The sequence below is a fragment of the Pseudovibrio sp. Ad5 genome (genome assembly GCF_001623095.1).
Classification (GTDB): domain Bacteria; phylum Pseudomonadota; class Alphaproteobacteria; order Rhizobiales; family Stappiaceae; genus Pseudovibrio.
Genome location: NZ_LMCH01000006.1, coordinates 1 through 56,649 on the forward strand (window position 1 = coordinate 1; position 56,649 = coordinate 56,649).

Genomic DNA, 56,649 nt, shown 5'->3' on the forward strand with positions numbered 1-56,649 from the left:
AGCCTTTCTGGTTGACAACGGTTCCCCATGGGGGACTGCTCTTACCGATCAGCGTTGGACACCATTGCGGATCTGGTTGGCTCATCTTGGTGTCCGCCTGATCCATGCCAGACCTTTTCATCCTCAGGCCAAAGGCAAGAATGAGCGGTTTAACCGAACCCTGAAAGAGGAGGTTCTGGCATACAGAACATTTCGCAGTCACCACACTATGCAATCGGCCTTTGATCAATGGAGGCGGATTTATAATTTCCATCGCCCGCATGAAGCACTTGGATTAGCGCCACCTATCAGCCGCTATACAATCTCACAGCATATCTTTCCCAAACACCTTCCAGATATCAGCTATCCCAAAGGAACAATGGTCCGAAAGGTACCCAGAACAAGAGCGGAAATCAGCTTTAAAGGAAGGCTCTGGTATGTCCCTAAATGCTTCCGCGGCTACACTCTCGCCATACGTCCCTCAGACAAACCTGGGATCTTCAACGTGTGTTTCGCCGCAAACACTGTCGCAAAAATCGACTTAACATCATAACATGACCGTCACCCATGTCCCCGAACAAACGTCAACCATCTCTCCGGGACAAACACTTTGAGCCGGGATCCATAACCTCTTGTTTTACTATTTTGCTGAGGCATTCGACCAATCTTTGACATTGAGGGGTATGGGTCCCGGGTCTTCGCTTTGCTGTGCCCGGGATGACACCGGTGGGTGGGGCAAAGACTGTCTCAAAAAACTTATTCCCCTTCTGAAATCCTCCCATATTCTGAACCTATGCCTACGTAACGGGCTGCTGGCGGAGCGACCGTCAGTTTGTCGTAGGTTGGGTTGGGCTGTTGGGAGACGTAACGCACCTTTCAGTGGTCCGGTGAACCGAACTTCAAACGTGACCGCATGGTTTGAGGGGAAGGGCCCAGGACTATAGGGTATCACGCGGCGACGGATACAAGAGCACCGGCAGGGAGACTTGCTTTTGCGAAGGTGTCAGTCAAAGACGGAGGAACTGTTTGGGCATGGAAACGTGTCTGGGTAAGCCACTTTCTTTCCGGGAAACCGGCTATCGTGCCTTATAGGCAAAAGAGGCGACGTTGTTCATTATAAAAAGCCCGGGCAAGGCGTGTAGCTGATGCCGAAGAAACATTTTTAAATAAGTAGCGCAGGTATTGCCTGCCGCCTTGCTCATCCCGATTATCGGGAACTCTGGTTCAACACTGCATGGGATGTCATGTGGTGCTGTTGGTGTTTGTGGTGTCCGTCCATATTGCCTTGTCTGTTAAAAAATTGAGGCAACCAGTTTTACGGATCTTATATTGAAGTACTGGAGGCTGTGATCCAAAATCCAGAGCGAAAACGCGCTCCATGCGAGTAAGCTTGCTGTCATTAACCCTCGACGAACTAGTGGGTTTGGGTAGCTATAGATGATTGCGCCAGCTGATGCGGGCAAGAACGTGACTAGGGCAAAAGCTGCAAATACTGCGCCGAGTGTTGAGACGAAGGCAGATGTGACATCGTGATATAAGAAACCGTCGACACCTGTGGTGAATGCCAATAGAGGGCCCAAGGGGTTAGCACAGGTTAGTAACAAGCTGAAAATGTAATAAAAAATGGCCTGTGGTCGGGTCAATTTCGGCACATCCTTCAGGAACATCATAATCAAACCCCAAAGGATGGTGATGAGGCAAAGTATTGGAAATATAGCCCAAGCGATGTGGAAATATGTATCTGGGACTGCAAAGATACCGCTTTGTCCGCCTGACAAGTATGTCATCAAGGCGAAGAGCAATAATTGGCTTACTGCTACGATCATCAGGAGTCTGGGTGACATTGCTCGATTTACAACGAGGATCGTCGAGAGTAACGGGCAGCTAAGGACGTTAAAGCCCAAGTGCGCGCAATTTACCGTGAGGAAGTTATATCCGTTAAAGGAGAATATGTAGAAGTATTCGAGCAAAGCCTGATCCGCAGATTGTACAACAGGCTCTCCCTAGCGAAGTCTAAGAGTTTTTGAAACAGCTTTTGTTCTATTTCTTCAAGCGTTGTGTTCGATGATGCGGCCTTCGCCGATGAGGCGGGGGGCTTTTTCGGTGGTGGTGTAGCTGATGGCGCCTTCCTCGGGTTCTACGCGGCGGCGGTCGCGCAGGTGGGCGGCGTTTTCTTTGATGCCGATGAGGTGGGCGAGGAAAGCGGAGTTGCAGCGGAAGACGTTGATGCGCTTTGGCAGTTCATAGAACTGGGCGTCTTTTTCGTGCTGAGTTTGCGTGGTGGCGACATCCTCAGAGACTTGCAGTTCCTTGCCTGGTTTCCCGTAGGTGTTCCGTCTTGAAACAGTCTCTGCATTTTGCTCTGTGATTTTGGCGTGACGGCGAGAGCCGATATCGCGATAGCGACGATCAGCGTCTGTTCCAGTGTTAATCGCTTTTCCAGTGCGGGTGACACGCATGACTTCACTCCCCCGACCGTCTCAAAATGAGACACCTGCCGTTTCCTGGGATTCACATCGCAAGGCGCGTGCCAAAGCTTAAGTTTTTATTAGGATTTTAATTAGTTGAGTGCAGCGAGATTGCTGAGAGAATGGGAAAGGTAAGCTGGTACAGAAGGTTAGAGCTTATCGATCTGATCTTCAGGACCGCTGACGAGCAGGGTTACGCCGTCCTCTGTGAAGGTGCGTTCGATGATTTCCAGCTGTAGCAGAATGACCTGGCGTTCCAGTTCGGCACTGCTGGAGAAGCTGGCAGAGACACTGCGGGTTTTGATGCGCAGCCATGGCACAAGCTCAGCTTCCCGAATGGCGAGATTTGCGGCGCCGGAGTAGGCCCGTGCCAGACCGCCGGTGCCCAGTTTTGTGCCGCCGAAGTAACGGACGATGATGACGCCCACATCCACAAGGTCTGCCCCAATGAGTGTTTTAAGTGTGGGCATGCCGGAGGTGCCAGACGGTTCACCATCGTCTTTGCCGCCTTCATCGATGCGTCCCTCGGGGAGCATTCTGCGGAAGGCGGTGACGTGGTGGTTGGCTTTTTTGTGCTCGTCGCGAAGGTCCGCCAGCCGCTGAGCAAAGTCTACATGGGGTACTAGAAAGGCAAGAAAGCGTGACTTCTTTTCTTCCAGTATCGCGTTGTATTCCTGCTCAACGGTGAAGAGGGGCATGGGCTTATGCTCCTACCGGTTCTTTGCTTTTGAAGTGCTTGGAGAGCTTCAGAGCCTGACCCTGATAGTTGGAGCCAATGCCTTCGCCGTAAAGGGTTTCTGGCACTTCCTCCATGTGCTCGTAGACAAGGCGGCCAACCGTCTGGCCGTGTTCTACGATGAAGGGAACGTCGTGAGAGCGGACTTCGAGAACGGCTCTGGAGCCTGTGCCACCAACGGTGGAGTGGCCGAAGCCGGGGTCGAAGAAGCCTGCGTAGTGGACGCGGAATTCGCCGACGAGTGGATCGAATGGCACCATCTCAGCAGCGTATTGTGGTGGGACGTGGACGGCTTCCTGCGAGACCAGAATGTAGAACTCGTTCGGGTCGAGGATGAGCGTTGCATCGCCGCGATTGTACAGCGGTTCCCAGAAGTCTTCCGGGTCCTGCGCGTCTTTGCGATCGACGTCGATCACACCTGTATGGCGCTTGGCGCGGTAGCCGATGAGGCTGTCTTTGCCAGAGCCTTTCAGATCGATGGAAACCTGTACGCCGTTGTTGATGGCGTCTTCGTCCTTGCCGCCAGAAACCAGCGTGTGCTGGTTGTGCACTTTGGTCAGGTCTTCATCATTGATGAGGGTTTCACCATCGCGGAAGCGGATTTGGGACAGGCGAGAGCCTTCGCGGACCAGCACAGGGAAGGTCTTTGGAGAAATCTCAGCGTAGAGCGGGCCTTTGTAGCCAGCTTCAACACGGTCAAACGCGCGGCCCTGGTCTGTGATGACGCGGGTGAACACATCGATGCGGCCCGTGGAGCTTTTTGGGTTGGCTGTGGCGGATTGCTCAGCCGGGAGGTCCAGCGCTTCCTGAAGGCGGACGATGTAAACGCAGTTGGTTTCCAGCACGGCGCCTTTGGAGAGGTCGATCTCGTGCAGGATGAGCTTTTCCAACTTGTCTTCCACTTTTGCGTCAGGGCCGGGCAGAAAGGAGGCACGAACACGCCATGCTTTTACGCCGAGGCGCAGGTCAAGACTGGCAGGTTGAATCTGGTCCTCGTCGGGCACTCTGTCTGCTTGAATTGCACCGCTGGCAAACATAGCTTCAATCGCTTTTGCCGGAAGAATGCCTGTCATTGTTGGTTCCGCCCCACTGGTACTCAAATCGTTCTGACACTGATTAACGTAAGTTTGATCTCTCGCCAAGTCTGCAACCTAAGCTGATTGATTGACCCTAGTGTATTTTCGAGGTAAAAACGCTGCCTATTCCGTGGTGATTTGGTCGACCGGCTTGCAACCACGTAAAACAAGTAGCTAAAGGGTCGGGTTCTTGTATAGACCTCGGCCCGCGCCGGGGTTTTTTAATGAAGGGGTAGAGCAATATCTCTTCGGGCAGGAATGAGCGATGACAGACGCAAAGAACTGGAAGCCAGCAACTCGGCTTGTTCATGGAGGCACAACGCGCTCCAGCTTTGGTGAAACATCCGAAGCTATCTTCCTTACACAAGGGTATGTTTACGACAGCTCAGAGGCGGCAGAAGCACGCTTTTTGGGCGAGAATCCGGGCTATATTTATTCCCGGTACGCAAACCCGACCGTAGGAATGTTCGAGCGACGAATGTGTGAACTGGAAGGCGCTGAGGCCGCACGCGGCACGGCTTCTGGTATGGCGGCTGTTAACTCTGCGATTATGGCCTGCGTTAAAGCTGGCGATCACGTGATTGCACCAAAGGCACTGTTCGGTTCCTGCCGATACATCATCGAAAAGCTGCTGCCACGTTATGGTGTGGAGTCCACGCTGATTGATGGCACTGACATTGAGCAATGGAAAGCAGCTGTTCGTCCGAACACCACAGCGGCATTCCTTGAAAGCCCAACCAACCCGACGCTTGAAGTGATCGATATTCCAGCTGTTGCGGATATTATTCACGAAGCTGGTGGACGGCTTATTGTCGACAACGTGTTTGCGACTGCTATCTGGCAGAGCCCGCTGGCCTTGGGCGCTGATGTGGTGATCTACTCTGCGACCAAGCATATTGACGGGCAGGGCCGATGTCTGGGCGGTATCGTGCTTTCTGATGAAAAGTGGATTGTGGAAGAATTCCATGACCCGTTCAAGCATACTGGGCCTGCGATGAGCCCGTTCAACGCCTGGGTTCTGCTGAAAGGTCTGGAGACATTGTCTCTGCGTGTTGAGCGTCAGACTGCGAATGCAGGCAAGCTGGCAGAGTTCCTTGCGGATCATTCTGCAGTGTCTCGGCTGATTTACCCGGGCCGTGCTGATCACCCACAGGCGGATATCGTGGCCAAGCAGATGCAGGGTGGGTCTACCATGCTGGCGTTTGATTTGGCGGGTGGTAAGGAAGCGGCCTTCAAGTTCTCCAATGCACTGGAGATTGTCAGCCTTTCCAACAACCTTGGTGATGCGAAGAGCCTGATTACCCATCCGGCGACGACTACGCACCAGAGTGTTGCGGAAGATGCGCGTTTGGAGCTGGGCATTACAGACAAGACGCTTCGTCTTTCTGTTGGTCTGGAAGATGCAGATGACCTGCTGGAAGATGTTGCTAAGGCACTGGCCGCGCTTTAAGCGTGTTGCACATTACAACTAGCGTGAGGGCATCCAACCGGGTGCCCTTTATGCATTAAAGCCCAATGCTGCAGACTTGTTGTTAGCTGTTGCTGGTTGCCACAACTACATCTCGCCGTGCTCCGGACAAGGTGATGATGAAACCGGCGATGACATCCAGAAACGTGATGGTCATGAGCAGAAGGAAGAGCGGAGTGGCGGCTTCTTGTACCGAGAGGAACTCAATTAGGTAAGCCACGAGGATCAACAGAGACAAGCTGTGATCTACCAGTGAGAGTGTGCTGGTTCTGGTGGCTTTGATGATCTCAACGAAGAGCAGGACCAAAGTGCCTGCAAGCAGAAGGGTGGCGACATCCAGAGGAACAAGCAGTCCGGATGGCAGTGGGATCTGGAATACAATGGCAGCCCACGGAGTGACGTTGTAGCCTTGATCAAGCACCGGCTCTAGATCTTCAAACCACCGAAATGCAACAGCGTTGTAGAGCAAAAACGGAATGAGCGTGAGTGGAATAGTCCTCATGTGGTTGTCCCCGGAAGAGCTGGAAGCGGTATCCTATCGGAAAAGATTAACATTAATGCTGGGGGTCTGTGATGCCCTGAAACCGGGAGGGGTAACGCTTCGAGTGGTTTAATGCCTAGGGCTTTCATTTTAAGTGGAGTTCTAGGGAATACGACGCGTGCGATTGTGAATAGTGAGGGGGCGTCGCACACGTTCTGTCATGCGACGTTCTATGTGAGAGAGCTCATTATAGTTATCGACAGTGATGCCCTTCCAATATTTGACGATGGGAAGGCCTATGCGAAGTTGAAAAGCACCAATGGGATAGTTGATGTCGCTGTGATAGCGGATCTGGCCAACAAATGTGGTCTTCAATCCAGGTACGCCAAACCAGCCTGCACGGGATATTTCAAACCGTCCCTGCGCCCCGCTTATCTCTTCAATGTTGTTGGCGGTTCTATAAAAGCCTCCTGCATAGATGCGGAAGCCGAACCCCAGATCCTCAGTTCCGGGAAGGTCGTAGCCAATCTCTCCTGAAAGGTTGAGGAGAGGAATGCTTTCGCGTTGGTCTGTGCTACCCGGCTCCGGTTCCAGAATACGGACTTTGCTTGTCGGAAATTGTGCGTTGAAGCGAGCCTCATAGTTATTTGCCAAAAACTCGATGCCCGTGGTGACTGCAGTTGCGGGGCCGCGTTCGTAATCTTCCTTGTAGTTCATGAAGATGTAGGTGCTGCCAATCAAGTTTGGCCGTACAAAGTGACGGAGGCCACCGCCAGCACTTATGAGATAAACAGCATCAGAGGAGTTGCCGGAGCGGACATCAGCGAAGAACATGCCATGACTGTCCTGAAAGACTGGCGTGATGACTTCGGCGGCTCCAGTTGTGTTATTGCGATCTGTCTCAAACAGGCCAATGAGGCGGGGTTGGTACTTGCCTTGCGGATTGAAGGTGAAGTGGTCGTCTAAATTGAAGAGAGGTTGGGCCTGGCTAGCAGAGGTATTCAGCGCCACAAGGCAGAGCAGAATACGCAACAAAGTTTGCAAAAGCTGGCCCATTTGCTCTCTTGGTGCTGACGAGAATGCGACGTTTACCAGCAGTATTGGAGGTTACTTACGTTTCTGATAGTCCCGCCATCCAGTGGGCTATCCTTGCCAAGCTGAGAGGAACTGAAGATCTTCACAGCCAGCAAACTGGGTGCATCGCTCCAGTTCAGCTTCCAATCGTTGTTGGCGGCCTTTGCCCATGCGAATGCCAGCCTCGGGCCAGAAGCGTTTTACGGCCAAAGCATTGGAGGCTTTGTCACGCTTCATATCAATGCGGCCAATCAACTTGTCCCCCTCCATTACGGGGAAGACATAATAGCCGTATTGCCGTTTTGGTTCAGGGACGAAGATTTCGATGCGGTAATTGAAGTCAAAAAGGAACTCAGCGCGCTTGCGGTCTCTTAATGCCGGGTCGAATGGACTGAGGATGCGGATCCGTTGGGATGGGGCTTCGAGGGATCTCAGTTCATCTTCAATTGTTGGGCGTGCGAGACATAATTTGGGCTTCGTGTCGCTGGCAGGTTGAATCTCAACAGGGATTAGTTCCTGACGCTTCTGGGCTTGCTCACACCATGCTTTGACATCGGCAAGGTCTAGTTTGTCCCAATAGGCTGCAATTTCGCTGGGCGTAGCGAAGCCGAGGCGGTCGATTGCGGAGTTGCAAGCCCACTCTATGGTTTCTGCATGGCTGGGTTTAGCGGAGCGGTGATCCTCAGGGATGACGCGTTCTGTCAGGTCATAGAGTTTTTGAAAGTTTTCACGCCGGGAGACGGAGATTTGTCCGGTCCGCCAGAGATATTCAAGTGCTGTTTTGGATGGGTTCCACTCCCACCATCCGCCTTTGCTGCGCTTCTCATTCTTGCCGACATCTGAGGTGCCAGCGGGGCCGTTTTCTTCGATGTGCCGTAGAATGAGGTTGAGTTTTTCCTGATACTCCGCACCGCGCCAGACCTTCCAGCAGGATTGCAAGCTCTCTGCGCTTTTTTGGAAGCGGTAGTGCCAATAAGGGAAGAACTCGGTTGGAATGATTGAGGCATCATGCGTCCAGTGCTCAAAGAGGCTTCTGTCATTTTCCAGCAGCTTCTTGAGATGTTTGGGGCGGTAACTTTGGCGGCGTGACCACAAGATCATGTGGTGCGCACGCTCTACTGTGTTGATGCTATCAACCTGCACAAAGCCAATGCGGTGAATGAGATCGAGGAGATCTTCTCCTTTCGAGGAGCCTGTTGGTGCTTCAAGAAGGGCGTGTTTCTGCAGAAACAAGCGGCGCGCAGCGGCGTTATCAACTTTTAAAACTAACTGCGCTTCCATAGTCATCAAAGTCTCCTGCTTGGTCAGACGTGCCTAGGCTAGGAGAGGTAGCGCCTTGCCGCAAGCAGTCCGCAGCAGATAGTTGTGGGTTTGTTCCTATTATGTTCTCTAAAAGGAGGTTGCATTGGACTTTGCAGAAAAACAGCGGGGTGTGTTTCAGCGGATGATTGTTGGAGCGTTGGTGACCGCGATTGTGCTTTTGTTTGGTGCGCTTCTCAATCCGTTTGGATTTGCCGCAGACTGGAATGCCTCTGAGCGACTTTGGGTGGCAGCGGTTTCATTGTTATCACCTGCCTTGCTGCTGATGATTTCCATAGGTCGTCTGGCAATGCGCAGGTTTTATCATGCTGATGACATTGATGGAGGAGGGCTAACCCACGGCAGTGAGGAAGCCAGGATGCTGCAGAGCATTTTGCAAAATACACTTGAGCAGGGGGTGTTGGCGGGGTTCATCTACATTGCCTGGGCTGCGGTTATGCCCGGTAGCACGATGTCGGTACCGCTGTTAGCTGCGCTGCTGTTTGCGCTCGGGCGTATTCTGTTTTTTGCCAGCTATGAGAAGGGGGCACCCTGGCGTGGAACCGGCTTTGCACTGACTTTCTACCCAAGCATTTTAATGCTGGTGGTTGTGCTGATAACGTTGATGGCCGGGTTGTAGCGCTCACGCTGGCATATAGCGAGCGACTACAAGATGTCCGAGCACAGGACTTTCGTGCTCTTGTCGGAGTGTGGTCTGCGTGAAGTCGATGGTTGCAAAGTCGAATTGCTCCAAGAGATTGCGGAGATAATCTTCTGTATGCTTGAAGCGGCAGCTGTCGCTCATCGTGTAGGGCTGGGTATTGGATGCAGGCTCCATCACAGCTTCAGCGGAGAACAGGAACACGCCATTCTTTTCGATGTTGCGGGCAACACCTGCGAAGAGATCTTCCAATGAACCAAAGTACGGCAAGAGTTCTGATGCGAGTATCAAATCCCATTTCTGAGGATGATCTTGATCGAGAAACTCGTTGATTTCACATTGCTGGAGATCGTCGTAGATCTTCTTGTCTCTCGCCAGCTTGAGCATTTGCTCGGAAATGTCGACGCCAGTTTTATAACGGATCTGATCTTCAAAAAATTCGGCAGCTAAGCCAGTGCCACAACCTAGATCTAAAAGACGTTTAAAGGGGCCAAGCTTGAGAGTGTTGATCTTTTCGTGGATCTTGGTTGGTAGGCTGTATTGGAGGATCTCCAGTAGCTTGATATCGAAAAGCTTTGCTTTCTGGTCAAACAGAGCGGAAACATACTCAGCTGGCATACTGTCCAGCTTTTCTGAGTTCGCCTTTGCTCTTGGCAGATCGATGGTTTCCTCTGAGTTTTCAGAGCACCCTTGCCCAAGAAGGTTCAGCAAGTGATCGGCAGCTCCGTTGAACTCTCCGGTCTCTTTGAGCTCGAGTACATGATCATAGATCATGAAATGTCGGAGGAAATCTGCAACGGGATTGGTTTCTTGTTCTTTTTTGTCATTCTTCATCGCTGTGTAGTATCCTCGTCTTTGAATACTGACATGATTGAGCCATGAAAAAATTAATGAACAGTAAGCCTCTTTTGGTTGATCGTTTTTAGGTAAGCAACGGAAAGTAGCTGTATTTTTGTTGCTAGGTATTTCTCAAAATAAAACCCGCAGTGTTTCCACTGCGGGCTTAATAACTAATTTAAAGCTTAGGAGCTTTTACCCTTTCAGGCGTCCGTCAACTCTTTTGCTTTGGTCATCTGATTCCGCTTTGCCAGCGTGCGCAAACGCAGAGCGTTGAGGCGGATGAAGCCTGCAGCGTCTTTCTGGTCGTAAGCGCCGTGGTCGTCTTCGAAGGTCACCAGCTCTTCTGAGTAGAGAGAGTAAGGAGATGCACGACCAACAACGATAACGTTGCCTTTGTAGAGCTTCAGTTTAACCGTACCGGTCACGAACTCCTGAGACTTGTCGATCATCGCCTGCAGCATCTCACGGTCTGGGGAGAACCAGAAGCCGTTGTAGATCAGCTTTGCGTAGCGTGGCATCAACTCGTCTTTGAGGTGAGCAGCGTCACGGTCCAGCGTGATGGATTCCATCGCACGGTGCGCTGACAGGAGGATTGTTCCGCCTGGTGTCTCATAGATGCCGCGGGACTTCATGCCAACGAAACGGTTTTCGACCAGATCGAGGCGGCCAATGCCGTTGTCGCGACCGTAATCGTTCAGCTTGGCAAACAGAGTTGCCGGAGACATGTGTACGCCATTGATGGAGCACGCATCGCCTTTTTCGAAGCCGATTTCGATTTCGGTGACTTCGTCCGGCGCGCTGAGCGGGTCAACGGTGCGCTGGAAGACATACTCTGGTGCTTCTTCATTCGGATCTTCCAGAACTTTACCTTCGGAAGAGGAGTGAAGCATGTTTGCGTCAACGGAGAACGGTGCTTCGCCGCGTTTGTCCTTTGGTACCGGGATCTGATGCTGTTCTGCGAACTCGATCAGGTCAGTACGGGACTTCAGCGTCCAGTCACGCCAAGGTGCGATCACCTTGATGTCTGGGTTCAGTGCGTAGCATGCCAGCTCGAAGCGTACCTGGTCGTTGCCTTTACCGGTTGCGCCGTGCGCAACTGCGTCAGCGCCGGTTTCTTCAGCGATCTCGATGAGACGCTTGGAAATGAGCGGGCGGGCGATAGAGGTGCCGAGGAGATAAACGCCTTCGTAAACTGCGTTGGCCCGGAACATTGGGAACACGAAGTCCCGAATGAATTCCTCACGGAGATCATCAATGTAGATTTCTCGAATACCAAGCAGTTCAGCTTTTCGTCGTGCTGGCTCTAACTCTTCGCCCTGACCTAAGTCAGCAGTAAAAGTTACAACTTCACAGCCGTATTCCGCCTGCAACCACTTGAGAATAATCGAGGTGTCGAGCCCGCCAGAATAGGCAAGCACAACCTTTTTGATGTCGCCTTGGGCCATAGATTAGCTTCCAAATGTGTGTTCGGGCGCATAAAGCGCCTATGCTGGGCAATCTACCGAGGAGAGCGAGCAACGCAAGTGGTGATTGAGGATTGAGTGCTGAGTTATTAATCGGGATAGTTGAGCTACTTACAGGTGTTCCTGATAATTGGGTGAGTTGAAGCTGTTGCCAGGTTCAGCTATCGGGTATGTAAGGTTTTGATAACGCGAAGATAATGACTGCTACGTTGTGCTTTGATGCTATAAAATTTGCACGCCTTGGGTGTGAGCCGTGAGTTGCTAAACTGCATGATCTCTCAACTGTATCTGCGGAAAAACCATAGAGTTTATGCGCAGAAAAATTTTCCAGAGTCCTGCAATTAACCAACAAGTCTCTGTATCTACGAGGATTTCCGGGCAGGCCTTATGCGTCTTTTGTCTAAAATTGCGGGCAGATTTCTTTGAGGTTTGGTCAAGATTATCGAGGCTTTTATTGCGCGATTCGATGACTTTGGCTCAAGGATTCCAGTCTGGTGGTGCCAGCTCGAAGCCATCGAAAAGGAAACCTGGAGCAACAGTGCAACCGACTAATGTCCACTCGCCGAGGCTTCGTGCGGACTGCCATGCATGGCGAGATACGATGCCTTGAGGGCGTTGGTCGTTTAATACATCCATGCCGAGGATGATGTCGTTTTGGCTGCCTTCTTCGGAGCTGATGGAAAGGCAGAGTGGGGCGCCGCCGTAATAGTGCCATGTCTCAATTGCATCGATCCGGTGCCAGTGAGATTTTTGACCCTTCTTGAGGAGATAATAGATTGCCGTTGAATAGCCGCGCCCTTCTGGGCCTTCTGTATCCCGGAAGGTTTCGGTGTAGTAGCCGCCTTCCGGATGCTCTTTCATTTGCAGTTCAGCGATGATTTCTTCAGCGGTTGCTGAAGAGGTGATCTGGTCGAGCGGCATCAGAAGTTGTCCTTGCGGCGGCGTATTTCTGTAAATATATCAACTGGTTCGGCGTTGACCATGTTGAGATTTTTCTGGACGAGAGGATCTCGGACTCTCAAAAACGGATTGGTTGAAAGCTCGGCTGCCATAGAGGTTGGCAGGGTTGGGCGACCGACTTCACGGAGCGCTTCGATGCGTTTTGTCCGTTCCTGCAATGCTTGATTGTTTGGGTCGATCGTGAGAGCGAATTTGGCGTTGGCCAGCGTGTATTCGTGACCGCAATAGATCCTTGTTTCGGGTGGTAATGTGTTTGCCAGGTGGCTCAGAGAGGCCCACATCATTTCGGGATCGCCTTCGAAAACACGGCCGCAACCGAGAGCGAAGAGTGTGTCGCCTGTGTGAGCAATGCCTGCCTCCTGAAACCACCAGGAGATATGGTCAAGTGTATGGCCCGGAGTACCTATGGCTTTGACTGCAATTGGGCCGACGAGAATGTCATCTCCGTCCTCCACAAAACGGTTCATGCCTGTGATGTGTTGGCGGGAGCGCTCTGGCCCGGTTACTTTTGCGCCTGTCTTCTCAACGAGTTCAGCCATTCCGCCGACATGATCCCAGTGATGGTGTGTGATGAGAATGTCGGTCAGGTTCCATCCGGTTTCTTCCAGAACCTGTAAGTAGGGGGCTGCTTCTGGAACATCAATTGCAACTGTACAGCCGCTGTCGGGGTGGTGAACGAGAACGCCGAAATTATCTTTCAGACAAACAAACTGCCGGACTTCAACTTCAATCATCAACCAGCTCCCAAGCATACAGTATATCTTTATGAGATCATGAGAGGACAAGCTGTCAAATTCAACTGCAAACTCACAAAACTCTGGGTGTGGTTGATTTAAGCTTGCAAATCGTCAGCAAGAAGCGTTGCGCCCAGGGCTCTGGCACCCCATGATAAGAGAAGGCAACGCGCGGAGAACCAGTTGTATCTTGATGTTACTCACTTAAAAGAGTTCTACGACCTGCCACTTGGACGGATGCTTCGGGTGTTGGTTGGGAGCCGCGTGAAAATGCTTTGGCCAGAAATGCATGGTCAGAGTTTGCTGGGTATTGGCTATGCCGCTCCTTATCTGAGGCCTTACCTGAAGAAGACCAATCGTGTGTTTGCCGGAATGCCTGCTGCGCAAGGTGTGGTGAAGTGGCCGCGTGAAGTTGAAGTGCCAAACAAAGCCTTCCTGATGGAAGATAGTCAGTTGCCGTTTCCAGATTCCTGCATTGACTGCATCTTACTCGTGCATTCGTTGGAGATGGCAGGGCAGCCTGGGGCGTTGTTGGATGAAGTCTACCGGGTCTTGTCTCCGGGTGGGCGGGTGATTGTGATTGTTCCCAATCGACGTGGTGCGTGGGCACGGTCAGAGGTTTCACCGTTTGGGTATGGTCGTCCTTATTCAAGACCGCAGCTCGATAACTTCCTGAGCAATCATCACCTTTCAGTTGTGTCACGGGAAGAGGCGCTGTTTGTGCCACCGACAAACTCGAGAATGGTTTTGAAGAATGCGCGTAGTTTTGAGCGTTTAGGTGCAGTGGCCTGGTCTGCATTTGCGGGATTGCTGGTCACTGAAGCTGAGAAGCAGGTGTACCGTGGTATTCCGATGAAAGCGAGCCACGTGACGCGGGTCTTGCGGCCCGTCTTTCTGCCTAATGGAAAGACTGCCGGTGCGCAGGCGATGAACGGGCACAGTCGCCAGCAAGAAGGAACTTTCGCCAACGAGGGCGAAAGCTGAGTTTTGATTACTTCCGTTCCAGAAGGAAGACGGCCTGATCGCCGATCAGGTTCCAGACCCACCATGGTGCGTTGAACCCAATGCGCTGGCCTCTTGCATCCAAAGCTTCTGCCTTAATGACTTTAGCATGGACTTCTTCTGAGAGAGCAACAAAGTCACGGATCGTGCAGAAGTGGATGTTTGGTGTGTCGTACCACTCGTAAGGCAGATAGTCGGTGACGGGCATTCTGCCTTTGAAGAGCAGCTGCATACGGTTGCGCCAGTGGCCGAAATTCGGGAAGGACACGACGACTTTCTTACCGATACGCAGTAACTGCTCAAGAACCTGTTTCGGGTCCATTGTCGCCTGAAGCGTATGGCTTAGAATTGCGTAATCAAAAGCGTCGTCCGGGTAGGCTGCAAGATCGTTGTCTGCATCGCCTTGTACAACTGAGAGCCCGCGGGCAACGGCTTCATTCACGCCTTTTTGCGAGGTGTCGAAGCCACGGCCATCAACGCCGCGAGTGTCGATCAGCAGTTCCAGAAGTTCGCCAGTGCCGCAACCGATGTCCAGAACGCGTGAGCCGGATGCTACAAAATCGCAGAGAATTCGGTGATCGCCGCGTACATTACTCAAATCATGTTTTGTCATAATGAATCTGCTTTCTGATGAAGCTTACTGCTCAGTGTTACGGTCAATCACCATTTCCCGGTGCGGGAATACCTCTGGCTTTTGCTGCTCCTGTCAGGAAGCCACGCATTGTTTTGAACAGTTCAGGTTCATCAAGAAGGAATGCATCGTGTCCGCGTGAGCTCTCGATTTCAACAAAGGAGACGTTTGCTCCAGCTGCATTGAGGGCTCGTACAATGTCTTTGCTTTCCGAGGTTGGGAAAAGCCAGTCCGTTGTGAACGACATGACGCAGAAACGGGTTGTACTATGCAAGAATGCGTTGGCCAGTTTGCCACCATGTGCTGCCGCGAGATCGAAGTAATCCATCGCGCGGGTTACATAGAGATATGAGTTTGCGTCGAAGCGATCGACAAAAGTCATGCCCTGATGGCGCAGATAACTTTCGATCTGGAAATCTGCATCGAAGCCAAAAGTGATGGCTGAGCGGTCTTGCAGGTTGCGACCAAACTTGCTGTGCAGGCTTTCATCAGACATGTAGGTGATGTGCGCTGCCATGCGGGCCACCGACAGGCCCTTCATAGGGCGCTTGCCTTCTTTGGCATATTGTCCGTGGCACCAGTCTGGATCCGCCATGACAGCCTGACGGCCTACCTCATGGAAGGCAATGTTCTGGCTGGAGTGGCGTGGACCTGCAGCGATTGGGACAGCTGCAAATACCTTTTCTGGATAGGCAGATGCCCATTGCAGCACTTGCATGCCGCCCATGGAGCCGCCGACAACTGCGAAAAGAGTTTCGATACCGAGCGCTTCAACCAGTTTTGCCTGGGAGCGCACCATATCGCCGATTGTGACGACAGGCAGGTCGAGCCCGTAAACCTCATTGGTTTCCGGATTGGTACATGCAGGACCAGTGGTGCCGAGGCAGCCGCCGAGCACGTTTGCACAGATGACGAAGTATTTGTCGGTGTCTACTGGCTGACCAGGACCAACCATCATGGACCACCAGCCGGGCTTGCCGGTTACGGGGTTCTCAGAGGCAACGTATTGATCACCGGTGAGGGCGTGGCACACAAGAATGGCGTTGGTCTTGTCTTCATTCAGCTCGCCATAGGTCTCATAAGCAATTTGCCAAGGGGCGAGTTCTGTACCTTCATCAAGCCGGAGAGGATTGTCTGAACCAAATCGCATGAGCTTGCTGGCAGGCATATCCATCTGTGCCGCTGCAACACTGGCTTGTGTTGAGGGTGAGATATTCGGAGTCTTCTCCGGTTTTGCGCTGGCAGTCTCAGTCATGTTTTCTTCCGCGGTGTTGTGAAGGCGAATTGGGTGTTCCTCTAAAGGATTGCAAGAGAGTTTTTGCTAGGTGCCAATTGGCAGTGTGTCAACGTTTTCTTTTGCTTTCACCGTCGTTGTTTCCTATGAATTTACATAGGTTCTGTTCAATAATTCGAGTGGGTTAGTGCAATGTCTGGGTCTTCATCAGTTTCAGATTCAAAAATGAGCTTGTCTCAAGTCCGCGATAAACTAGATGAAGTTGATGATAAATTGCATGCCTTGCTTATGGAACGTGCTGACCTGATTGAGCATATTGTTGCGGCAAAAGCTGAACAAGGTTCTATGCATGCTGTTTTTAGGCCCTCTCGTGAAGCAGATATTATGCGGCGGTTGGTTGAGAACCATCGCGGTGTTCTGCCTATTATGTCATTGGAACATATTTGGCGTGAGATAATCTCTTCGCTCACAAATGCCCAGACAACTTATCGTGTACATCTTGATGGAAGTGCAGATCGACTCGCAATGAGTGAGCTGACACGCTTCTATTTCGGTTACGCCATTGAACAGCAACGCGAGATAGACCCCTCTGCTGTGCTTGCGGCGGTTGATTATTCACAGGTCGATCTTGGTGTGATCGGATTAGAAGAACGTGCAGAAACGCCTTGGTGGCGTGGCATGGGCGCCCGGGATGATGGCACCGATGGTCCTTCGATTATTGCACGGCTTCCGTTTTTGGTTGTTCAGGACAGGCCTGCTGATCTGCCTGCTGTTGTGGTTGCGGCTCAAACTGCTGAAACTGAGAAGCCGGATATTTGTGTTTACGATGTGCGCTGGACGGGAGCTATACCGAGCTCATTGATGCACAAAGGTATAGAAGTGTTGAGTTTTTATCGCAGTTTTGAAGGCGTAGATGCGCTATTAGCTGTTCCGGGGAATATATCCGAGCAGGAGCTGGCGACTTTCTTTGAAGCTGCTGAGGCGACGCCGGATAAACTTAGATATGTCGGTGGATACCCCGCGCCGCTTGACCTAGATGATGAATTTGATAGTGAAGCAGACGCAGTTGGTTAAATTGCGTGTTTTTTGAATAAAGGAATGAGTTGATGGAAGAGCAGGTAGTACGCCCTGTCCCTCGTGCTGGTGTGTTGGCAATTGATCCGTATGTACCCGGTAAGGCGAAGGCAAATGGTGGCCATAAACTACATAAGCTCTCTTCCAATGAATCTCCTTTAGGTGCGAGCCCAAAAGCGCTTGAAGCTTACCGCACCATTTCCGAGCTTCAGTTTTACCCTGATGGAAGCGCTGGCGAACTTCGCACAGCAATTGGTGAAGTATACGGCCTGAACCCGGATCACGTCATTTGTGGATGTGGCTCTGACGAAGTGCTGAGTCTGCTGGCCTATGCCTATCTGGGTGAAGGTGATGAGGCTATTTATACCACGCACGGCTTCCTTGTTTATAAGATTGCGATCCACGCAGCTGGTGCGACACCTGTTGTTGCTCCAGAAAAAGACCTGAAAACGGATGTGGATGCCATTCTGGAACGTGTGACCGAGAAAACCAAAATGGTTTTTGTGGCCAATCCGAACAATCCGACCGGCACTTATATTCCGTTTGACGAAGTTAAGCGTTTGCACGCCGGATTGCCGAAGACCTGCATTCTGGTTCTCGATGCGGCCTATGCTGAGTATGTGCGCCGGAATGATTATCAGTGCGGTATTGAGCTTGTTGCGAACTCCGAAAACGTTGTTATGACACGGACGTTCTCCAAGGCTTATGGTCTGCCAGCGCTGCGTGTTGGCTGGGCGTATGGTCCTGAGCACATCATTGATGCGCTGGGCCGTATTCGCGGGCCGTTTAACATGAATGCTGCTGCGATTGCAGCTGGTGCTGCTGCTGTGCGTGATCAGGCGTTTATTGAGCAGGCAGTTAGCCACAATAACGAATGGTTGCCGTGGGTAGTTAACGAACTGACCAAACTAGGTCTTGACGTAACGCCAAGTGTCGGCAATTTCATTCTGATCCATTTCCCTGAGGAACAGGGGAAGCGGGCTGTCGATGCGGATGCCTTCCTGCTGGAACGCGGGTGTGTGCTGAGGCAGGTGAAAGCCTATGGATTTGACAATGCCTTGCGCATGTCAATCGGCAGTGAGGAAGCCAACAGAGATGTTGTTGCTGCTCTCTCTGAATTTCTGAAGTAGTTCTAATAGAAGGTCTCCATGTCTGAACCCTTGTTTAGCCGGGTCGCACTGATTGGTATCGGTCTGATCGGCTCATCTCTTTCGCATGTCATGCGCCGCGAAAAGCTGGCGGGTGAAATTGTTATATCCACACGCTCAGAAGTTACTCTGAAGCGTGCGGAAGAGTTGAAACTTGGGGACCGATATTATCTGGACGCAGCAGAAGCCGTAAAAGGGGCAGACCTTGTTATCGTTTGTGTACCGGTTGGTGCATGTGGAGCCGTGGCAAAAACCATTGGTCCTCACTTAGCTGAGGGTGCGATTGTGACTGACGTGGGTTCTGTGAAGGCCTCCGTTATTTCGGCAATGAAGCCGCATATGCCGGAAGGTGTGCATTTTATTGCAGGCCATCCGGTTGCTGGTACTGAGTATTCCGGCCCTGATGCTGGTTTTGCCTCTCTTTTTGAGAACCGCTGGTGCATTCTTACGCCAGATAGCGACAGTGATGCGGGTGCTACAGAGCGCCTGACTGCCTTCTGGGAGGCCTGTGGCTCACATGTGGACACCATGGATGCTGAGCACCACGATCTTGTGCTGGCTGTTGTGTCTCACCTTCCGCATATCATCGCCTACAACATTGTTGGTACGGCTGATGATCTGGAAACGGTGACCAAGTCAGAAGTGATCAAATACTCTGCTTCCGGTTTCCGCGATTTCACGCGTCTGGCGTCTTCTGATCCGACTATGTGGCGCGATGTGTGCCTGAACAACAAAGAAGCCATTCTTGAAATGCTGTCTCGCTTTTCTGAGGATCTGTCTGCCTTGCAGCGTGCGATCCGGTGGAGTGATGGCGATGCCTTGTTCAAGCTGTTTGCACGGACCAAAGATATTCGCCATCAGCTTGTTGAAGCCGGTCAGGAATCTGCGGCGCCGAACTTTGGTCGTGAGAACGAAAAAGGCGAGCCAGCTGAATAAGATCTTGCTGGTTTTGAAAGAGTTTAGCCCGGGTCAGATTGGTTCTGATCCGGGTTTTCTTTTGAAGGTGTAACCAAGACTGGTCAACTTATCAGTTGGGTAAGCGGTGTTGGTTTACCGAGGTTTCAAGAGTGATTTTGATGTGGCTTCAACGCTGAATACTCTGCGCGTGGATAGAGCGCTTTCAGGAGTTTTTGGATGATGAAGCTGAGTGGATTGGCAGCAGTTGTTGCAGCCGGGTTTGCTGTTGCGAGTTTTGCTGCGATGGCTTCTAAAGAAGATCAGGTGCCTGCTGGGCCGACTGCCGTTGCCATTATGAAAGACGTTGATGGCAAGCAGGTTGGCCGTGTGGTGTTGACTGAGACTTTGAGCCAGACGCTCCATATTACTGCAGCCTTTGATGGCTTGCCTGCTGGTGTGCATGGGTTCCATGTTCATGAAACCGGTCTTTGTGAGCCAACTTTCTCGGCTGCGGGCGGTCATTTTGCACCTGAAGGGCATGAGCACGGGATTGAAGTTCCTGATGGTCCGCATGCAGGGGATCTTCCAAATCTTCATGTTCCCGAGAATGGAAAGATTGTCGTCGAGTATTTCTCCGAAATCTTAGACCTGGCTCCCGATGACAAGGACAGCCTCATTGGTGGTCCGGGCAGGGCGCTGATTGTTCATGCTGATCCAGACGACTATCACAGTCAGCGGACTGGTGATGCCGGAGGGCGGATTGCTTGTGGTGTGATTGTACCGATCAAGCAAAATGCAGATAGTTTCCAGAGCTACCCTGAAGAAACACCTAGTGACGGCAAATAGTTTTAGCACCGCATGGCTTTACCAGCAGTGTTGAAGCATGGGTTCCCGAAAGTTCGGGAGTGAGCAAGGCGAGCAGGCAGTGCCTGCGCATTGTGAGTAAATTAGTTTCTTCGGCATTGGCTGCTCGCCTTGCCCGGGCGTTTTTGTATGAAACAAGATCTCCTCCGAAAGGCATTGGGAGCAGGCACTGTCAACGATGCACACACTTGCCAGAAGCAAATGCGAGTGTCGGTGATAGCTAAACGCCTGCCAGTGTAGACGCCCATCGGGTGACCAGCTTCCGCTTGGTCCCTGCACTAAAGACTTTCAAGGGGTGTTTCAACGAACCCGCCGGGTGATGCGTTACTTCACCCGGTAGCTCCGCCCAGCCCACGCCGCACTGATGGACGGTCCACCAGCTGCCCGAATACGTGAGCACAACACTGAGAATAAGCGGGGTTGAGGGCAGGGGGATAAGTTTTTGAAGTTCTCTGCTCCCTCTAGCCTTGTTTCTTGGGGGTGCTCTCCCGGTTTGATGACATATACAGGAGTGTGTTACCGTAAGGGTAATTTGCCCGTGGGTGTGGGGTACACTTCGGGTTTTGAGTTCGGTTTGGGAGGGCCATCTCAATGGAGTTTTTTGACCCTATAACGTATGCGGTGCCGTTTTTTATCATTCTCATGATTGTAGAAGGTGTGGCTTTAAAGCTGCGTGGGATTGATGGGTATGAAGTCAAAGATACGTTTTTCAGCCTGGCAATGGGGATTGGGAGTCTCATCGCTGGGATTGCGTTAGGCACATCCATGTCTTATGCGGCGCACAGTTGGATTTATGGATATCGTCTTATCGAGACTATCCCAATCAACTGGTGGACCATCCTGATCTGCTTTGTGCTCTATGACTTGGCCTATTACTGGAAACACCGCTTTGGCCACGAGTATCGGTGGTTTTGGGCGAGCCATGTCAATCACCACTCTTCTCAGCGGTATAATCTTTCAACGGCACTGCGTCAGACGTGGACGGGGACAATCACGCTGACGTTCATCTTTGGCTTGCCCATAGCGCTTCTCGGCTTTCAACCGGAGATGATCTTCTTCGTTGCAGCCTGGAACTTGCTCTATCAGTTTTGGATTCACACTGAACTGGTTGATCGAATGGGGCCGTTTGAGTGGATCTTTAACACACCGAGCCATCATCGCGTCCATCATGCGACGAACCCGCGGTATCTGGATTCCAACTATGCGGGGACGCTGATTATCTGGGATCGGATGTTCGGGACTTTCAGTCCGGAAGTTGCAGAGGACCCGCCGCACTACGGGATTGGCAAGAACCTTGAGACCAACAACCTGCTGATTGTGGCGTTTCATGAATGGATTGCCATGGTCAAGGATTTGAAGACCGCAAGATCCCTGAGAGATGTCCTCGGCTATATGTTTCGTACGCCGGGATGGACGCCTGATAACTCTCGAATGACCACAACGAAAGCCAAAGCGAATTGGAAACGGAAGCAGGCGGTGAAGACAGCTGAACTTGAGGGGCTGGAGGAGCAGAAGGTGCAAGAGCCTGCTGAGTAACCGTAACTCTATGTAATCGGTACAAAACCCCGGTGCACACGTGTGTCGGGGTTTTTCTTGTTCACGCGGAGTTGAGGTGGGTGCTGTTGACCTGAGGTCGAAACCAACCATAAATAACGGTATCGTTACTTATGGTTGGAGGGAACCATGATTACGGAATCTGGAAATCTATCGGGCACTGGTTCAACAGGTCTTTTGCGCACGGCTCTTTTGGGCAATGCGATATTCTCTGCCATATGCGGTGTTGTCATGGTGTGGATGCCTCACCGTGTCTCTGCGGCGTTAAACTGGCAGGGCTCCAATCTCTGGCTCTTTGTTGGGCTGGGTTTGCTTGTGTTTGCAGGTGCATTGTTGTGGCAAGGAAAACAGGGCAGGCCTTCGGTAGCATGGGGTACATTGTTTAGTCTTGGTGATTACGGGTGGGTCATCGGAACTGTTTTGCTGGGTATGTTTGCGCCAACTGTGATGAGTGGTGATGGTTGGATGATTGCATGGGGTGTCTCAGCAGTTGTTGCGTTGTTTGGCAGCCTTCAGCTTTTAGGGATTGCCCGAATGGTGCGAAAAGCCCTAGATGCCATTGAGGAATGAGTATGAAACAGACCAATCCAGTGCGTACGTCCAAGCGGGGTAATAGCCGCTCAGATATCCTGAAGGCTGCTTTGCTGGAGTTTATCGACCGTGGTGTCGATGGCGTGCGGATGGAGCATGTAGCAGATCGGGCAGGCTATAATAAAGCACTAGTTTATAAGCACTTTGGGTCCAAAGAGCTGCTATTTGAAGCTGTTTTAACCGCGCAGTTTCAAGAACGGGAGCAGACGCGTTCCAGTATCTCAGGTGATCTTTCTGAGATGTTGATGGGGTGGTCTCAAGCCAACAAAGGTGATGCCGATTTCTTCAAGTTACTCATGAGGGAGGCGTTGGATTTTGAAGGTGATTGCCCTGTGCATGCCGACCAGAGGAAAGCTTATTATACGCAACAGATTGCTGTGTTGGCTGACTTGCAAAAAGAGGGGCGGTTGCCGACAACATTGGAGCCACACTACCTGTTTCTGGCATTGCTTGGGACGCTTTCAATTCCGCAGCTTTTGCCGCAAGTGGCAGAGTTGGTTGTCGGTGACGCACCGGGGGGTGAAGAGTTTGAACAGGGACTGGCGGTGTTTTTGAAGGCCTTTGAAGAGGTCCTATCGCCCAAATAAAAGGGAGAGCCGAAGCCCTCCCTCAAATAACTCATCAATTTAAGCAGTCTTAAGACGCTTTGTTTGATGCGCGTTCGGCGCGCTTACGGTCATGCGGGCACAGCAGTGCTTTACGCAGACGGATGGATTCTGGGGTTACTTCCACCAGTTCATCTTCAGCGATGTAAGACAGCGCGCCTTCGAGACTCAGCTTGATCGGGGTGGTCAGCTTAACAGCATCGTCCTTACCGGAAGAACGGATGTTGGTGAGCTGCTTGCCCTTCAGAACGTTCACTTCAAGGTCGTTACCGCGTGTGTGTTCACCAATGATCATGCCCTGGTACACTTTTGTGCCCGGATCAATCATCATTGGGCCACGGTCTTCCAGGTTGAACAATGCGTAAGGAACAGCATCACCCTGACCGTTGGACAGCAGAACGCCGGTGTTACGACCCATAATTGCGCCTTTGTAAGGTGCATATTCATGGAACACACGGTTGAAGATCGCGGAACCGCGGGTGTCTGACATCAGCTCAGCCTGATAACCGATAAGGCCACGGGTTGGAGCGTGGAATACCAAACGGGAGCGACCGCCACCGGATGGGCGCATTTCAAGAAGCTCACCTTTGCGTTCGGTGATCTTTTTAACAACAGCACCCTGGAATTCATCATCAACGTCGATGATAACTTCTTCGATTGGCTCAAGACGCTTACCAGCTTCATCTTCCTGATAAACAACGCGAGGACGACCTACGCAAAGTTCGAAGCCTTCACGGCGCATGTTTTCGATCAGGATTGCGAGAAGCAATTCACCACGACCGGAAACGATGAAGGAATCTGCTTCTGCAGTTTCTTCGATCTTAAGCGCAACGTTACCTTCGGCTTCCTTCATCAGACGCTCGCGGATAACGCGGGACTGAACTTTGGAGCCTTCCTGACCTGCCAGAGGACCGTCGTTGACGCGGAACATCATGGACAGGGTTGGCGGATCGATTGGCTGTGCCTGAATTGGCTCGCTTACCTGAGGAGCAACGATTGTGTCTGCCACGGTTGCTTTGGTCAGACCAGCGATGGAGACGATGTCGCCTGCTTCGCCTTCTTCAATTGCCTGACGCTCAAGACCACGGAACGCGAGAACCTTGGAGATGCGGCCAGTTTCGATCACACTGCCATCACGTGACAGCGCTTTGATCGCCATGTTCGGGGTCGCAACGCCAGATGCGATGCGGCCTGTCAGAATGCGGCCAAGGAACGGATCAGATTCGATTGTTGTTGCGAGGAGGCGGAATTCGCCTTCTTCAGCCTGTGGCTCTGCAACTTTGTCGAGGATCATGTCGAAGAGTGGCGCCATGGAATCCTGAGGGCCAGCTGGCTCGAGAGCCATCCATTCCTGCTTAGCGGAACCATATACGACCGGGAAGTCGAGCTGTTCTTCGTTTGCATCCAAAGATGCGAACAGGTCGAACACTTCGTCCAGTACTTCGTCAGCGCGCTGCTCTGGTTTGTCGATTTTGTTGATCGCAACGATTGGCTTAAGGCCGAGCTTCAGCGCTTTACCAAGTACGAACTTGGTCTGCGGCATTGGGCCTTCAGCTGCGTCTACGAGCAGTACAACGCCATCTACCATATGCAGAATGCGCTCTACTTCACCGCCGAAGTCAGCGTGACCTGGTGTGTCAACGATGTTGATGCGTGTGTTGTTCCAGACCAAAGAGGTGTTCTTGGCAAGGATGGTGATGCCGCGTTCACGCTCGATGTCATTGGAGTCCATCATGCGTTCTTCGGTGCGCTGGTTTTCGCGGAAGACGCCGGACTGCTTCAACAAGACGTCAATAAGGGTCGTCTTGCCGTGGTCAACGTGGGCGATGATCGCAATATTGCGAAGTTTCATGGTGGCTCCGTCTGGCCATAGGAAGTCGCGGCGTGTGGGAGGATCATGAGGTGCCCGATCCACGCCATTCCTTCAATCTGGTTTTTCTCTAATGAAAGATGCGCTCTTCTATCCTATTTTTGTGTCAATTCAAACCATCTCGCTAAAAAACTGCTAAGTATTTAGTCCAGCTCACTTTTTTACTGGTGAGCCTGGTTTTTTGAATAGACTTTGCCGGAAAAAGAACGCAATTCAGCATCTGTTTAGCTGATAAGTCATCGTTCGGATATTAGAATATGAGGCTTTCGGTGCAAAAGTGTGCCAGATCACTTACTCTTCATTTATGAAGTTGTAATCATCGACAGATAGCAAACCGGATTTTCTTACCAGTCTGGAGCGTACGTCGACTTCTGCAAGGTCGTAGGCGTGCATCCATTGGCACTCATCGGGGCAGCGACCGACGATATCGTAGTTTTTTCCGGCAGGGATGTAGAACTCTTCGAAGGGCTCCAGATTGATAAACTGGCCGTTGATGCCTATAGACATACCCGAGGTGAGAGCGACAAAGATTTCTTCTGCCTCAGCAAATAAATTTCTCCAGATGCGGCCTGGCGTGTCGATTTGGTGGTGAAATGCGTAGCCACGTTCGCGAAAGCTTGCTTGCAGCTCCTGTTTCTGTTGTTCAAGGTGAGACAGTTCAGCTAAAAGCAAGCAATGCTCCTTTAATTTAGACCTTAGGCTAACTAATAAATTATGGGTAAGCACCATCCGAAGACAGTCGCTTGACTACAAAAAGGAATATGGCAATCTAATACCATTCAATATCGCAATATTGGGTATTGCAATCCCCAATATTTACACCAACTTATTCGTGGTGGGTGATTAAAAGACAATAGAATACCCCCTGTGCGCGTAATCCCAAAAGTTGTTGGAAAACCAATGCAATTTGCAACCCAACAGTGGTTAGAAGAATGGTTTGCCCCACTCGCTCAAAGCGAGGGTGTGAGTGCAACCAGACATGAATGTGTCGAAGTGATTCGCATGACAACGGCGACAAAGCCTCGCGCTGTTATGTATTCACCAAGCATTCGTATCGTTTTTCAGGGTCTGGTCAGAGGCCATTTGGGTAGTCAGAGTTTCCTCTATTCCCAGCAAAGCTATGCCGCGCTCGTCTCTCCGATCCCGCTTGAGATTGAGATTGTAGAAGCGTCTCCTGAGAAGCCTCTCTATGCGGTCAATTTGGCGATCGATATCAATGTCTTGGCAGAACTGATGCTGCTTATCGAGCAAGAGCCTCTCGAGTTTGAGTATGGCGAAACGCTCGGTCGACCAGCGCATCTGTCTGAAGAGGCATTGTTTTCTGTTTGTCGCCTGATGCAGACGCTAAATAGCGAAGAACAAACTAAAATTCTCGCTGATGGGTACTATCGCGAGTTTTTGTACCACGTGCTCAAGTCCGAGTACGGTGCAAGCCTGAGGGTGCTGTTCCAGAATAGTGAGAAGTCTCAAGGGATTGCGCGAGTTCTTCAAGTGTTGCACGAGGATTTCTCAACAAATCTCAGCGTAGACCAAATGGCGAAGATGGCATGTATGAGCATTTCTGCTTTCCATGCTGGCTTTAAAGGAGCTACCGGTCTTTCTCCGCTGCAGTATGTTAAGTCGATCCGCTTGCATAAGGCGCGGTCTATGATGCTGAGCCAGAACATGAGCGCCAGTCAGGCTGCTTATCGGGTTGGTTATGCAAGTCCGTCGCAGTTCAGCCGTGAGTTCAAGCGTTTCTTTGGCAGCTCTCCAACTCAGGAAGCAGCGAAGTTTCGTGTTTTAGCGTAACGCATAATGTGCTCGCTTATAGGTTTTTGACACGCGCACTCTGAAAGGAGGGCGCGTGTTTTTCGTTGTGCGCTCTTCGCAATTTTCCTAGAGTTGCCGCGCATCTGATGATTATCAAGAAAACTGGTGAAGCGCATACGGGATAGCTCAGTGCCTTGCCTTGGGGTTCGGGAATGACAAAGGCAACGGGTACACACACAGAGCTTAAGCTCTCGGCTGGTCGTACGGCTGTCATTGGCGCGTTGCTGGTGACGATTGGCCCGCTTTCCATGGCGCTTTATACGCCTGCTCTGCCGACTTTGGCGGAGGTGTTTGGGACGACGGCTGCTGTCGCCAAGCTTACACTGACCGTTTATTTTGCAGGCTTCACGCTGGCGCAGCTGTTGTGCGGGCCTCTTTCTGATGCGTTTGGGCGTCGTCCTATCATTCTCGGGTTCTTCAGCTTGTATTTGCTCGGCAGCCTTTTGGCGTGGCTGGCGCCGAACATTGAAATGCTGCTGCTTGGCCGGCTGATACAAGGGATTGGTGCGTCCAGCGGAATTGCGGTGGCGCGCGCGATTGTGCGAGATCAGTTTTCTGGTGAGGCTGGTGCACGGATTATGAACTTGCTGGCCGTGATGCTGGGGATCGGGCCTGCTATCTCTCCGACAATTGGTGCTTTAACGCTCAGCGCGTTTGGCTGGCAGGCGATCTTTATTCTGATGGTGATCTATGCCGGGTTCATCCTGCTGTTAACGCTCACCGTTTTGCCGGAAACCAATTCTCACCGAGATGTGAAGCTTATTCGTCCAAGGCAGATGGCGACTTCCTATTGGACGCTGCTGAGGTCTTTTGAGTTTATGCAGCCCTCGCTGATCCTCGGGTTTACCATTGGTGTGATCTATACGCTCTCGACGGTCTTGCCGTTTGTTTTGATTGAGCGGCTTGGGTTGACGCCTTTGCAGTTCGGCATGGGGATGGTGCTTCAGTCAGGTTCGTTCTTTGCTGGTGGCGTGGCCACTCGGCTGCTTCTACGGCGGTTCAGCACAGAGGCGCTTCTTGGGCCGGCGCTGGTTTTGTGCGGCTTGGGTGGATTGGCGTTGTTTACAGTCACGCAGCTTGAATATCTGAGCTTTTTGAGCATCATGATCCCGATTGGTGTGTTTGCTTTTGGCGCTTCAATGGCTCTGCCAGCTCTCTCTATGCGGGGAATGGAGCCGTTTCCCAAGATTGCAGGGGCCGCTTCTGCTTTGATGGGCTTTATGCAGATGGCGGGTGGTTTTCTGGGAAGTCTGGTTACCGCGATTGTTGTGCCTGATCCTGTGACTGCTCTGGGCGTTGTGATGCCAGGCATGGCCTTTCTCGCGTTGTTCCTGTTTGTGTTGCCGGTAAAAAAACGAGACGTGGAAGAACAGTCTGTCAGTCCTTAAAAGCACGCTGATTTGATCACCATGCAGTAAATATCGGCCATATCTTGTAGCAGGTAGAAAAGGTCTTTTGATTTTTGCTGGAAACAAAGGCGATGGGAGGCTATGAGGGGCCAGAAATTGGGAGGGAACCCTTATGGCAGAGTTTGATCATGGATTGCTGGAAAGCTCTCAGCGTCCGCTCGTCATGGGCATATTGAATGTAACTCCAGACAGCTTTTCTGATGGCGGACAGTTTGATGCGCCAGCAGTGGCGTTGGCGCATGCAAATGAAATGATCGCTGAAGGTGCTGACATCATTGATGTTGGCGGCGAGAGCACGCGGCCCGGAGCGACGGTTGTTCAGGAACAGGATGAGCTGGAGCGTGTTCTGCCGGTTCTTGAGCTGATCAAAGAACTGCCGGTGCTGATTTCCATTGATACCTATAAGGCGAGAGTTGCTGCTGAGGCTTGCAAGGCCGGTACGCATATCGTGAATGACGTTTGGGGTCTGCAGAAAGACCCTGAGATGGCTGATGCTGTGGCAGATGCTGGTGTGCCGGTGATTATGATGCATAACCGCACAGAGGTGGATGAGCAGCTGGATATCATGAGTGATATCGACCGCTTTTTTGAGAGATCCCTCAAGCTGGCCTCTGATGCGGGCATTGCCGAAGAACATCAGATTCTTGATCCCGGTTTTGGGTTTGGCAAAACTCTTCAGCAGAACTATCAGATCCTGAGCCGGCTCTCAGAACTTCGGAAATTCGGCCGTCCTGTCCTAGCGGGAGCTTCTCGCAAGCGGATGGTTGGATATGTGTTGAATAATGAAGCGCCAGAGCGTATGGCTGGGTCGCTTGCAGTACATACGCTGGCTCTGCAAAACGGAGCACAGATCCTGCGAGTTCATGATGTGAAACCGCACGTGGATGCAGTACGGATCTTCCAGGCGATGAAGGAACTAGGCAGCAGCCAATAATGACACAAGAAAAAATTGTTGCAGCTCTAGGTTTGGGCTCAAATCTTGGCGATACAAAAGCGAATATCGACGGTGCAGTGGCCGCATTGAATGCCGTCGACGGAATCTCAGTTTTGCAGAAATCATCTGATTATCGGACTCCGCCTTGGGGACCTGTGCCACAGGATGATTACCGCAATTGTTGCATTACCGTGGAGACGGTTCTTTCTCCGCGTGCGCTGTTGAATGCCGGTCTTGATGTTGAGAAGCAGCTGGGCCGTGTGCGTGATGTGCGCTGGGGCCCACGGACGATTGATATTGATCTTCTGATCTATGATCATGCAAGCGTTGAGGAAGAGGGACTTCAGGTGCCTCATCCGCGCATGGGCGAGCGTGCCTTTGTGCTTATTCCGCTTGCCGAGATCTGGCCGGAGGCACCGCTATTGGATGGGCGAACCGCTGCAGAAGCGTTGGAAACCTGCGGAGAGAAAGAAGGCATCTACAAGCTGTAGATGCCTTGTCTTTGATCAGGCCGTTTTCATTCTGGCGACAAGATTATCTTTCAGTACCAGTTGATGATACAGCGCTGCGATGACGTGCAGCGCAAATGATGCAAGCAAGATCGGGGCTGCGTAGCCATGGATTGCGGCTGGCGGGATGGTGATGTTTTCTGGCCAGGCTTGCCAGTCTCCTGCCATCGCAAGTTCCATGAGGCCTGCAAACAGAGACATGCTCATGCCGGAGATGACCAGAGCCAGGGGCGCGAGGTAGAGGAGCAAGTGGACCAGCTTGGATAAGCTGATCATGACGATGCCCCAATTGGGATCTGGTTTTGGACGCGCATGCTTGATCAACAGGACGATGCGATAGACCAGGAACAGGCCTGTCAGAGCGCCTAGCCCTGCATGTGCCATGAAGATATTGAGCTTTTCAGGCGAGATTGCGCTTCCTTCGAGAACTTTTCCCAAAATGAACACAGCAATGATGGTGACGGCGAACAGCCAATGAAGGATGATTGTCGGGCGGCTATATTTTTGTGGTGATGACATTGGGCTTACCTTTGGCGATAGGAATGTAGTTATTTTAGTTTACATGTAAATTAGATGTCAATAATATAATAAGATCAAAATATTCAGGAATTCGATGACCGAGACCCCCTCATATCTGCCCTCTATGGGGCGACTGCTGAACACCTTGTCTGAAGCAGCTTGCAACTTGGCTGAGGACTACTTACGTCCGCACGATATTTCTCTGGCGCAGTGGGTCGTGCTTTCTGCGTTGTGGCGGCAAGATGGACTGAACGTCTCGGAGCTTTCGGAGTATTCAAGCAAGAAGACAGCTGCGCTTTCTCGCTTGCTGGACCGCATGGAGAGCAAGGGGCTGGTCAGCCGTAGTGCTGTTGAGGATGACAAGCGGTCGGTGAAAATCCATCTCACGGAGAAAGGGCAGGGACTGTCTCATCTGATTGATATGTATAAGCATGTGAATGGGATTTTGTTGTCAGATTTGACCGAAACTGAGAAGGAACAGTTGCTCCCAATGCTGGAGCGTATGCTCAAAAGCGTTCAGGTGAAATCCAGAAAGTCGTGAAATCTGAACCTGATACTAGCGTTCTCTGTCAAAACAGCAGGGGCTTCCGAAAAGAAAATTCATAGAATTTGCATTTTGCTCTTGAAGCTATAGCGACTAGAGGTCTTATCTTCTCTTGCAATGAAGAAATTGCATGGAGTGGATCATGTCCAACGCGGAAGATCGAGGCCAGAAACTCTCTCCGGAAGAGATCGAAGATCAAACCACGAAAAGCTGCTGTTCTAACAAAGCGGTGCAGCCTCAGGATACTGAGGGTTCCTGCTGTTCTGGTGACAGTGCTGTTCAAGAGAACGAGACCTCTTGCTGCTCCTCCGATCATGATAGCTCTGAAGATGATTGCTGCAGTTCTGCTAGAGAGCATGAGCATACGCATATACATGCCCATACAGGTTGCGGGTGTTCCAGCCAGAGTGAAGCGGCTATCCCCGATGTAACCAACTGGAAGGGCGCACGTTCTTTCCGGGTTGAGGGGCTGTGCTGCGCGGAAGAGATGGGAATTCTTCGCCGTGTTGTTGGGCCTGTTGTTGGTGATCCTGAATACCTTGCGTTTGATGTTTTGAACGGCAAGATGATCGTCTCTCCTGTTGCTCGTGACGTCGCTGATGAGGAGATCATCAAGGCGGTTGATACGACAGGCATGAAGGCTGCTTTGTTCATTGAACAAGAAGCAGCGGATGCACGTGCAAAGCAGCATCGGCGCCTTGGTACATTTACAGTTGCCAGTGGCTTGTTCTGGGCAATTGCGCTTGTTGTTCAGGGGGGGCTGTTTTTCTCCAGCACCAACTCTACGGATGTGTTTAGTGTTTTCCAGTCCGTGCCGTCCGGGCCGGTAGAGGTTCTGTACATGCTCGCCATCGTCGCAGGATTGCGGTTGGTGGCGCCTAAAGGATGGTATGCTCTCAAGACATTGCGGCCTGATATGAACCTGTTGATGCTGGTTGCTGTCGCTGGTGCTATCGGCATTGGAGAGTGGTTTGAAGGTGCGACGGTTGCCTTCCTGTTTTCTCTCTCGCTTTATCTGGAAAGCTGGAGTGTTGGGCGGGCGCGTAAAGCTGTTGCAGCGCTTATGGATATTGCCCCAACCGTTGTTCGCTTGCTCAAGCCTAACGGAAGTGAAGAAGACGTTCCTGCCAACAGTGTGAAGCCTGGCGCGACTTTTGTTGTTCGCGGTGGGGATCGTATTCCGCTTGATGGCGTCGTGCGCAAAGGTGTTGGCAGTGTCGATCAAGCTCCTATCACGGGTGAAAGTGTGCCCGTGATGAAAGAGGCGGGTGATGATGTTTATGCTGGTACCATCAACGGGGAAGGCAGCTTTGAAGTAGAAGCAACCAAGGGTGCTGATGACACTATGCTTGCCCGCATTATTCGCATGGTGAGTGAGGCGCAGGCCCGGCGTGCTGCAGCAGAGCAGTGGGTCGAGAAGTTTGCCCGCGTTTACACGCCTGCGGTGATGGTTCTTGCGATTTTGCTCGCTACGATTCCACCTCTGCTGTTTGGTGCAGCCTGGATGGATTGGTTCTACCGTGCCCTTGTGCTGCTGGTTATTGCCTGCCCATGTGCGCTGGTTATCTCTACGCCCGTCTCCATCGTGGCTGGCTTGACCTCAGCAGCTCGCAATGGCGTGCTGATTAAGGGCGGTGTTTTCCTTGAATTGCCTGCGCGGTTGAAAGCTTTGGCCTTTGACAAGACTGGCACCATAACAAACGGCCTGCCGACTGTGACTGATGTTTATCCGTTGTCTGGGCATAGCGTTGAGGAGCTTCTTACACGTGCTGCTTCTTTGGAAGCTCGAAGCTCTCACCCACTTGCAGAAGCTATCCTGACACGTGCTAAGGAATATGGTGTTGAGTATCAGGCTGCTGAGAATGTTGAGCTGTTGCCGGGTCGTGGTCTTTCTGGCCAACGCAACGGTAAGAGCTACTGGCTGGGATCTCGTCGCTTCCTGAATGAAAAGGACTTCGAGATTGGTGAAGCCGATGCGAAGGCTCGTGAACTTGAAGCTGAAGGGAAGACCGTTGTTGCAGTTGGAACTGACGCGCATGTCTGCGGGTTGATTGCCCTGGCTGATACCGTTCGCGATACGGCAGAAGAGCTGGTCTCTCAACTGCATAAAGCTGGCGTTGAGAAGCTGGTTATGCTGACTGGTGATAATAAAGCGACGGCTGAACGTGTTGCCTCCTCTGTCGGGATTGATGAGGTGCGTGCCGAGTTGCTGCCGGAAGATAAGGTCGCAGCCGTTGAGCAGCTCTCTCATGAATATGAAACAGTTGCGATGATCGGCGATGGTGTGAATGATGCGCCTGCCATGGCACGAGCCAGCTTTGGCATTGCGATGGGTGCGATTGGTTCGGATGCTGCTATTGAGACCGCTGATATCGCGTTGATGAAAGATGATCTTTCCCGCTTGCCGTGGCTCATTCACCATTCCAAGCGGACGCTCCAGATCATTCACCAGAACATCGCATTTGCATTTATCGTGAAGGGTATTCTGGTGGTGCTGACCGCAATGGGCTTCGCCAGCCTCTGGGCCGCGATCCTGGGTGATGTGGGAGCCACGTTGATTGTGGTGACCAACGCTCTGCGACTGCTGAAGGACAAAGCGTAATCGCTAAAGCAGTTCGCATTTAAGCTGAACCACATGAACTGCTTTAGCCTTTGTTTTTGCGTATCTTTATCCGAAAACCGGTTTCTACTTTTTGGAGATACGCTGTAAAAGAAAAGCCGAGGTGGTTTGCCTCGGCTTTTTATTTCTTACTTTATGTAGAGCGCAGTTTCATTTGCGATCTGAATGTTTTTGTTGCGCGCAGCGCCCATAATCAGGAACCAATCGATCAACGTCCAGATGCCGAGTGCACCGAGTGTGATGAGCTTGAGGATTCCGAGGCCGATCTGACCGGTGTAGAAGCGGTCGATGCCAAAGCTGCCGAGGAACAGGCCAAGCACGAGTGCTACAACAGGGTTCTTTTCTCTGCCTGCAAACATCACGTCAAAGTCAGACTGTTTTTCAGCTGGGATGTTATCTCTCAGTGCTTTCAACTGCATAAAGTAATTTGCTTTGTTCATAATTCACCTTTCAATTGCACAGATGTGCGGGTGCAAATTCTTGATCGAAGAAGTAGCTCTTATATCTTTTGAATTGCAATCTGCAAGGTTTATATCGGTATCTTTTCGTCTGTTAAATTACTTAGTTGTTAGAGGCGGTTGGAAATTGGAGGTCTCGTCATTTGAGAGGTGAAATGACTGCCTTAACGAGAGGCTTGCGGAGAAGAGGGTTTGTTGATCCACCATCCGCCTGACTCTCGACCAGCAACAATCCAGTAGATAAAACCTGCGATAAGTCCGGCTGATGCTGCAATGGATGAGCCGGGGCGGAAGCCTTCGGAGGCTGGTGTTGGGATTGTGGTTCCTGATGTTGAATAGGCGATGATACTGCCCGTCTCGCTGGATGCATAAAACAAGTCGGTTGGAAGAGCTCCGCCAATGCCCCAAAGTACCAGCGCGATAATACCACCTGCGGATACGTGGTAGATAACGCCGCGCCATTTCATGAGTTCTGCAAAGCCAATTGCGAAGCCGCTTGGAATGAGAGAGAGCGCACCAATCGCGCTTGCAGAGATGATGGTACTCCATGTGATCACCAGCAACTGAATGATGTCAGTCTCTGGTCCACCGTGAACACTCAAAGTTCTGAAAAAGCCCCATGATAAAAACAGGCCCGCCGCAATGATTGCGAGTGAGAAACCAAGAGCAATCCGGAGCAGCTGGATGAAGAGCTTGGTTCCGTCGATCATTGTGCAGTCCTTTGCATCTGTCTCTGGTGTCTAGGAAAACGGCTCACCCAGAGTACACCAAGAGCTACTGAGCAAATGAGGATTTCAAATGCAAATGTCCAGTGCAATATGAAGCTCCAAATATAGTTGTCATAGATAGCTGGAATTTTGACCAGTTCAACTTGAAGTTTGGAAAATGGTGCAAGCCAGAACACGGGAGCAGCAACACTATCAAGGAGCATATGTAAAAGGCCGCCCATACCAAGGCCAAGCGGAATGACACCAACACGGAAGTTCCGATGCAAAAGCACGGCAGACAGGGCAATAAGCATCATCCATGTCATTGGCCAGTGAGTAAGATAGTGCCGGTGATGGGTGCTCTGATTGTCTATGAGGTAGAAATAAAGCATGTCAGCGTCAGGTAAGACGCTGCCAATTGAGGTCCACATGACGAGCTGCTTAGATTTTTGATTGAGGTATTTAGTTGCCGCTTTTCCGAGTAGATAGCCGGCGGGCAAATGGGCAATAAACATGATTGAAACCAATAGACTATGAAGTTCTAAGAAGCTTCAATCATGACTGTGGCGAGAGTTTGTGATGATCGCACAAAATACGCTGACTCGTATAAACGATTGGGTTTCAGCTGTTCTCTGTTCTGGTCAGCAGCATGGCTACGCTGATGAAGTGGAAGTCGTAGAGGTGTGGAGCCTCGCGGACGCGCACTTCGCCTCGGGCATAGATGCTGTCGAGGAGCTCGCTGAGGTTTGGTGTGCCTGAGAGAGCGGCCTGTAGTGGAGCTTCAGTGAAGGCGCGGTAGAAATTCACCATCTGGTTTGCGTAGGCTGATGCGTCGTTGTCTTGTTTGTACTGGTCAACAAAGGAGACAGGTGTTTCGTAACATTCTGCTTTGTCTATGGTGAACAGGTGAGATAGCGAGCCACTTTCGGGTTTTACGGGTGCTGTGAGCTGCTCCAAGCTGCGTATATAGACAGGATGGTAATAGCGCTCGTAGGTATCCTGAGAGATTGAACCGTTGGCGACATGATCGAGCAAAGACAGATTGAATAAGTTCACGATCCCGTCTGCGGTTGAGACATGTTCATTTCTGCCAACAGTTTGCAGCAGGAGTTTGCCGCCGGGCTCAAGCTCATTTGCCCGTGCCTTCAAAAATGTTTCCAGATCATAAGCAGCCTGTTTCTCGAAGACTTCTTTATCCTGTGCTGAAATTGAGCCTCTCTCGTTAGCAAGGCTCGGGCCGTTTGGCATAACATAATCGGGTAGACGCTCCAACGGGCGCTCAGAGAGGAACACCGTGGCATTGAAGGATGTGGCCAGATGCGTGGAACCGGGAGGCAAAAGCTGGTTGAACATGGAACCACCTACAATGCTGCCGAAAACAGTTGGATCGGTGTAGGGTGACTGGGCACGGTTGCCGATGGCGTCAAGCAGGGTGGAGTAATCGTTGCTGGGCAGGTCGCTATGGATTGTCTGGATCGAGTTGGAACTGCGCTGTCTGGCAGCTTCAGTGAGCTGCGCCATGATCTGCATTGAGTTTGCGCCTTCAGAGCACCCATAATCTACAAAACGCAGGAGAGAGCTGTCATTTGGTATTGGCAGGCTGGCAATGGCTTCGTGCAGCCATGGATACACATATGCAATCGTGGCTTGTTGTGGTGTTGAGTTCTTGTTGTAAAAACCCTCGCCCTTCATGCCGGTGGTTGTGGCGTTCTTTTGTGAGGAATGTGCTTTCTCGGTCATTGCATCTATGTCCAATCTATCGCTCCGTCCTGAAGAGCACGATATTCAAACTCTATGCATATGAAGTGAACGAGACAAAGAAGGCCGGCGTTTCAGACAAACGCCGGCCTTCTTTTTGTAATCTTGCTTTATTTTGCTTAGGCGTCGCCTTGAGCCTGTGCTTTTTCCAGTGCTTCACGCTCAGATTTACGAAGACGCTCTGAAGCTGACTTCAGCTGGCCGCAGGCTGCGAAGATATCGCGGCCGCGTGGTGTGCGGATTGGAGAAGCATAGCCTGCGCGGTTCACAACATCAGCGAACTCTTCGATCTGTTCCCAATCAGAGCACTCATAGGGAGAGCCCGGCCATGGGTTGAATGGCAGCAGGTTGATTTTTGCCGGGATGCCTTTGAGCAACTGGACCAGTTTCTTTGCATCTTCCAGGCTGTCGTTGACGCCCTTCAGCATCACGTATTCGAAGGTGATGCGTTTTGCGTTGGACAGGCCCGGATAATCACGACATGCCTGCAGCAGTGTTTCCAGATTGTACTTCTTGTTGATCGGAACCAGCGTGTTGCGCAGCTCGTCATTCACAGCGTGCAGTGAGATTGCCAGCATGCAGCCGATTTCATCACCTGTGCGTGCTATCTCTGGTGTTACGCCAGACGTGGACAGTGTGATGCGGCGCTTGGAGAGGGACAGTCCGTCTCCATCAGAGGCGATCAGAAGTGCTTTCTTGACGTTCTCAAAGTTATAAAGTGGCTCGCCCATGCCCATCATCACGATGTTGGTGATACGACGACGGTTGGATGTGGATGCATCCAAGCCACCTTCCGGAGCATCTGCATCCGGGAAGTCGTTGAGGCGATCTTTCGCGAGCATGAGCTGCGCAAGGATCTCTTCAGCTGTCAGGTTGCGAACCATCTTCTGTGTGCCGGTGTGGCAGAACGTGCAGGTGAGGGTACAGCCGACCTGGGAGGAGATGCAGAGCGTGCCGCGATCTTCTTCCGGAATGTAGACGGTTTCGACTTCAACTGGCTTGCCAGCACCGCGTGATGGAAAGCGGAACAGCCATTTACGGGTGCCATCAACGGAGACCTGTTCAGTGACGATCTCCGGACGGGCAATGGTAAAGGCAAACTCCAGCTTAGTGCGCAGGTCTTTTGAGACATTGCTCATTTTGCCGAAATCGGAAATGCCCCGGACATAGAGCCAGTGCCACAGCTGGTTGACGCGCATGCGGATCTGGCGCTCAGGGACTCCAACTGCAGCAAGGGCATTGCCTAGCTCTTCACGGTTTAAGCCGATCAGAGATGGCTTTTCTTCCTGCACAGGAATGGTTGCAGGAGAAGGGTTTGCTGCGCTGGTTGCCGCCGGATCAGCGGATTTGTGCGCGATGTCTAACGATACCGCCATGGTCATTCACCAGTTTTTCTTAGATGCTTGGCTTTAAGCTTATGTTCTTTGCGTATTCAAACCCGAAAAATGTGCCTCACTTTTCGGCAATACGATTCAGCAGGAAAAATAACAGGTTATGTATACCCGTTGCTCGCTGCTAAAAATGCGAGAGGCGGTCGCTAGCAGCAACCGCCTACGTATTCGGCACGCTTATAGCCGAAATCGCTTAGTTTGAACATCCCAGATCTCAAATTGCGTGGCGGCAAGCTGGCGCAGGCAAGAGATCTCTGTAAATTCAAACAATTTCGGGCATCAGAACCTTATTGGCAGGCGCTGGATGCGTCTCTGACAGCAGCAGTGATGCCGCTCAAAGAGAATTTGTAGGAAGTTTGGGTGCCACGTGCGGACTGACCAGAAATAGACATGGAACTGCCTGCTTTCATTGCGTCAACCAAACGCTTTTCTTCCGCAGCGTTCTGAACCCATGCGCCGTCACCTTTGGTGAACATGGTGAACTGCTGACCATCAACATTAGTCGTGACCAAGGAGCCTTCTTTAAATGGATAACCCACTATAAAGCTTGGTTCATTGGCAACGCCTTCACTTGGACGGGTAGAAACGAAGAAGAAGACCTCTCCATGGTTTCTATCAGTCGGCAGTGACTGTGTTGGTGCGGAAATGGCATAACACACCTTACCACCGCTCTGGGTGTTAAAGGTGTAAGTTGCCCAATCCTTGTTTTCTTTCAAGAGGGCAGGAGACTGCGCATTTGCAGTCGCGCCCGAGATACCAAGAGCCATAAAGGCAGTTATCAGGATACGTGCTTGCATCTTCTCCAAACCGCGTTGCGTACGACAAAATCTGAGATTCTGTGCGAAAACCCATAAAACTTAATGTTAGGGTTACTTTAAAGATGGTTACAAAAGGGTTGATACCCTGTTTTTACAGAGGCAAAAAATTATTTGCCTTTGAACCGCTCTATGAATGCTGCCATCAGAAATCTGGCGGGAGTGTGGCACGCACAGCCATAATATCAAGCGTAAAGCCACTAATGAATTTCTGTTTTAAGTGATCGAAGACAGTAGATATGCAAGTTGATTTTCGGTTGTATTTAACGCGCTAGTAAATAAGGGCTAATCGCCTTTAAAAGCTCAGATTTTCCGGCATGTTTTCAAACTAATTGGCGGCATTTTACCCAGTAAAAAATATGGGCACCTTTCCACATAGTGTGCACAGATTGAGAGAAAATGCGAAGTGTGGAGCCTCAAAGAATTACGAATTTGTAATGTGAAAGAGACTGGGTGTGGAAAGGGAAACACCTTAAAAATTTATACAAGGCATTTGCTATGGTGAGAAATAAAGGTTGCCGTTTCAGAGTATGTATCAGAAATGGCAACCGTATTTCGAATCACTCATGAGTTGCTGTCGAAGCCTGGAACCTTTCGACCGGTTCGGAAAATTGGAGCACCGTGAATATGTTCTAGTAATGGGTCTTTCGGGGCGCCTGCAGTGAGAGAGCGCTCAGCGTACTTTCCGTGTGCCATATAGCGATCATACAAGACCAGAGCGGCAGCCACACCAACATTCAAGCAAAACTTGGTTGGGATTTTGACGATGTAATCGCAGCGATCCTGCATCTCTTTTGACAGAGAGCCACGTTCTGGCCCGAGTATATAAGCTGCTTGCAACGGATGCCCGAAGCTTGGAAGCTCGATCGCATCGTCGGTGAGCTCAACACCCACCATTTTACAGCCACGCGGGAACTGCATCTCATCAACCGAGTTCCAGGCGAAGTAGGGCAAGTGGTCCGGGCTCTTGGAGGTATCAGCCTTCATTGCTTTGCCAAGGCTTTTGATGTGCGCGTCGACTGTAAAAAAGTAACTTGCTCCGAATGCATGACCAGTACGCATCAGCGTGCCAACATTCATGGATTTGGAAAGCCCTTCAGAGCCAATAGCAAAATAACCGCGCATGCCCAGTTTTTCTCGTTGTTGATGTTGTGCGCTTCATACCTCCAACTGTGGTGTTCCCGCAAGTGTAGCGGCATGTTTGGGTGTTTTAATCGCAAAATGGCACCAAAGACGGCTTTGAGATTTTGTGAATGCCCGTGTAATTTTGGAGGTCAGAGAGAGGGCCACATTTTATGAAAGCTGTTATCTGCGAAAAACTTGGGGGGCCGGATGATCTGGTCGTTCGAGAACTGGACGACCCGAATGTTGGAACTGGAGAGGTGTTGGTTCGTGTGAAAGCGGCGGCACTCAATTATTTCGATACATTGATCATTCAAGGGAAGTATCAGTTTAAGCCAGAGCTTCCATTTTCGCCATCGGGTGAAATGGCGGGCATTGTTGAAGCCGTCGGCAATGGTGTTTCGCGGTTCAAGGTTGGGGATCGGGTAGCATCCTACGCGAAATGGGGAGCTGCAAGAGAGCTATATGTTGCTCCTGAGCATGAACTTGTGCGGGTGCCGGATGAGGTTTCGCTCAAGCATGCAGCTGGACTTTTGATTACTTACGGAACGGCTATTCACGGACTTCGTAGCCGGGCGCGGTTACAGGCGGGGGAGACGGTTGCAGTGTTAGGTGCTTCTGGCGGAGCAGGACAGGCTGCTGTGGAGGTTGCAAAGCTGATGGGGGCCCGGGTGATTGCTTGCGCGTCTTCGGAAGATAAGCTTGCTCACGCAAAAGCTTGCGGCGCTGATGTTCTGGTCAACTATTCTGAAGGTGGTCTGAAACAGAAGCTGAAGGATCTGACGGATGGTAAAGGGCTTGAGGTGGTCTACGACGTCATAGGCGGGGATCATGCTGATGATGCCTTGCGTGCAACGGGATGGCGTGGACGTTATCTGGTTGTTGGATTTGCCTCTGGAATGATCCAAAAGATACCTGCGAACCTTACCCTGCTGAAAGGCTGTGACGTTCTGGGCGTATTCTGGGGGGAGGCAGTCGTTCGTGAGCCTGAGGAGCATCACAAGGATTGCGAGCAACTGTTCCAATGGGTGGCTGATGGAAAACTGAAGCCGCATATCCATGCGGAATATCCGCTGGAAGACATTGCTTTGGGATTGGAGGAAATCTCCAGCCGCAGAGCCAAAGGCAAAGTGCTGCTCATTCCTTGATGGGTAGATACGGAAAAAGCGGGAGATGCTCCCGCTTTTCATCGTCAAATTGTAAGCCAGACTTCGTGAGATCAGACTTCCAGCATAGCCATGACTGGTGCGTGGTCGGATGGTTTTTCCCAGCCGCGTGCGTCGCGAATAATCTGAACGTCTTTGGTGTGCTGTGCTGTCTCCGGGGTCATCCAGATATGGTCGAGACGGCGGCCTTTGTTGGAGGCTGACCAGTCTTTGGCACGGTAGCTCCACCAGGTGTAAATCTTCTCGTCCATCGGCATGTGTTTGCGCATGGTATCTACGTAGTTGCCAGCTTCTCGCACATCTTCAAGGCGCTGGCATTCCAGCGGCGTGTGAGAGACGACTTTGATGAGTTGCTTATGAGACCAAACGTCGTTTTCATATGGTGCGATGTTCAGGTCTCCAACAACGACTGACTGGCCGTCGAAGCCTTTGAACCAGCTTTCCATTTCATCGAGGAACTTGAGTTTGTGAGCGAATTTGTCGTTGACCTCAGGGTCCGGCACATCGCCGCCTGCTGGGACGTAGAAGTTATGGATGCGGACTTTACCACCATTAAAGGCAACATCTGCTGCGATATGGCGGGTATCGCCCATCTCGCAGAATTCTTTGCGCTCAACATTTTCCAGTGGCACGCGTGAGAGAAAGGCTACGCCGTGGTAACCCTTTTGGCCGTGTACCTCTACATGACGATAGCCAAGCTTATTGATTGCAGCCGTTGGGAAGCTTCCATCCGGGCACTTTGTTTCCTGTAGGCACAAAACGTCTGGGGCGTGGTCCAGTAACATTTTCTCGACAATAGGAAGGCGGAGGCGGACTGAGTTAATGTTCCACGTTACAATCTTGAGGCGGTTCGTCATGGGGGCGTGTTTACCTGCTTTGGAGAATCATACCTCGAACCTAAGGCTTAGGCGGAGTTCTGGCTAGAAAAACTGATGTGAACTGTGAATTTGTTCACGTTATATTCTTCAAGGCAAGACATAAATTGCTTCTAAAACCCGATGTTTTGTCAGTGCACGTTGTTAGCCCCTTGGTGGCACTCTTTTCTTAATTATGCTGGCTGTTGGTTTTGGCCAGCCTGCAATTAGGACTAGGGTCAAATGAAATACGCAATGCTTGTAGGCTGTTGTCTCGCAGCAGGTGTCGTGGCTCAATCTGTGAGTGCAAACAGCTTGTCTACGCGTTCAGGGTCCGTTGACTATCCCGGATTTCAGCAGGTTCAGTTCAATGAGCGCAGTATTATTATCCCGCCCATCAAACCTCTAGATCGTCCGGTTGAACCGGGAGATAGTTTGAGGCCGGGGCAAGCGCAGCCTTATTTGCCGACTGATCGGGATGCGGATCACTCACAGTTTAACCCGCCTCCGGGAGCTTATCCTGCAGGGTCTGCGCGTCCGGGGTCTTTGCCCCCACCTCTGCCGGGGCCTTCCGGTCCTCTGCCTGCAGCTCCTCCGATTACAGGATTGCCTCCTTCACCGGGATCGCCTGGTTCACCCGGATTTAGTGGACCGTCCTATGGAGGCCCTTCTTATGGCCGATAGCATCTTAGAGAGGCTGGAGGGCAGTTTTATGAAAATTTTGGCCTGGGTGATTGCCGGTCTCGTGCTTCTGGCTGTTCTTATCTATTCCAATGCCGCCTTTGCGCAGCGTGGGCATGCCGGATACACCACGAATGGTGTAAACATGAGGACAGGGCCTGGAACCAGATATACTGTCATTACGACAATTCCGGCAGGTGGCGTGGTTTTCATCAATTACTGCACCAAAAACGGTTCGTGGTGTGACCTGACATTCCGAGGTGCTCCGGGGTGGGTTTCTGCCAGATATATTCGATATGGAGTTGAGGGGCCGCACTATTCCCGTACGCTCCCTTATGTAGCGCCGTATGTGGGGCTGCCGTTTGTCTATCGACGCTATCCAATTTACCCGCGTTATCCGCGTTGGCGTCCATATCCGCGCCCGCGGCATGAAATTCCCGCTTATCCGCTGCAGCCTTCTCGTCCGATTGAGGTGCCTGCTGTCCCAATCAGGCCTGCTCAGCCGATTGCTCCGCCAATACGGCCATCTATCCCGTTAACACCAGCTCAGCCAATTGCGCCGCCATCCATTCCAGCGACGCCGTTGTCGCCTGCCCAATAGAAGAGAGCTCACGAGGTGTCTCGTGAGCTCCTGTTTCTCTATAGCTTATGCTGCCAGCTGAATTCGCGGTATTCAAAGGCATTTCCGGCTTTGCGAACATGCCCAAGACCTGGGAAGTCATGGTGGATGCCGACGACTGGTGTTCTATCTGCTGAAACCCGATCCAGTATTCTGCGCCGTGTTTGTCGAGCTACATCCTGATCTACGTCGAAGGCGATTGTCCAATCTGGATTGGCGAACTGGAGCCCGATGGAGTGGATCGTGTCGCCCCAGATCAACACTTCTTCGTTATTGGAGTGAACGCGGATGCCCATATGTCCGGGTGTGTGGCCGGGAAGGAAGACAGCATCCAGCCCCTTGATGAACTCACCATCTTTGCTGATGAGTGTTTTGCGGTTTTGATAGGGCTTTGACACATTTTGAGCGAGGTCGATGAAATGCTGGAGGTCTTTGGGGAACTTTGAGCGTGTGCCTTCATCATGCCAGAAGTTGTATTCGACTTCGTGGACGATGAACTCAGCGTTTGGGAAGAGCTTTTCTCCTGATTTGGAAACCAGCCCTCCGACGTGGTCGATGTGCAGATGGGTGAGAACTACGGCATCTACATCAGAGGCGTTATAGCCTGCGGCTTTTAGGTTTTGATGGAAGCGGCCAAGTGTTGGACCCATTAGATCGGCGGTGCCGGTGTCGACTACCACCAGTTTGTCACCCGTATTAATGAGATATCCGTTTACAGAGATAGACATGTCCTGCGTATTGGGGCTGAGGAAATTTTGCTTTAGAGTTTCCTGCGCTACCTTCTGGTCAAACCCAACGACCAATGACGGGTCTAATCCCAAGTGTCCGTCCAGAATTGCTGTAACTTCAATGTCTCCTACCGAGAAGCGATAGATGCCGGGAACCTGTGTTCCAATTTTGGGCGCCGCTGCGAGCGCAATAGATGACATTGCCGGGGCAACTGCACCTGCGCCAGCAAGGGACGCGGCTGCGGATAAAAAAGATCGGCGGGAAAGTGTCATGAAAGGCTCCTCATTTACAAGCATGGGAGCAATATTGTGGGGTTGATACTGGAAGTGCAGAGGGCCAAGTCTTATCTTGGATATAAGCAGTGCTTATGGGGCAGTTATGGATCTTCTGAATTTGCTGGAGAGTTTTGTTCGCGTCATCGACAATGGGTCGTTGAGCGGTGGTGCACGTCAACGCCATATCAGCCAACCTGCTATGAGCCAGCAGCTGAACCTGCTTGAAGCTCAGGTTGGGCAGGAGCTTGTTTTTCGTACCAACAAAGGCGTTAAGCCGACGGCTGCCGGAAAGACTGTCTATGAGCATGCGCAAAAGATGTTGCGTCAGAGCGCTCTGATGTTTGAGGAAGTACAGGACCAAGCAGCAGCAGAGAGTGGTTCATTGGTTGTTTCTGTTTCTCAGGCTATGGGCGCTGATATAATCACACCGCTTATCTTCGACCTTCGAAAGCAATACCCAGACCTTTCAGTCTCAATTAAAATGGATGATGATCTGATTGATGTTGTGCAAACCGGTATCGATTTAGCGATCCGTACAGGGATCACCGGAGATACCTCTGGGATTTCCAGAAAAATTGCGATTGTTGAAACCTGTTTGGCAGCCAGCCCAGACTATCTTGCAAAGCATGGTATGCCGCAAAGTCCCGAGGCGCTTTCTGACCTCAACTACATTCAATACAGATACGAGAAGCTAGTCAGTTCGTTGGATATGTTCCGACATGGGCAAAAGCATGTGGTTGCTTTGAAGTCTGAGTTTGTCGCTGGGCACCCCCAGGTGATGGTGCAGGCCTTGTTGAACTCGGTTGGGTTTACGCGCATGCCGTTGTTTATGATGCGAGATTTTGAGGCAAACGGGCAACTACAACGGCTACTTCCTGACTATCAGTGCGAAGAGAAGCCGGTATACCTTGTCTACCCTTCGCGCGATGCGGTGACGCGTAAAACAGAGATCTTCATTGACGCGATGATTGAGCGGTTCCGGGATGCTCCGGGGATACGACTGGTTGGGCAGAAGCCTGTTCAACTTGCCCAACCTGCCTAATTTTTAGGCGTTAGGCAGTCTCGTTGACCTGCTCATCCACGATGCGGACAATGTCTGACATGATTTCTGTCAGGTGAAAGTCCTTTGGTGTGTAAACGGCTGCAACACCCGCGTTTTTCAGTTCTTCGGCATCCTCTGACGGTATAATGCCGCCAATGATGATCGGGATGTCCTCCATGCCGTTTTCTTTCATTTTGTCGAGCACATCATGGACCAGTGCCAAATGTGAGCCAGACAGGATTGACAGGCCGACGACGTGGACGCCTTCTTCAAGAGCGGCGTTGACGATTTGGGCTGGCGTCAGGCGAATGCCTTCGTAAACGACTTCCATGCCGCAATCACGGGCACGTACTGCGATCTGCTCTGCGCCATTGGAGTGGCCATCCAGCCCCGGTTTGCCAACGAGGAACTTAAGCCGTCGACCTAGTTTTTCTGAAAGCTTGGAGACTTTTTGTTGAACATCTGCAAGGCTCTCGTTGTCATCTGGGGCTGCTTTGCCGACGCCAGTTGGGGCACGATATTCGCCGAAGACTTCACGTAAGGCAGCACCCCACTCTCCAGTGGTTGCGCCGACCTGAGCTGCTTTGATAGATGCTTCCATAATGTTGTTGTCAGAAGAAGCTGCTGCGCGGAGCTCCAGTAGAGCGGATTTAACAGCGTTCTCGTCACGTTCAGCTCGCCAGGCCTGAATGCGCTGGATGGCTTCTTCTTCAACATGCTCTGGAACTGTAAGGATGCCGCCGTCTTCATCTGATGCCAGTGGAGATGGTTCAGTCTCAGTCCATTTGTTGACGCCGACGACGATCTGATCGCCAGATTCAATGCCTGCCAGACGCTTGGAGTTGGACTCCACGAGCTTCTGTTTCATATAGCTGGACTCAACGGCTGCAACTGCACCGCCCATTTCTGCGATGCGGGCAAGTTCTTCTCTTGCTTGTTCTTTGAGCGCTTCGACCTTGGTTTCAATCTCTTTGGAGCCATCGAAGATATCTGCATATTCCAACAGGTCCGTCTCATAGGCCATGATTTGCTGCATGCGCAGGGACCACTGTTGGTCGAATGGTCGCGGGAGGCCAAGAGCTTCGTTCCATGCTGGTAGCTGAACGGCACGAGCGCGCGCGTTTTTAGAGAGGACAACAGCCAGCATCTCAACGAGAATTCGGTAAACGTTGTTTTCGGGTTGCTGCTCTGTGAGGCCCAGTGAGTTGACCTGTACACCGTAGCGGAAGCGGCGGTAACGCTCTTCTTCAACGCCATAGCGTTCGCGGCAAATCTCATCCCAGAGTTCTGTAAATGCTCGCATTTTGCACATCTCGGTGATGAAGCGCATGCCTGCATTTACGAAGAAGGAAATCCGGCCCACGAGTTTAGGGAAATCGCTTTCAGAGATGACACCAGAAGCACGAACATTGTCCAGAATTGCGATCGCGGTGGCGAGCGCGAAGGAGAGTTCCTGTACTGGTGTCGCGCCAGCTTCCTGCAGATGGTAGGAACACACGTTCATCGGGTTCCATTTGGGCATGTTCGTGTAAGTCCATGAAATCACATCTGTTGTGAGGCGCATGGATGGGGCGGGCGGGAAGACATAGGTGCCGCGGGACAGGTATTCCTTGATCAGATCATTCTGCGTGGTGCCAGCCAGCAGAGAGCGGTCCGCGCCTTGCTCATCAGCAGCTGCCACATAGAGTGCAAGCAGCCAAGGAGCTGTTGCGTTGATCGTCATGGAGGTGTTCATGCGCTCCAGCGGGATCTCGTTGAAGAGGGTGCGCATGTCTCCCAGATGAGAGATGGGTACACCAACCTTACCAACCTCACCGCGCGAGAGCGGATGGTCCGGGTCGTATCCTGTCTGAGTTGGGAGATCGAACGCGACAGAAAGGCCCGTCTGACCCTTTGAGAGGTTCGTACGGTAGAGCCGGTTGCTGTCTGCAGCGTTGGAGTGTCCTGCATATGTGCGGAACATCCACGGACGGTCTTTTGTTGCGCCTTTAGGTGAACCGGTACTCATAGTCTATTGCCTCCCTGATCCTCCCAGCATTTTATAAGGGACAAGATCTCAATTCTGCCTACACCTTTGCATAGGTTTTAGTGGTTGGTGCAATGCAACATTAGAAGAAGTATTCTTCGCAAGTTAAGCAATAGTTGTATATATTTTATGAGTTCTTTGTAATGATAATTCTCAAATAGCCGATATTGACAGGTTGTATTGTTTTGCGTTGCAGCAAATAGTGGATTGGAAGCGTTAGCAGAGGACTTGCTTTCACTCTCATGAGGGAAGGGCGCAACGCAAACTTGGAGGAGAATATCATGAGTTCCGTTGCACGGGTTGTCGAAGCTGGGTCAGAGGGTGGCTCTGAGTTCAAGGACCTATATGAGATTGGTGAGATTCCACCGCTGGGGCATGTTCCTAAGAACATGTGGGCGTGGACCATTCGCCAAGAGCGCCATGGTTCCCCTGATACAGCGATGGTCAAGGAAGTGGTGCCAACTTGGGAGTTGGACAGCCATGAAGTGCTCATTCTGGTTATGGCAGCAGGCGTGAACTACAACGGCGTTTGGGCTGCCCTTGGCGAGCCGATTTCCGTTTTTAAGGTTCATAAGCAGCCCTATCATATCGCAGGCTCTGATGCCTCCGGTATCGTTTGGGCGGTTGGTTCCAAAGTTACTCGCTGGAAGGTAGGCGACGAAGTTGTCGTTCACTGTAACCAGGATGACGGGGATGATGAGGAGTGTAACGGCGGTGATCCGATGTTCTCTAACTCCCAACGGATTTGGGGTTATGAGACACCTGACGGGTCATTTGCGCAGTTCGCTCGTGTTCAATCTCAGCAGCTGATGGCGCGTCCTAAACACCTGACTTGGGAAGAGAGCGCTTGCTACACGCTTACACTGGCGACTGCATTCCGTATGCTGTTCGGTCATGCGCCGCATGATTTGAAGCCAGGTCAGAATGTTCTGGTTTGGGGGGCTTCTGGTGGTCTTGGCGTGTTTGGGGTTCAGCTGATTGCTGCTGCCGGAGCGAATGCGATTGGCGTTATTTCAGATGAGAGTAAACGCGAATACGTGATGTCGCTTGGGGCAAAGGCCGTTATCAATCGAAAAGACTTCGATTGTTGGGGCCAGCTGCCGAAGGTGAACTCGCCTGAGTATGATACGTGGACCAAGGAAGCGCGTAAGTTTGGTAAGGCGATCTGGAACATTACCGGTAAGGGTAATGACGTTGATATGGTGTTTGAGCACCCAGGTGAAGCAACGTTCCCGGTATCAACACTGGTTGCCAAACGCGGCGGTATGGTTGTGTTTTGTGCGGGTACCTCCGGCTTCAATCTGACCATGGATGCGCGCTATGTATGGATGCGTCAGAAGCGTATTCAGGGTTCGCATTTCGCGCACTTGAAACAGGCGAGTGAGGCGAACAAGTTCGTGATTGATCGCCGTATCGACCCTTGCATGAGTGAAGTGTTCTCATGGGACCAGATTCCGCAGGCTCATATGAAGATGTGGAAGAACCAGCATGCCCCAGGAAACATGGCGGTTTTGGTGTGTGCACCAAAGACTGGTTTACGCTCCCTTGAGGATGTTATTGAAGCCACTGAAAACTAAGTAGGCTCACGAAAGGAAGTTGGCGCTTTTATGCTGCCAACTTCCCAGTTTCCTTAAGTTTCTCACTTATATTTTTTTATTGAACGATGATTCAATATTATTAAATGAGCGCAGATTTTCTCTGCGATTTTCTTTTTGTAATCTGCGTGATTATTCGACATCATTTGATGTTGTTTTTTTATTTCAATTTACTGTGAAACTACCTGAATTTTCCGTGGGGATTACCTGTAAAAGAAAGTTTAAAATAGTCGTTTTGCTTCAGTAAATTTTTTTTCTCTTATTTTGCGTTTTAAATGGTGGTACTAGAGAGTTATGAAAGCTTTATAACTTCATATCCAGTGTATTTACGAAGTATATCTTTTTATATTTATTTTCAAAAAATATCTTGAGCAGATGTCTAAGTTGACAGAAAATTGAATATATCTATTTTTAACGGTGCAGTTGATGCGCTCAACCTAGTGTGTCCTGCAATTGCTGAGTTTTTGACTTAGCATTACGGCCAGAACGACAAGCTGTCCTTGGCGGCTTTTCTCTCTGACCGAACAAAAAGTATGTTTTGGTTGTTTGGAGGCATCCGTGTTGAATTTTAAATCTGCTCTCGCTGCGTGCGTAGTTGCATTCCCTTTTGCTGTGTCTACAGCAGAAGCTGCAGATCCTGTTTGTGAAGTTGACCGTCCTATCGTGTTTGCTGGTTTGGATTGGGACTCCAATGCTTTTCACAACTCTGTAGCTCAGTTCATTGCTGAAAAAGGGTACGGCTGTGAAACGGATGTCATCCCAGGCTCCACTATTCCGCTTCTAAACGGTATGGCGCGTGGTGATATCGACGTGACCATGGAAATCTGGCCAGACAACGTGACTGAAGCTCTTGCTGAAGGCAAAGCGAAGAACCAGTTTGTTGATCTTGGTGTGAACTTCCCTGATGCGACACAGGCCTGGTTTATTCCAAAATACCTGGTTGAAGGCGATGATGCGCCTGCAAAAGGTCTGAAGTCTGTATCTGACCTGCCAAAGTACAAAGACGTGTTTTCTGATCCGGAAGAGCCAGAAAAAGGTCGCTTCTACAACTGTATCGCTGGTTGGGGCTGTGAGGTCATCAACTCTAAGAAGCTCAATGCTTATGGCTTGCTTGATAGCTTTGTGAACTTCCGTCCTGGTACAGGTGCAGCGCTTGCAGCTGCGATTGAATCGAACGTTCGTCGTAAGAAGCCAATCGTGTTCTATTACTGGGGTCCAACCTGGGTCATGGGTAAGGTCGCTGATGATCTGATCCAGCTGGAAGAGCCTGCCTACAGCAAAGAAGCTTGGGACAAGCTGTCTGCAGAGACAGATCCATCCAAAGTGACCGAGGCAGTTGCATATCCTCTGTCTGCGACGCACGTCTTCGTGAACACAGAGTTCCATACTTCTGCGCCTAAACTGGTTGAGTTCCTGACTGCTTATGAAACCACCAGTAATGACGTTTCCAAAGCTCTTGCTTACATGCAGGACACTGGCGGAACCACAGATGATGCTGCTGCTGAGTTCCTGAAAAACAACGAAGAACTCTGGACCGGTTGGGTTCCAGCTGATGTCGCTGAGCGTGTGAAATCTGCTCTGTAATATCAAAGACAGCTGACTGTTTTTGAAAATTAGCGAATGAAAAGCGATCACGGAACTTGTTTCCGTGATCCTTGCTAAGAAGAATAAGAGGATCACATGGCTTTCGACGTGTTTCCCAACTTTGGGAAACCTATCCGGACTTCCACAAACGATCTGGTTGATTTTCTCGTCGTGAATTACGGCGATGGATTTGAGGCCTTTTCCAACTCCATCCTATTTTTGCTGGTGCGGTTAGAGCGACTTCTCCGTGGCGCTGATCCTATCGTGATCTTGATCTGCATCGGCCTGATTACCTTTGCTGCGAGCCGCCGTTGGGGGCTTAGCCTGGTGATGGTAGGTGCAATGTGGTTCATCGGTACATTGGGGCTTTGGGAAAAGTCTATGCAAACAGTGGCGATCTTGCTTGTCGCTGTGCTGATTTCCGTTGTGATTGGCGTGCCGCTTGGCGTTATCTCTGCTCGTTCAAACCGCTTCAGAGCTTTGCTCAATCCGGTCTTGGACTTGATGCAGACCATTCCAAGCTTCGTTTATCTTATTCCAGCGGCCATGCTGTTTGGTCTGGGTAAGGTGCCAGCTATTCTGGCTACTGTGATTTATGCTGCACCACCGCTTATTCGCTTGACGGATCTCGGCATCCGTTATGTGGATGAAGAGGTTGTTGAGGCGAGCCGGGCCTTTGGTGCAACACGCTGGCAGATCCTTAAGGGCGTCCAAATCCCACTTGCGCTCCCTTCCATCATGCAGGGTATTAACCAGACTATGATGATGGCGTTGGCTATGGTGGTGATTGCGTCCATGATTGGTGCTCGCGGCGTGGGTGAAACCGTTCTGCTTGGGTTGCAGCGTAATGATGCAGGACAAGGTTTGCTCGGCGGCTTAGCGATTGTTGTTCTTGCCGTCGTGTTTGACCGTATCACACAATCAGCCGGACAACGGATGCAGGCGCATCGCAAGGTAACAGGGTGAGGCGCTAACACATGGCATTGATCGAAGTACAAAACATTACCAAGATTTTTGGCAAGGCGCCTGAGAAGGAGCTTGCCAAGGTCAAAAATGGTATGGGCAAAGATCAGCTGCTTGCTGAAACTGACCATACTCTTGGCCTGCATGATGTCTCCCTTAGCATCGAGAAGGGTGAGATCTTTGTGATCATGGGCCTTTCTGGTTCTGGTAAGTCTACGCTTATTCGTCACTTCAACCGCTTGATTGACCCAACAGACGGGCACATTCTGGTTGATGGCGAGGATGTTATGGCTCTTTCTGATAAAGAGCTGGAAGACTTCCGCCGTCATCGTATGTCGATGGTGTTTCAACGTTTTGGCCTGATGCCGCATCGGACAGTATTGCAGAATGTTGCTTACGGTCTTGAAGTGCAGGGCATTACAAAAGCAGACCGTGAAACCACAGCGCGTGAGTGGATTGAAACGGTTGGGCTTGGTGGTTTTGAACACCAGTACCCAAGCCAGCTTTCCGGTGGCATGCAGCAGCGTGTTGGTCTTGCCCGTGCGCTTGCAACGGATGCTGACATTTTGCTGATGGATGAGGCGTTTTCTGCACTTGATCCGTTGATCCGCTCTCAGATGCAGGATCAATTGGTTGAACTGCAAGAAAAGCTGCATAAGACCATCGTGTTCATCACGCATGATCTGGATGAAGCTTTGCGTATTGGTGACAAGATTGCGATCCTTAAGGATGGTGTTCTGTCACAGGTTGGTACGCCGCCAGAAATCCTGCTTGAACCAGCTGATGATTATGTGCGGGCGTTTGTACGCGATGTGAACCGTGCTCGCGTGCTGACCGTTGATACTGTTATGCAGCCACCTGCAGTGCGTATTACCCATGACAATATGGAAAAAGCGCTGGCCGATATGCGCCGTCATGACGAAGATTTCGGTTATGTGGTTGAGGACAAAGAGTTCCGCGGCATCGTCACGCAAGAGGGACTTGCTGAAGAAGTTGCTAAACCGGGTGATAGTCCATCCCTTTATGCTTTTGCTGATGACAGCAACGCAGTGGAGCTGGAAAGCACTTTGGAAGAAGCTCTTCCAACAACATTGGAAGCAGATTATCCGGTTCCAGTTGTTTGCGAGGATGGACATCTCATGGGCGTATTGAGCCCAGAAGAGATGGGTAGCGTGCTGACACCTCCAGAAGAGCAACCCGATGCTGAAACTGAAGGTGCTGAAGAGAAGAATGAGACGGCTGAAACAGCCAAGCCTCATGCTTTGAAAGAAGCTTCCTAACGTTTCTGCCGATAAGTTTGAAAGGCCGGCTTTGTCCGGCCTTTTTTAATTCACTTATACGTGTGCTTTTAGTTTGAGCTTGGTTTGCCTCATTTAGTCGGTAGTGTGTCCGAGAGATTCGAAATTTGCCGAAAAGTGATTTTGTATGAAGACGTTTCGTGGTGGGAGTATTGCTCTGGTTCTTGCTGTTGGACTGATGCTCACTGGTTGTGTCAGCCCTGATGAAACGCCAAGCTACTATCAGAACTTAGAGAGCCACTCTGCGCAGATTGATGCGAGTGTTGTGGCCTCAATGATCTCCAGCTATCGTTCTCAATCAGATTTACCGCCGGTTACGGTCGATCCAGCTTTGATGCGCGTTGCTCAGGCACAGGCAGATGGAATGGCCCGTGCAGAGGATGTCAACGCTGCGCGCAAGGGCGATCTTAAGCTCGCCGTCTTGATGAAGGGGGCTGGGCAGGGCGATGCTCATGCGGTGGGCAATCTCAGCGCTGGTTATCGCCGATGGGCAGAAGCCTTTTCCGGCTGGCGTGACTCGCCAAAACATAATGCAGTGATGCTGGATGCAAATGGAACGCGTATTGGTATTGCAACGGCTTATGCGCCTCGGTCAAAATACAAGGTTTTCTGGAGCCTTGTTGTAGCCGGTCCGCGTTAACCCACTTTCCTTTGGAGGCTAAAAGAGCGACCAAAGGCCAGTATCTCGTTGTGCGCTGCAGCGATAAACTCTCTTCACTAATGAATTTGGGTTTAGGGGATTTCTGGTGTGCTGCCACCACTGATTTCATACGAGGAATTGCGAGCTGAGTTTCGCTGGACTATTCCTGCGCGCTATAACATTGCGCATGATGCTTGTGATCGTTGGGCGGATATTGAGCCTAAGCGCATAGCTTTGCTGCATGTGCTGTCTTCCGGCGGTGTTGAAGCGTGGAGCTATGGTCAGCTCAAAGGAAATTCCTGCCAGCTTGCAAACTCGCTGCAGTCTTTGGGTGTAGCCCCGCGCGACCGTGTAGCTTTGTTACTGCCTCAAGCACCTGAAACTGCTATCTCTCATCTTGCGATTTATCGGCTAGGAGCTATCGCAGTTCCATTGGCTGCTTTGTTTGGTCCAGATGCGCTACGGTACCGGTTGGAAAACGCTGGCGCGAAAGTGGTGATTACCAATCAAGCTGGACTTGAGAAACTTTCTGCACTTCGTGAGCAGCTCCCGCTTCTTGAGCATGTTATTTGTGTTGATGGTGCAGGAGATGGAGCTCTTGGCTTCTGGAACTTGCTTGAGCAAGGCTCTGACAGCTTTGAGAGCTATGCGACAGGCCCTGATGATCCAGCTTTGATGGTTTATACCTCAGGCACAACAGGGCAGCCTAAAGGAGCGCTGCTGGCGCACCGTGTGTTGTTTGGGCATTTGCCGGGCATACAAATGGCACATGAGATGTTGCCGCAGGCTGGCGATGTATTCTGGACTCCGGCTGATTGGGCCTGGGCGGGTGGTTTGCTGAATGCACTGCTGCCTTCGCTGAAGTTTGGTGTGCCTGTGGTGACTGCCCGGATCGATAAGTTTGATCCGGAAGGTGCATTTGACTTGATGGCTCGGCATGATGTTCGCAACGCGTTCATTCCGCCTACCGCACTCAAGATGATGCGCAGTGTTGATCATCGTAAGTATTCTGAAAAACTTCGGTTACGCTCTGTTTGCTCAGCGGGAGAGGCATTGGGGCGTGAAGCATTTGCCTGGTGCCACGAAGCGCTCGGTGTTGCGCCAAACGAGATGTATGGACAGACGGAATGTAATCTCGTGCTCGGGTCAGGAGCAGGGATGGGTGTTTCCCGTGCCGGGGCAATTGGCAAAGCTGTACCTGGGCATGACGTTGCTGTTATCCGTCCAGATGGATCTGTTTGCGAACCAGAAGAGCAAGGCGAGATTGCAGTTCGTCGTGGTACGCCTGTTATGTTCCTGGGGTATTGGCAGAAGCCAGAGGCAGATCAGAGCAAATTCCTTGGTGATTGGATGCTGACAGGTGACCAAGGTGTTGTTGATATGGATGGATATGTCCACTTCGTCGGTCGCAATGATGATGTCATTACTTCAGCTGGCTATCGCATTGGGCCAACTGAGATTGAGGATTGTCTGATCAAGCATGAGGCGGTTGGATTGGCTGCTGTGGTCGGCAAACCTGATCCGGTGCGGACGGAGATCGTAAAGGCTTATGTTGTCCTGAAAGACGGTTTCGAACCAAGTGAGGGCTTGGTTGATGATATTCGCCAATATGTGCGCGTGAGTCTTTCTGCTCATGAATATCCGCGGGAGATTGAGTTTGTCTCCGAAATGCCTTTGACGACCAGCGGAAAGGTTATTCGCCGGATTTTACGGAATAGAGCGCAGGAAGAAGCTGAGTTGGTTGAAGGATAGGTAGCTATTTTCGACCAAGCAATTTCTTAATTTTGCTCTTTAACGCCAACTTTGCGCGAGCACCTGCTTGCGCCTCCCACATTGCAAAGCGCGCTATTGGACCTTTGCCAATAAAAACCGTGGCATATGGGAACCTTGAGGTCCAGGCCTTGTTTGCCATCTCATTGTCTGGTGTCGAGAGGGAATCAGCACCTGAGAACTCAGGGTCATCGAGGAGTTTTTGGGTGCTGAAATAGATGAGCAGTTGACCGGGTGAGAATTTTGCGAGGTTCTCGTCGAAGGTTGTTTTCCAGCCAAATATGCGGCCTTGCTCGCGGAGCAGGATGTTGGTCGCAATCAGCTTATCGTCGAGCCACAACTGACCAATGCGAATGTTATCTGCTTCGCCTGACTTTGATACCAGCTCACGCGTGAAAGCGGCATCAGACGCTCTGGAAAGGAGTGCCGTGCCTTGCTTGCCTTTCCAGCCAGCTGCCTCGAGTTTCAGAAAGTCTTCAAGGCCTGCCTGAATGTCCTCTGAAGTTTCCAGCATACTAAAGGAAAGAGATCCTTCTTTTTCCAGCCGGCGCTGGTTTTTAAAGGCACCTTTCCATGAGGACCGTTTTTTGAGAGCGTCAAAGTCGGCGCGACCTTCACTGCCAGATAGTTGGAAGGCGCGATCTTCTTTAGAAGTAACTTGTTTATCCCATCCGTGGGCTTTAAGCGCGCGCTCAAGGCATTCATAGGTGGGGCCATCGCTTCCATGGAAAGGGAGAATTAGCGTCTTAGTCCAGCTTAAGTTACAGGCGGTTTCGAGCAGTTTGTTGAGTGTTGCTGGCGTCGCTTCCTCAGAAAGCAGCAGAGTGCCGAGTGGCCCATAATCGCCTGCTAAAGTGCTTGGCAGCTTGAAGAGTAGGCCGCGTCTTACCCTTATGACCGGCAGTGCCGCGAGCGCTTTTGTGCCGGAAGGATCGAGTGCCAATAACAGCTTGATTGAGCCGTTTGCCTTGTGTGCGTTGAATGCACTCACGAAGCTGCTGGAGAAGAACGGGTTGGGCTGCAGTGCCTGTTGAGACAGTTGTCGCCACAGGTGTTCCGCTGTTTTGTCTTTGCCGGGTGTCAGCAGTTTAATCGTGGTGCTATCCTGCTTCATTGACTGGAGTTTCCCGTCTCTTCAATGGCAATATGAATGTGTGCAGGCCAAGGCGCTTGTAGGCGCTGCGATAAAGAATGCATGCTTCAAAAAAGATGACTGATGTGGTCGCCAGAGCAGCTCCATACAGGCCGAAGGCTGGAATAAGTGCTGTGTTGAGAATGAGGTTTACGACAAAGACACTGGCATAGATCTTGGCGCAGGTGTTTTGGTGCCCTGAGAGGGTCAGCAATGCGTCAACCGGACCAACGGATGCACGGGCTAATACACCAATGACAAGGATGTAGAGGATTGGTGTACCTTGAGCAAAATCCTCTCCAAACAATGAGAGGAGGAATGGTCCGACTGCCATGACAAAGCCGCCCATGAGTAGTGTCGGCCAGAAGGTCATTTTAGCAGCACTTGCCACGAAATCCTTGAGACCATCTCTGTCACCAGAGTGGTAAAGACGTGCCATGCGTGGTGCGCTTGCTGCGCGTACTGCGTAATAAACAAAATGCATCAGTGCGAGGGTGCGTGATGCAGCAAAATAAATGCCGACTTGATCTGGTGGGAGCCAGAGGCCGATTAAGATGACATCAGAGCTGGTGATGAGTTGGAAGAAGCCATCAACTGCCAGCATGGGAACTGACACAAGCAGCCATGACTTTATCTGAAGTCTACGTGGAGTAGGATGGCGGACTTTGTTCAGCGAAACTTCCATCATGATCGTCTGAACGAAGGTGATGGTCCAGACGGCTGCGATGGTGACGATGCAAGCTGTGACGGCTGTTGGCGGATAGCCCAGCAACAGCGCGATCAACATGAATGCGAGCACTAGAAGGGGGCGGCCAATAAAATCTGGCAGCATTGCTTTGAGTTGCCAGTCTTGCGCACGGGCAATGCCTTCCAGCATACCGGTGTAGGTGTGCATGGGCAGGCAGATTGCGATGAGGTAAAGCGGCAGGATGTATGCGTTGCCAATGAAATCAGAGAAGGCCCAGGCA

55 protein-coding genes and 1 riboswitch (1 of these 56 only partly in view) are annotated in these 56,649 nt (G+C 51.2%); of the genes, 27 read left to right on the forward strand and 28 right to left on the reverse strand.

What is annotated here, in order from left to right:
* The first annotated feature begins 76 nt into the window (after positions 1–76).
* Positions 77–532: an integrase core domain-containing protein gene (locus PsAD5_RS28785; protein ID WP_446737479.1), complete on the forward strand. Its 456-nt coding sequence runs from the start codon at positions 77–79 to the stop codon at positions 530–532.
* Positions 533–1,271: 739 nt separating this feature from the next.
* Here PsAD5_RS28785 and PsAD5_RS03470 read toward each other — a convergent pair.
* From PsAD5_RS03470 to PsAD5_RS03490, 4 genes are all read right to left on the reverse strand, one after another.
* Complete coding sequence (locus PsAD5_RS03470; RefSeq protein ID WP_153040661.1) at positions 1,272–1,805, reverse strand: hypothetical protein; 534 nt, start codon at positions 1,803–1,805, stop codon at positions 1,272–1,274.
* Positions 1,806–2,027: 222 nt separating this feature from the next.
* Positions 2,028–2,438: a hypothetical protein gene (locus PsAD5_RS03480; RefSeq protein ID WP_063291113.1), complete on the reverse strand. Its 411-nt coding sequence runs from the start codon at positions 2,436–2,438 to the stop codon at positions 2,028–2,030.
* 158 nt (positions 2,439–2,596) lie between these two features.
* Positions 2,597–3,145 (reverse strand): YigZ family protein, encoded by a 549-nt coding sequence (locus PsAD5_RS03485; protein WP_063291114.1) that lies wholly within the window; start codon positions 3,143–3,145, stop codon positions 2,597–2,599.
* A gap of 4 nt (positions 3,146–3,149) precedes the next feature.
* Complete coding sequence (locus tag PsAD5_RS03490) at positions 3,150–4,256, reverse strand: 2'-deoxycytidine 5'-triphosphate deaminase (protein WP_057460767.1); 1,107 nt, start codon at positions 4,254–4,256, stop codon at positions 3,150–3,152.
* A 123-nt stretch (positions 4,257–4,379) separates the two neighbouring features.
* Positions 4,380–4,457: riboswitch (SAM riboswitch) on the forward strand.
* A 67-nt stretch (positions 4,458–4,524) separates the two neighbouring features.
* On the opposite strand from PsAD5_RS03490, the gene PsAD5_RS03495 reads away from it, so the two are divergent.
* On the forward strand, positions 4,525–5,709 hold the full coding sequence (locus PsAD5_RS03495; protein ID WP_057460766.1) for an O-succinylhomoserine sulfhydrylase: 1,185 nt from the start codon (positions 4,525–4,527) through the stop codon (positions 5,707–5,709).
* Between the two features lie 82 nt (positions 5,710–5,791).
* Here PsAD5_RS03495 and PsAD5_RS03500 read toward each other — a convergent pair whose 3' ends face one another.
* From PsAD5_RS03500 to PsAD5_RS03510, 3 genes are all read right to left on the reverse strand, one after another.
* Positions 5,792–6,229 (reverse strand): hypothetical protein, encoded by a 438-nt coding sequence (locus tag PsAD5_RS03500; RefSeq protein WP_057460765.1) that lies wholly within the window; start codon positions 6,227–6,229, stop codon positions 5,792–5,794.
* 141 nt (positions 6,230–6,370) lie between these two features.
* Positions 6,371–7,264 (reverse strand): hypothetical protein, encoded by an 894-nt coding sequence (locus tag PsAD5_RS03505; protein WP_208988467.1) that lies wholly within the window; start codon positions 7,262–7,264, stop codon positions 6,371–6,373.
* 87 nt (positions 7,265–7,351) lie between these two features.
* On the reverse strand, positions 7,352–8,563 hold the full coding sequence (locus tag PsAD5_RS03510) for a winged helix-turn-helix domain-containing protein (protein WP_063291196.1): 1,212 nt from the start codon (positions 8,561–8,563) through the stop codon (positions 7,352–7,354).
* Positions 8,564–8,687: 124 nt separating this feature from the next.
* Between PsAD5_RS03510 and PsAD5_RS03515 the strand changes: the two genes are divergently transcribed.
* Complete coding sequence (locus PsAD5_RS03515) at positions 8,688–9,221, forward strand: MAPEG family protein (RefSeq protein WP_063291115.1); 534 nt, start codon at positions 8,688–8,690, stop codon at positions 9,219–9,221.
* A gap of 3 nt (positions 9,222–9,224) precedes the next feature.
* Here the strand turns inward: PsAD5_RS03515 and PsAD5_RS03520 are convergent, their stop codons facing one another.
* The 4 genes from PsAD5_RS03520 to gloB form a co-directional block, all read right to left on the reverse strand.
* Positions 9,225–10,076: a class I SAM-dependent DNA methyltransferase gene (locus PsAD5_RS03520; RefSeq protein ID WP_063291116.1), complete on the reverse strand. Its 852-nt coding sequence runs from the start codon at positions 10,074–10,076 to the stop codon at positions 9,225–9,227.
* Positions 10,077–10,282: 206 nt separating this feature from the next.
* Positions 10,283–11,527: an argininosuccinate synthase gene (locus PsAD5_RS03525; protein WP_057460762.1), complete on the reverse strand. Its 1,245-nt coding sequence runs from the start codon at positions 11,525–11,527 to the stop codon at positions 10,283–10,285.
* Positions 11,528–12,022: 495 nt separating this feature from the next.
* A complete protein-coding gene (locus PsAD5_RS03530) occupies positions 12,023–12,466 on the reverse strand; it encodes a cupin domain-containing protein (protein ID WP_063291117.1) in 444 nt (147 codons plus the stop codon).
* Positions 12,466–13,236, reverse strand: coding sequence for a hydroxyacylglutathione hydrolase (gene gloB, locus PsAD5_RS03535; protein WP_208988474.1), 771 nt, complete (start codon positions 13,234–13,236; stop codon positions 12,466–12,468). The genes PsAD5_RS03530 and gloB overlap by 1 nt, the downstream gene beginning before the upstream one ends.
* Before the next feature lie 186 nt (positions 13,237–13,422).
* Here gloB and PsAD5_RS03540 point away from each other — a divergent pair, with 186 nt between their 5' ends.
* Positions 13,423–14,223 carry a class I SAM-dependent methyltransferase gene (locus PsAD5_RS03540; RefSeq protein ID WP_063291118.1) on the forward strand — a complete coding sequence of 267 codons (801 nt, stop codon included), beginning with the start codon at positions 13,423–13,425 and terminating at the stop codon, positions 14,221–14,223.
* Positions 14,224–14,230: 7 nt separating this feature from the next.
* Here the strand turns inward: PsAD5_RS03540 and metW are convergent, their stop codons facing one another.
* A complete protein-coding gene (metW, locus tag PsAD5_RS03545) occupies positions 14,231–14,854 on the reverse strand; it encodes a methionine biosynthesis protein MetW (protein ID WP_063286126.1) in 624 nt (207 codons plus the stop codon).
* Between the two features lie 43 nt (positions 14,855–14,897).
* Entirely contained in the window at positions 14,898–16,046 is a 1,149-nt protein-coding gene (gene metX / locus PsAD5_RS03550) for a homoserine O-acetyltransferase MetX (RefSeq protein ID WP_063286447.1), read from the reverse strand.
* A gap of 285 nt (positions 16,047–16,331) precedes the next feature.
* On the opposite strand from metX, the gene PsAD5_RS03555 reads away from it, so the two are divergent.
* From PsAD5_RS03555 to PsAD5_RS03585, 7 genes are all read left to right on the forward strand, one after another.
* The gene (locus PsAD5_RS03555; RefSeq protein WP_063291119.1) at positions 16,332–17,180 is read left to right on the forward strand and encodes a chorismate mutase; all 849 of its coding nucleotides are present in this window, start codon (positions 16,332–16,334) and stop codon (positions 17,178–17,180) included.
* Between the two features lie 32 nt (positions 17,181–17,212).
* Positions 17,213–18,310, forward strand: coding sequence for a histidinol-phosphate transaminase (gene hisC / locus PsAD5_RS03560; RefSeq protein WP_057460757.1), 1,098 nt, complete (start codon positions 17,213–17,215; stop codon positions 18,308–18,310).
* A gap of 18 nt (positions 18,311–18,328) precedes the next feature.
* The gene (locus PsAD5_RS03565) at positions 18,329–19,264 is read left to right on the forward strand and encodes a prephenate/arogenate dehydrogenase family protein (RefSeq protein ID WP_063291120.1); all 936 of its coding nucleotides are present in this window, start codon (positions 18,329–18,331) and stop codon (positions 19,262–19,264) included.
* A 198-nt stretch (positions 19,265–19,462) separates the two neighbouring features.
* Positions 19,463–20,071 carry a superoxide dismutase family protein gene (locus tag PsAD5_RS03570; protein WP_208988468.1) on the forward strand — a complete coding sequence of 203 codons (609 nt, stop codon included), beginning with the start codon at positions 19,463–19,465 and terminating at the stop codon, positions 20,069–20,071.
* A gap of 609 nt (positions 20,072–20,680) precedes the next feature.
* Positions 20,681–21,625: a sterol desaturase family protein gene (locus tag PsAD5_RS03575; protein ID WP_063291121.1), complete on the forward strand. Its 945-nt coding sequence runs from the start codon at positions 20,681–20,683 to the stop codon at positions 21,623–21,625.
* Between the two features lie 147 nt (positions 21,626–21,772).
* Positions 21,773–22,213 (forward strand): hypothetical protein, encoded by a 441-nt coding sequence (locus PsAD5_RS03580; protein ID WP_063291122.1) that lies wholly within the window; start codon positions 21,773–21,775, stop codon positions 22,211–22,213.
* 2 nt (positions 22,214–22,215) lie between these two features.
* Positions 22,216–22,821, forward strand: a complete 606-nt coding sequence (locus PsAD5_RS03585; protein ID WP_063291123.1) for a TetR/AcrR family transcriptional regulator — start codon at positions 22,216–22,218, stop codon at positions 22,819–22,821.
* 49 nt (positions 22,822–22,870) lie between these two features.
* On the opposite strand, the gene typA is transcribed toward PsAD5_RS03585, so the two are convergent.
* Together typA and PsAD5_RS03595 are read right to left on the reverse strand one after the other, a co-directional pair.
* Positions 22,871–24,691, reverse strand: coding sequence for a translational GTPase TypA (typA, locus tag PsAD5_RS03590; protein WP_063291199.1), 1,821 nt, complete (start codon positions 24,689–24,691; stop codon positions 22,871–22,873).
* Positions 24,692–25,000: 309 nt separating this feature from the next.
* Positions 25,001–25,381, reverse strand: a complete 381-nt coding sequence (locus tag PsAD5_RS03595) for a hypothetical protein (RefSeq protein ID WP_152986549.1) — start codon at positions 25,379–25,381, stop codon at positions 25,001–25,003.
* Between the two features lie 291 nt (positions 25,382–25,672).
* Between PsAD5_RS03595 and PsAD5_RS03600 the strand changes: the two genes are divergently transcribed.
* From PsAD5_RS03600 to folK, 4 genes are all read left to right on the forward strand, one after another.
* Complete coding sequence (locus tag PsAD5_RS03600) at positions 25,673–26,500, forward strand: AraC family transcriptional regulator (RefSeq protein WP_275078110.1); 828 nt, start codon at positions 25,673–25,675, stop codon at positions 26,498–26,500.
* Between the two features lie 173 nt (positions 26,501–26,673).
* Positions 26,674–27,909 (forward strand): multidrug effflux MFS transporter, encoded by a 1,236-nt coding sequence (locus PsAD5_RS03605; protein WP_063291124.1) that lies wholly within the window; start codon positions 26,674–26,676, stop codon positions 27,907–27,909.
* Positions 27,910–28,042: 133 nt separating this feature from the next.
* Complete coding sequence (gene folP, locus PsAD5_RS03610) at positions 28,043–28,864, forward strand: dihydropteroate synthase (RefSeq protein ID WP_063291125.1); 822 nt, start codon at positions 28,043–28,045, stop codon at positions 28,862–28,864.
* Positions 28,864–29,355, forward strand: coding sequence for a 2-amino-4-hydroxy-6-hydroxymethyldihydropteridine diphosphokinase (gene folK / locus PsAD5_RS03615; RefSeq protein ID WP_057460749.1), 492 nt, complete (start codon positions 28,864–28,866; stop codon positions 29,353–29,355). Before folP ends, folK begins: the two co-directional genes overlap by 1 nt.
* Before the next feature lie 15 nt (positions 29,356–29,370).
* Here folK and PsAD5_RS03620 read toward each other — a convergent pair whose 3' ends face one another.
* Complete coding sequence (locus tag PsAD5_RS03620; RefSeq protein WP_063286115.1) at positions 29,371–29,892, reverse strand: cytochrome b; 522 nt, start codon at positions 29,890–29,892, stop codon at positions 29,371–29,373.
* Between the two features lie 94 nt (positions 29,893–29,986).
* Between PsAD5_RS03620 and PsAD5_RS03625 the strand changes: the two genes are divergently transcribed.
* On the forward strand, positions 29,987–30,433 hold the full coding sequence (locus PsAD5_RS03625; RefSeq protein WP_063291126.1) for a MarR family winged helix-turn-helix transcriptional regulator: 447 nt from the start codon (positions 29,987–29,989) through the stop codon (positions 30,431–30,433).
* A 145-nt stretch (positions 30,434–30,578) separates the two neighbouring features.
* Complete coding sequence (locus tag PsAD5_RS03630; RefSeq protein WP_208981594.1) at positions 30,579–33,038, forward strand: heavy metal translocating P-type ATPase; 2,460 nt, start codon at positions 30,579–30,581, stop codon at positions 33,036–33,038.
* Between the two features lie 146 nt (positions 33,039–33,184).
* On the opposite strand, the gene PsAD5_RS03635 is transcribed toward PsAD5_RS03630, so the two are convergent.
* From PsAD5_RS03635 to PsAD5_RS03665, 7 genes are all read right to left on the reverse strand, one after another.
* Positions 33,185–33,496 carry a TM2 domain-containing protein gene (locus PsAD5_RS03635; RefSeq protein WP_057460745.1) on the reverse strand — a complete coding sequence of 104 codons (312 nt, stop codon included), beginning with the start codon at positions 33,494–33,496 and terminating at the stop codon, positions 33,185–33,187.
* Positions 33,497–33,678: 182 nt separating this feature from the next.
* On the reverse strand, positions 33,679–34,224 hold the full coding sequence (locus PsAD5_RS03640; protein WP_063291128.1) for a hypothetical protein: 546 nt from the start codon (positions 34,222–34,224) through the stop codon (positions 33,679–33,681).
* Positions 34,221–34,736 (reverse strand): metal-dependent hydrolase, encoded by a 516-nt coding sequence (locus PsAD5_RS03645; RefSeq protein ID WP_063291129.1) that lies wholly within the window; start codon positions 34,734–34,736, stop codon positions 34,221–34,223. Before PsAD5_RS03645 ends, PsAD5_RS03640 begins: the two co-directional genes overlap by 4 nt.
* A 106-nt stretch (positions 34,737–34,842) precedes the next feature.
* Positions 34,843–35,961 (reverse strand): hypothetical protein, encoded by a 1,119-nt coding sequence (locus tag PsAD5_RS03650; RefSeq protein ID WP_063291130.1) that lies wholly within the window; start codon positions 35,959–35,961, stop codon positions 34,843–34,845.
* Between the two features lie 137 nt (positions 35,962–36,098).
* Positions 36,099–37,361, reverse strand: a complete 1,263-nt coding sequence (rlmN, locus tag PsAD5_RS03655) for a 23S rRNA (adenine(2503)-C(2))-methyltransferase RlmN (protein ID WP_108818675.1) — start codon at positions 37,359–37,361, stop codon at positions 36,099–36,101.
* 296 nt (positions 37,362–37,657) lie between these two features.
* Positions 37,658–38,137 carry an invasion associated locus B family protein gene (locus tag PsAD5_RS03660; protein WP_063286442.1) on the reverse strand — a complete coding sequence of 160 codons (480 nt, stop codon included), beginning with the start codon at positions 38,135–38,137 and terminating at the stop codon, positions 37,658–37,660.
* A gap of 612 nt (positions 38,138–38,749) precedes the next feature.
* Positions 38,750–39,310, reverse strand: a complete 561-nt coding sequence (locus tag PsAD5_RS03665; RefSeq protein ID WP_063291131.1) for an RNA methyltransferase — start codon at positions 39,308–39,310, stop codon at positions 38,750–38,752.
* Between the two features lie 170 nt (positions 39,311–39,480).
* On the opposite strand from PsAD5_RS03665, the gene PsAD5_RS03670 reads away from it, so the two are divergent.
* Positions 39,481–40,455: an NADPH:quinone oxidoreductase family protein gene (locus PsAD5_RS03670; RefSeq protein WP_063291132.1), complete on the forward strand. Its 975-nt coding sequence runs from the start codon at positions 39,481–39,483 to the stop codon at positions 40,453–40,455.
* A 71-nt stretch (positions 40,456–40,526) separates the two neighbouring features.
* Here the strand turns inward: PsAD5_RS03670 and xth are convergent, their stop codons facing one another.
* On the reverse strand, positions 40,527–41,330 hold the full coding sequence (xth, locus tag PsAD5_RS03675) for an exodeoxyribonuclease III (RefSeq protein ID WP_193778132.1): 804 nt from the start codon (positions 41,328–41,330) through the stop codon (positions 40,527–40,529).
* A 240-nt stretch (positions 41,331–41,570) separates the two neighbouring features.
* On the opposite strand from xth, the gene PsAD5_RS27780 reads away from it, so the two are divergent.
* Both PsAD5_RS27780 and PsAD5_RS03680 read left to right on the forward strand, forming a co-directional pair.
* Positions 41,571–42,011, forward strand: coding sequence for a hypothetical protein (locus PsAD5_RS27780; RefSeq protein ID WP_153041338.1), 441 nt, complete (start codon positions 41,571–41,573; stop codon positions 42,009–42,011).
* A gap of 28 nt (positions 42,012–42,039) precedes the next feature.
* Complete coding sequence (locus PsAD5_RS03680; RefSeq protein WP_208988469.1) at positions 42,040–42,609, forward strand: SH3 domain-containing protein; 570 nt, start codon at positions 42,040–42,042, stop codon at positions 42,607–42,609.
* A gap of 38 nt (positions 42,610–42,647) precedes the next feature.
* Here the strand turns inward: PsAD5_RS03680 and PsAD5_RS03685 are convergent, their stop codons facing one another.
* Positions 42,648–43,628 carry an MBL fold metallo-hydrolase gene (locus tag PsAD5_RS03685; protein ID WP_063286107.1) on the reverse strand — a complete coding sequence of 327 codons (981 nt, stop codon included), beginning with the start codon at positions 43,626–43,628 and terminating at the stop codon, positions 42,648–42,650.
* 106 nt (positions 43,629–43,734) lie between these two features.
* Between PsAD5_RS03685 and PsAD5_RS03690 the strand changes: the two genes are divergently transcribed.
* Entirely contained in the window at positions 43,735–44,673 is a 939-nt protein-coding gene (locus PsAD5_RS03690) for a LysR family transcriptional regulator (protein WP_063286106.1), read from the forward strand.
* Between the two features lie 10 nt (positions 44,674–44,683).
* Here the strand turns inward: PsAD5_RS03690 and PsAD5_RS03695 are convergent, their stop codons facing one another.
* Complete coding sequence (locus PsAD5_RS03695) at positions 44,684–46,681, reverse strand: protein meaA (protein WP_063291134.1); 1,998 nt, start codon at positions 46,679–46,681, stop codon at positions 44,684–44,686.
* A gap of 299 nt (positions 46,682–46,980) precedes the next feature.
* Between PsAD5_RS03695 and ccrA the strand changes: the two genes are divergently transcribed.
* From ccrA to PsAD5_RS03725, 6 genes are all read left to right on the forward strand, one after another.
* On the forward strand, positions 46,981–48,276 hold the full coding sequence (ccrA, locus tag PsAD5_RS03700; RefSeq protein WP_057463569.1) for a crotonyl-CoA carboxylase/reductase: 1,296 nt from the start codon (positions 46,981–46,983) through the stop codon (positions 48,274–48,276).
* 576 nt (positions 48,277–48,852) lie between these two features.
* Complete coding sequence (locus PsAD5_RS03705) at positions 48,853–49,878, forward strand: ABC transporter substrate-binding protein (protein WP_063286104.1); 1,026 nt, start codon at positions 48,853–48,855, stop codon at positions 49,876–49,878.
* A gap of 108 nt (positions 49,879–49,986) precedes the next feature.
* Positions 49,987–50,844, forward strand: coding sequence for an ABC transporter permease (locus PsAD5_RS03710; RefSeq protein WP_057463568.1), 858 nt, complete (start codon positions 49,987–49,989; stop codon positions 50,842–50,844).
* A gap of 11 nt (positions 50,845–50,855) precedes the next feature.
* Positions 50,856–52,121, forward strand: a complete 1,266-nt coding sequence (locus tag PsAD5_RS03715; RefSeq protein ID WP_063291135.1) for a quaternary amine ABC transporter ATP-binding protein — start codon at positions 50,856–50,858, stop codon at positions 52,119–52,121.
* Positions 52,122–52,266: 145 nt separating this feature from the next.
* Positions 52,267–52,779 (forward strand): CAP domain-containing protein, encoded by a 513-nt coding sequence (locus tag PsAD5_RS03720; RefSeq protein WP_057463547.1) that lies wholly within the window; start codon positions 52,267–52,269, stop codon positions 52,777–52,779.
* A gap of 108 nt (positions 52,780–52,887) precedes the next feature.
* Entirely contained in the window at positions 52,888–54,531 is a 1,644-nt protein-coding gene (locus tag PsAD5_RS03725; protein ID WP_063291136.1) for an AMP-binding protein, read from the forward strand.
* A 4-nt stretch (positions 54,532–54,535) separates the two neighbouring features.
* On the opposite strand, the gene PsAD5_RS03730 is transcribed toward PsAD5_RS03725, so the two are convergent.
* The gene (locus tag PsAD5_RS03730; protein ID WP_063291137.1) at positions 54,536–55,663 is read right to left on the reverse strand and encodes a GNAT family N-acetyltransferase; all 1,128 of its coding nucleotides are present in this window, start codon (positions 55,661–55,663) and stop codon (positions 54,536–54,538) included.
* A protein-coding gene (locus PsAD5_RS03735; protein ID WP_063291138.1) for a lipopolysaccharide biosynthesis protein crosses the window boundary here: on the reverse strand, positions 55,650–56,649 show its 3' portion. Its footprint extends 422 nt past the window's final position; 1,000 of the gene's 1,422 nt are visible here — the last part of the coding sequence; the start codon falls outside the window, past its right edge; its stop codon occupies positions 55,650–55,652. The genes PsAD5_RS03730 and PsAD5_RS03735 overlap by 14 nt, the downstream gene beginning before the upstream one ends.

Excerpts from the sequence above, each read along its gene's own strand:
- PsAD5_RS03470 (WP_153040661.1), bottom strand. The coding sequence starts at position 1,805 with ATGATCGTAGCAGTAAGCCAATTATTGCTCTTCGCCTTGATGACATAC.
- PsAD5_RS03480 (WP_063291113.1), bottom strand. The coding sequence starts at position 2,438 with ATGCGTGTCACCCGCACTGGAAAAGCGATTAACACTGGAACAGACGCT.
- PsAD5_RS03485 (WP_063291114.1), bottom strand. The coding sequence starts at position 3,145 with ATGCCCCTCTTCACCGTTGAGCAGGAATACAACGCGATACTGGAAGAA.
- PsAD5_RS03490 (WP_057460767.1), bottom strand. The coding sequence starts at position 4,256 with ATGACAGGCATTCTTCCGGCAAAAGCGATTGAAGCTATGTTTGCCAGC.
- PsAD5_RS03495 (WP_057460766.1), top strand. The coding sequence starts at position 4,525 with ATGACAGACGCAAAGAACTGGAAGCCAGCAACTCGGCTTGTTCATGGA.
- PsAD5_RS03500 (WP_057460765.1), bottom strand. The coding sequence starts at position 6,229 with ATGAGGACTATTCCACTCACGCTCATTCCGTTTTTGCTCTACAACGCT.
- PsAD5_RS03505 (WP_208988467.1), bottom strand. The coding sequence starts at position 7,264 with ATGGGCCAGCTTTTGCAAACTTTGTTGCGTATTCTGCTCTGCCTTGTG.
- PsAD5_RS03510 (WP_063291196.1), bottom strand. The coding sequence starts at position 8,563 with ATGGAAGCGCAGTTAGTTTTAAAAGTTGATAACGCCGCTGCGCGCCGC.
- PsAD5_RS03520 (WP_063291116.1), bottom strand. The coding sequence starts at position 10,076 with ATGAAGAATGACAAAAAAGAACAAGAAACCAATCCCGTTGCAGATTTC.
- PsAD5_RS03525 (WP_057460762.1), bottom strand. The coding sequence starts at position 11,527 with ATGGCCCAAGGCGACATCAAAAAGGTTGTGCTTGCCTATTCTGGCGGG.
- PsAD5_RS03530 (WP_063291117.1), bottom strand. The coding sequence starts at position 12,466 with ATGCCGCTCGACCAGATCACCTCTTCAGCAACCGCTGAAGAAATCATC.
- metW (WP_063286126.1), bottom strand. The coding sequence starts at position 14,854 with ATGACAAAACATGATTTGAGTAATGTACGCGGCGATCACCGAATTCTC.
- metX (WP_063286447.1), bottom strand. The coding sequence starts at position 16,046 with ATGGATATGCCTGCCAGCAAGCTCATGCGATTTGGTTCAGACAATCCT.
- PsAD5_RS03555 (WP_063291119.1), top strand. The coding sequence starts at position 16,332 with ATGAGCTTGTCTCAAGTCCGCGATAAACTAGATGAAGTTGATGATAAA.
- hisC (WP_057460757.1), top strand. The coding sequence starts at position 17,213 with ATGGAAGAGCAGGTAGTACGCCCTGTCCCTCGTGCTGGTGTGTTGGCA.
- PsAD5_RS03565 (WP_063291120.1), top strand. The coding sequence starts at position 18,329 with ATGTCTGAACCCTTGTTTAGCCGGGTCGCACTGATTGGTATCGGTCTG.
- PsAD5_RS03570 (WP_208988468.1), top strand. The coding sequence starts at position 19,463 with ATGATGAAGCTGAGTGGATTGGCAGCAGTTGTTGCAGCCGGGTTTGCT.
- PsAD5_RS03575 (WP_063291121.1), top strand. The coding sequence starts at position 20,681 with ATGGAGTTTTTTGACCCTATAACGTATGCGGTGCCGTTTTTTATCATT.
- PsAD5_RS03580 (WP_063291122.1), top strand. The coding sequence starts at position 21,773 with ATGATTACGGAATCTGGAAATCTATCGGGCACTGGTTCAACAGGTCTT.
- PsAD5_RS03585 (WP_063291123.1), top strand. The coding sequence starts at position 22,216 with ATGAAACAGACCAATCCAGTGCGTACGTCCAAGCGGGGTAATAGCCGC.
- typA (WP_063291199.1), bottom strand. The coding sequence starts at position 24,691 with ATGAAACTTCGCAATATTGCGATCATCGCCCACGTTGACCACGGCAAG.
- PsAD5_RS03605 (WP_063291124.1), top strand. The coding sequence starts at position 26,674 with ATGACAAAGGCAACGGGTACACACACAGAGCTTAAGCTCTCGGCTGGT.
- folP (WP_063291125.1), top strand. The coding sequence starts at position 28,043 with ATGGCAGAGTTTGATCATGGATTGCTGGAAAGCTCTCAGCGTCCGCTC.
- folK (WP_057460749.1), top strand. The coding sequence starts at position 28,864 with ATGACACAAGAAAAAATTGTTGCAGCTCTAGGTTTGGGCTCAAATCTT.
- PsAD5_RS03620 (WP_063286115.1), bottom strand. The coding sequence starts at position 29,892 with ATGTCATCACCACAAAAATATAGCCGCCCGACAATCATCCTTCATTGG.
- PsAD5_RS03625 (WP_063291126.1), top strand. The coding sequence starts at position 29,987 with ATGACCGAGACCCCCTCATATCTGCCCTCTATGGGGCGACTGCTGAAC.
- PsAD5_RS03630 (WP_208981594.1), top strand. The coding sequence starts at position 30,579 with ATGTCCAACGCGGAAGATCGAGGCCAGAAACTCTCTCCGGAAGAGATC.
- PsAD5_RS03635 (WP_057460745.1), bottom strand. The coding sequence starts at position 33,496 with ATGAACAAAGCAAATTACTTTATGCAGTTGAAAGCACTGAGAGATAAC.
- PsAD5_RS03640 (WP_063291128.1), bottom strand. The coding sequence starts at position 34,224 with ATGATCGACGGAACCAAGCTCTTCATCCAGCTGCTCCGGATTGCTCTT.
- PsAD5_RS03645 (WP_063291129.1), bottom strand. The coding sequence starts at position 34,736 with ATGTTTATTGCCCATTTGCCCGCCGGCTATCTACTCGGAAAAGCGGCA.
- PsAD5_RS03650 (WP_063291130.1), bottom strand. The coding sequence starts at position 35,961 with ATGACCGAGAAAGCACATTCCTCACAAAAGAACGCCACAACCACCGGC.
- rlmN (WP_108818675.1), bottom strand. The coding sequence starts at position 37,361 with ATGACCATGGCGGTATCGTTAGACATCGCGCACAAATCCGCTGATCCG.
- PsAD5_RS03660 (WP_063286442.1), bottom strand. The coding sequence starts at position 38,137 with ATGGCTCTTGGTATCTCGGGCGCGACTGCAAATGCGCAGTCTCCTGCC.
- PsAD5_RS03665 (WP_063291131.1), bottom strand. The coding sequence starts at position 39,310 with ATGCGCGGTTATTTTGCTATTGGCTCTGAAGGGCTTTCCAAATCCATG.
- PsAD5_RS03670 (WP_063291132.1), top strand. The coding sequence starts at position 39,481 with ATGAAAGCTGTTATCTGCGAAAAACTTGGGGGGCCGGATGATCTGGTC.
- xth (WP_193778132.1), bottom strand. The coding sequence starts at position 41,330 with ATGACGAACCGCCTCAAGATTGTAACGTGGAACATTAACTCAGTCCGC.
- PsAD5_RS27780 (WP_153041338.1), top strand. The coding sequence starts at position 41,571 with ATGAAATACGCAATGCTTGTAGGCTGTTGTCTCGCAGCAGGTGTCGTG.
- PsAD5_RS03680 (WP_208988469.1), top strand. The coding sequence starts at position 42,040 with ATGAAAATTTTGGCCTGGGTGATTGCCGGTCTCGTGCTTCTGGCTGTT.
- PsAD5_RS03685 (WP_063286107.1), bottom strand. The coding sequence starts at position 43,628 with ATGACACTTTCCCGCCGATCTTTTTTATCCGCAGCCGCGTCCCTTGCT.
- PsAD5_RS03690 (WP_063286106.1), top strand. The coding sequence starts at position 43,735 with ATGGATCTTCTGAATTTGCTGGAGAGTTTTGTTCGCGTCATCGACAAT.
- PsAD5_RS03695 (WP_063291134.1), bottom strand. The coding sequence starts at position 46,681 with ATGAGTACCGGTTCACCTAAAGGCGCAACAAAAGACCGTCCGTGGATG.
- ccrA (WP_057463569.1), top strand. The coding sequence starts at position 46,981 with ATGAGTTCCGTTGCACGGGTTGTCGAAGCTGGGTCAGAGGGTGGCTCT.
- PsAD5_RS03715 (WP_063291135.1), top strand. The coding sequence starts at position 50,856 with ATGGCATTGATCGAAGTACAAAACATTACCAAGATTTTTGGCAAGGCG.
- PsAD5_RS03720 (WP_057463547.1), top strand. The coding sequence starts at position 52,267 with ATGAAGACGTTTCGTGGTGGGAGTATTGCTCTGGTTCTTGCTGTTGGA.
- PsAD5_RS03730 (WP_063291137.1), bottom strand. The coding sequence starts at position 55,663 with ATGAAGCAGGATAGCACCACGATTAAACTGCTGACACCCGGCAAAGAC.